General features: G+C 72.9%; 50 protein-coding genes, 2 tRNA genes and 1 pseudogene (1 of these 53 running past the window's edge). 18 read left to right on the plus strand and 35 right to left on the minus strand.

Annotated elements, in window-relative coordinates; genetic code table 11:
- Positions 1–115 precede the first annotated feature (115 nt).
- The 3 genes and pseudogenes from ACW62_RS35455 to ACW62_RS28820 form a co-directional block, all read right to left on the minus strand.
- The gene (locus ACW62_RS35455) at positions 116–697 is read right to left on the minus strand and encodes an integrase core domain-containing protein (protein ID WP_205629671.1); all 582 of its coding nucleotides are present in this window, start codon (positions 695–697) and stop codon (positions 116–118) included.
- Between the two features lie 142 nt (positions 698–839).
- Positions 840–1,013 (minus strand): annotated as a pseudogene (locus ACW62_RS36655) (transposase); the annotation flags it as partial.
- Between the two features lie 53 nt (positions 1,014–1,066).
- On the minus strand, positions 1,067–1,384 hold the full coding sequence (locus tag ACW62_RS28820) for a transposase (protein WP_083460282.1): 318 nt from the start codon (positions 1,382–1,384) through the stop codon (positions 1,067–1,069).
- Between ACW62_RS28820 and ACW62_RS35460 the strand changes: the two genes are divergently transcribed.
- Entirely contained in the window at positions 1,369–1,686 is a 318-nt protein-coding gene (locus tag ACW62_RS35460) for a hypothetical protein (RefSeq protein ID WP_053207580.1), read from the plus strand. The genes ACW62_RS28820 and ACW62_RS35460 overlap by 16 nt on opposite strands.
- Positions 1,687–1,734: 48 nt before the next feature.
- On the opposite strand, the gene ACW62_RS28830 is transcribed toward ACW62_RS35460, so the two are convergent.
- The 8 genes from ACW62_RS28830 to galU form a co-directional block, all read right to left on the minus strand.
- Positions 1,735–1,807 (minus strand) — tRNA-Ala (locus ACW62_RS28830).
- A gap of 51 nt (positions 1,808–1,858) precedes the next feature.
- Entirely contained in the window at positions 1,859–2,740 is an 882-nt protein-coding gene (gene sepX, locus ACW62_RS28835) for a divisome protein SepX/GlpR (protein WP_053207581.1), read from the minus strand.
- Positions 2,741–2,833: 93 nt separating this feature from the next.
- Complete coding sequence (locus tag ACW62_RS28840; protein ID WP_053207582.1) at positions 2,834–3,466, minus strand: YceI family protein; 633 nt, start codon at positions 3,464–3,466, stop codon at positions 2,834–2,836.
- A gap of 149 nt (positions 3,467–3,615) precedes the next feature.
- Positions 3,616–4,233, minus strand: a complete 618-nt coding sequence (locus ACW62_RS28845; RefSeq protein ID WP_205629672.1) for a GNAT family N-acetyltransferase — start codon at positions 4,231–4,233, stop codon at positions 3,616–3,618.
- Positions 4,230–4,721: a MogA/MoaB family molybdenum cofactor biosynthesis protein gene (locus tag ACW62_RS28850; RefSeq protein ID WP_053207583.1), complete on the minus strand. Its 492-nt coding sequence runs from the start codon at positions 4,719–4,721 to the stop codon at positions 4,230–4,232. The genes ACW62_RS28845 and ACW62_RS28850 overlap by 4 nt, the downstream gene beginning before the upstream one ends.
- Positions 4,718–5,146 carry a cyclic pyranopterin monophosphate synthase MoaC gene (gene moaC, locus ACW62_RS28855; RefSeq protein ID WP_083460291.1) on the minus strand — a complete coding sequence of 143 codons (429 nt, stop codon included), beginning with the start codon at positions 5,144–5,146 and terminating at the stop codon, positions 4,718–4,720. Before moaC ends, ACW62_RS28850 begins: the two co-directional genes overlap by 4 nt.
- Positions 5,147–5,190: 44 nt before the next feature.
- Positions 5,191–6,417, minus strand: a complete 1,227-nt coding sequence (gene glp, locus ACW62_RS28860) for a molybdotransferase-like divisome protein Glp (RefSeq protein ID WP_053207585.1) — start codon at positions 6,415–6,417, stop codon at positions 5,191–5,193.
- Positions 6,418–7,359, minus strand: coding sequence for a UTP--glucose-1-phosphate uridylyltransferase GalU (gene galU / locus ACW62_RS28865; protein ID WP_053207586.1), 942 nt, complete (start codon positions 7,357–7,359; stop codon positions 6,418–6,420). It abuts the gene before it with no gap.
- Between the two features lie 68 nt (positions 7,360–7,427).
- On the opposite strand from galU, the gene ACW62_RS28870 reads away from it, so the two are divergent.
- Entirely contained in the window at positions 7,428–8,024 is a 597-nt protein-coding gene (locus tag ACW62_RS28870; protein WP_053207587.1) for a 5-formyltetrahydrofolate cyclo-ligase, read from the plus strand.
- On the opposite strand, the gene ACW62_RS28875 is transcribed toward ACW62_RS28870, so the two are convergent.
- Positions 8,016–10,580, minus strand: coding sequence for a penicillin acylase family protein (locus tag ACW62_RS28875; RefSeq protein ID WP_205629673.1), 2,565 nt, complete (start codon positions 10,578–10,580; stop codon positions 8,016–8,018). The genes ACW62_RS28870 and ACW62_RS28875 overlap by 9 nt on opposite strands.
- A gap of 160 nt (positions 10,581–10,740) precedes the next feature.
- On the opposite strand from ACW62_RS28875, the gene ACW62_RS28880 reads away from it, so the two are divergent.
- The 5 genes from ACW62_RS28880 (at position 10,741) to mscL (ending at position 13,959) form a co-directional block, all read left to right on the plus strand.
- On the plus strand, positions 10,741–11,328 hold the full coding sequence (locus ACW62_RS28880) for a hypothetical protein (protein ID WP_053207588.1): 588 nt from the start codon (positions 10,741–10,743) through the stop codon (positions 11,326–11,328).
- A gap of 199 nt (positions 11,329–11,527) precedes the next feature.
- On the plus strand, positions 11,528–12,196 hold the full coding sequence (locus tag ACW62_RS28885; protein WP_053207589.1) for a pentapeptide repeat-containing protein: 669 nt from the start codon (positions 11,528–11,530) through the stop codon (positions 12,194–12,196).
- Between the two features lie 242 nt (positions 12,197–12,438).
- A complete protein-coding gene (locus ACW62_RS33475) occupies positions 12,439–12,786 on the plus strand; it encodes an FmdB family zinc ribbon protein (protein ID WP_083460284.1) in 348 nt (115 codons plus the stop codon).
- 81 nt (positions 12,787–12,867) lie between these two features.
- On the plus strand, positions 12,868–13,494 hold the full coding sequence (gene cpaB, locus ACW62_RS28895; protein WP_053207591.1) for a Flp pilus assembly protein CpaB: 627 nt from the start codon (positions 12,868–12,870) through the stop codon (positions 13,492–13,494).
- A 75-nt stretch (positions 13,495–13,569) separates the two neighbouring features.
- Entirely contained in the window at positions 13,570–13,959 is a 390-nt protein-coding gene (gene mscL / locus ACW62_RS28900) for a large conductance mechanosensitive channel protein MscL (protein WP_053207592.1), read from the plus strand.
- A 255-nt stretch (positions 13,960–14,214) separates the two neighbouring features.
- Here the strand turns inward: mscL and ACW62_RS34895 are convergent, their stop codons facing one another.
- The 3 genes from ACW62_RS34895 to ACW62_RS28910 form a co-directional block, all read right to left on the minus strand.
- Positions 14,215–14,352, minus strand: coding sequence for a hypothetical protein (locus tag ACW62_RS34895; protein ID WP_169792144.1), 138 nt, complete (start codon positions 14,350–14,352; stop codon positions 14,215–14,217).
- Positions 14,353–14,419: 67 nt separating this feature from the next.
- Complete coding sequence (locus ACW62_RS28905) at positions 14,420–14,878, minus strand: CBS domain-containing protein (protein WP_053207593.1); 459 nt, start codon at positions 14,876–14,878, stop codon at positions 14,420–14,422.
- Positions 14,879–15,032: 154 nt separating this feature from the next.
- The gene (locus ACW62_RS28910) at positions 15,033–19,625 is read right to left on the minus strand and encodes a DUF4011 domain-containing protein (RefSeq protein WP_169792145.1); all 4,593 of its coding nucleotides are present in this window, start codon (positions 19,623–19,625) and stop codon (positions 15,033–15,035) included.
- 267 nt (positions 19,626–19,892) lie between these two features.
- Here ACW62_RS28910 and ACW62_RS28915 point away from each other — a divergent pair, with 267 nt between their 5' ends.
- Complete coding sequence (locus ACW62_RS28915) at positions 19,893–20,432, plus strand: hypothetical protein (RefSeq protein WP_053207595.1); 540 nt, start codon at positions 19,893–19,895, stop codon at positions 20,430–20,432.
- Between the two features lie 154 nt (positions 20,433–20,586).
- Entirely contained in the window at positions 20,587–21,636 is a 1,050-nt protein-coding gene (trpS, locus tag ACW62_RS28920) for a tryptophan--tRNA ligase (protein WP_053207596.1), read from the plus strand.
- 76 nt (positions 21,637–21,712) lie between these two features.
- On the opposite strand, the gene ACW62_RS28925 is transcribed toward trpS, so the two are convergent.
- From ACW62_RS28925 to ACW62_RS28935, 3 genes are all read right to left on the minus strand, one after another.
- On the minus strand, positions 21,713–22,216 hold the full coding sequence (locus tag ACW62_RS28925) for a hypothetical protein (protein ID WP_157575053.1): 504 nt from the start codon (positions 22,214–22,216) through the stop codon (positions 21,713–21,715).
- Between the two features lie 281 nt (positions 22,217–22,497).
- Positions 22,498–23,067 (minus strand): sigma-70 family RNA polymerase sigma factor, encoded by a 570-nt coding sequence (locus ACW62_RS28930; RefSeq protein ID WP_083460285.1) that lies wholly within the window; start codon positions 23,065–23,067, stop codon positions 22,498–22,500.
- Between the two features lie 58 nt (positions 23,068–23,125).
- A complete protein-coding gene (locus ACW62_RS28935; protein ID WP_053207599.1) occupies positions 23,126–24,085 on the minus strand; it encodes a pirin family protein in 960 nt (319 codons plus the stop codon).
- 65 nt (positions 24,086–24,150) lie between these two features.
- Here ACW62_RS28935 and ACW62_RS28940 point away from each other — a divergent pair.
- Both ACW62_RS28940 and ACW62_RS34445 read left to right on the plus strand, forming a co-directional pair.
- Positions 24,151–24,223 (plus strand) — tRNA-Arg (locus ACW62_RS28940).
- A 406-nt stretch (positions 24,224–24,629) separates the two neighbouring features.
- Entirely contained in the window at positions 24,630–24,884 is a 255-nt protein-coding gene (locus tag ACW62_RS34445) for a hypothetical protein (RefSeq protein WP_157575054.1), read from the plus strand.
- 246 nt (positions 24,885–25,130) lie between these two features.
- Here the strand turns inward: ACW62_RS34445 and ACW62_RS28945 are convergent, their stop codons facing one another.
- Positions 25,131–25,661, minus strand: coding sequence for a hypothetical protein (locus tag ACW62_RS28945; protein WP_053207600.1), 531 nt, complete (start codon positions 25,659–25,661; stop codon positions 25,131–25,133).
- 172 nt (positions 25,662–25,833) lie between these two features.
- Between ACW62_RS28945 and ACW62_RS28950 the strand changes: the two genes are divergently transcribed.
- Genes ACW62_RS28950 through ACW62_RS28960 form a run of 3 tightly spaced genes read left to right on the plus strand, consistent with a single transcriptional unit; the run spans position 25,834 to position 28,548 of the window.
- Positions 25,834–26,868: a nucleoside hydrolase gene (locus ACW62_RS28950; protein WP_053207601.1), complete on the plus strand. Its 1,035-nt coding sequence runs from the start codon at positions 25,834–25,836 to the stop codon at positions 26,866–26,868.
- Between the two features lie 47 nt (positions 26,869–26,915).
- On the plus strand, positions 26,916–27,719 hold the full coding sequence (locus ACW62_RS28955; protein WP_053207602.1) for an alpha/beta fold hydrolase: 804 nt from the start codon (positions 26,916–26,918) through the stop codon (positions 27,717–27,719).
- Between the two features lie 52 nt (positions 27,720–27,771).
- On the plus strand, positions 27,772–28,548 hold the full coding sequence (locus ACW62_RS28960) for a DUF4328 domain-containing protein (protein WP_169792146.1): 777 nt from the start codon (positions 27,772–27,774) through the stop codon (positions 28,546–28,548).
- On the opposite strand, the gene ACW62_RS28965 is transcribed toward ACW62_RS28960, so the two are convergent.
- The 13 genes from ACW62_RS28965 to ACW62_RS29025 all read right to left on the minus strand — a co-directional run bounded on the left by ACW62_RS28965 (position 28,549) and on the right by ACW62_RS29025 (position 48,411).
- On the minus strand, positions 28,549–31,107 hold the full coding sequence (locus ACW62_RS28965; RefSeq protein ID WP_053207604.1) for an alpha-L-rhamnosidase: 2,559 nt from the start codon (positions 31,105–31,107) through the stop codon (positions 28,549–28,551). It abuts the gene before it with no gap.
- A gap of 13 nt (positions 31,108–31,120) precedes the next feature.
- Positions 31,121–32,560 carry an L-fucose/L-arabinose isomerase family protein gene (locus tag ACW62_RS28970; RefSeq protein WP_053207605.1) on the minus strand — a complete coding sequence of 480 codons (1,440 nt, stop codon included), beginning with the start codon at positions 32,558–32,560 and terminating at the stop codon, positions 31,121–31,123.
- 72 nt (positions 32,561–32,632) lie between these two features.
- Complete coding sequence (locus ACW62_RS28975; RefSeq protein WP_053207606.1) at positions 32,633–33,661, minus strand: LacI family DNA-binding transcriptional regulator; 1,029 nt, start codon at positions 33,659–33,661, stop codon at positions 32,633–32,635.
- Between the two features lie 39 nt (positions 33,662–33,700).
- Entirely contained in the window at positions 33,701–37,657 is a 3,957-nt protein-coding gene (locus ACW62_RS28980) for a glycosyl hydrolase family 2 protein (RefSeq protein WP_053207607.1), read from the minus strand.
- A complete protein-coding gene (locus tag ACW62_RS28985) occupies positions 37,642–38,505 on the minus strand; it encodes an ATP-binding cassette domain-containing protein (protein WP_053207608.1) in 864 nt (287 codons plus the stop codon). The genes ACW62_RS28980 and ACW62_RS28985 overlap by 16 nt, the downstream gene beginning before the upstream one ends.
- Positions 38,502–40,265, minus strand: a complete 1,764-nt coding sequence (locus tag ACW62_RS28990) for a dipeptide/oligopeptide/nickel ABC transporter permease/ATP-binding protein (protein WP_157575055.1) — start codon at positions 40,263–40,265, stop codon at positions 38,502–38,504. Before ACW62_RS28990 ends, ACW62_RS28985 begins: the two co-directional genes overlap by 4 nt.
- Positions 40,262–41,203, minus strand: a complete 942-nt coding sequence (locus tag ACW62_RS28995; protein WP_053207609.1) for an ABC transporter permease — start codon at positions 41,201–41,203, stop codon at positions 40,262–40,264. The genes ACW62_RS28990 and ACW62_RS28995 overlap by 4 nt, the downstream gene beginning before the upstream one ends.
- Positions 41,204–41,214: 11 nt before the next feature.
- Positions 41,215–42,747: an ABC transporter substrate-binding protein gene (locus ACW62_RS29000; protein ID WP_053207610.1), complete on the minus strand. Its 1,533-nt coding sequence runs from the start codon at positions 42,745–42,747 to the stop codon at positions 41,215–41,217.
- 1,057 nt (positions 42,748–43,804) lie between these two features.
- Positions 43,805–44,812, minus strand: a complete 1,008-nt coding sequence (locus ACW62_RS29005) for an ABC transporter ATP-binding protein (RefSeq protein WP_053207611.1) — start codon at positions 44,810–44,812, stop codon at positions 43,805–43,807.
- Positions 44,793–45,803, minus strand: a complete 1,011-nt coding sequence (locus ACW62_RS29010; RefSeq protein WP_053207612.1) for an ABC transporter ATP-binding protein — start codon at positions 45,801–45,803, stop codon at positions 44,793–44,795. The genes ACW62_RS29005 and ACW62_RS29010 overlap by 20 nt, the downstream gene beginning before the upstream one ends.
- 7 nt (positions 45,804–45,810) lie before the next feature.
- Complete coding sequence (locus ACW62_RS29015; protein WP_083460287.1) at positions 45,811–46,716, minus strand: ABC transporter permease; 906 nt, start codon at positions 46,714–46,716, stop codon at positions 45,811–45,813.
- Positions 46,717–46,720: 4 nt separating this feature from the next.
- On the minus strand, positions 46,721–47,644 hold the full coding sequence (gene nikB / locus ACW62_RS29020; RefSeq protein ID WP_053207613.1) for a nickel ABC transporter permease: 924 nt from the start codon (positions 47,642–47,644) through the stop codon (positions 46,721–46,723).
- Positions 47,644–48,411 (minus strand): IclR family transcriptional regulator, encoded by a 768-nt coding sequence (locus ACW62_RS29025; RefSeq protein ID WP_053207614.1) that lies wholly within the window; start codon positions 48,409–48,411, stop codon positions 47,644–47,646. The genes nikB and ACW62_RS29025 overlap by 1 nt, the downstream gene beginning before the upstream one ends.
- A gap of 314 nt (positions 48,412–48,725) precedes the next feature.
- On the opposite strand from ACW62_RS29025, the gene ACW62_RS29030 reads away from it, so the two are divergent.
- Genes ACW62_RS29030 through ACW62_RS29040 form a run of 3 tightly spaced genes read left to right on the plus strand, consistent with a single transcriptional unit; the run spans position 48,726 to position 51,058 of the window.
- Positions 48,726–49,640: a DUF6772 family protein gene (locus tag ACW62_RS29030; protein ID WP_205629674.1), complete on the plus strand. Its 915-nt coding sequence runs from the start codon at positions 48,726–48,728 to the stop codon at positions 49,638–49,640.
- A gap of 7 nt (positions 49,641–49,647) precedes the next feature.
- Positions 49,648–49,983: a hypothetical protein gene (locus ACW62_RS29035; protein ID WP_053207615.1), complete on the plus strand. Its 336-nt coding sequence runs from the start codon at positions 49,648–49,650 to the stop codon at positions 49,981–49,983.
- Positions 49,984–50,020: 37 nt separating this feature from the next.
- Complete coding sequence (locus ACW62_RS29040) at positions 50,021–51,058, plus strand: LacI family DNA-binding transcriptional regulator (protein ID WP_053207616.1); 1,038 nt, start codon at positions 50,021–50,023, stop codon at positions 51,056–51,058.
- A gap of 59 nt (positions 51,059–51,117) precedes the next feature.
- On the opposite strand, the gene ACW62_RS29045 is transcribed toward ACW62_RS29040, so the two are convergent.
- Genes ACW62_RS29045 through ACW62_RS29055 form a run of 3 tightly spaced genes read right to left on the minus strand, consistent with a single transcriptional unit; the run spans position 51,118 to position 54,472 of the window.
- A complete protein-coding gene (locus tag ACW62_RS29045) occupies positions 51,118–52,659 on the minus strand; it encodes an ABC transporter substrate-binding protein (RefSeq protein ID WP_083460288.1) in 1,542 nt (513 codons plus the stop codon).
- Positions 52,656–53,735 carry an endonuclease/exonuclease/phosphatase family protein gene (locus ACW62_RS29050; protein ID WP_053207618.1) on the minus strand — a complete coding sequence of 360 codons (1,080 nt, stop codon included), beginning with the start codon at positions 53,733–53,735 and terminating at the stop codon, positions 52,656–52,658. Before ACW62_RS29050 ends, ACW62_RS29045 begins: the two co-directional genes overlap by 4 nt.
- Positions 53,732–54,472, minus strand: a complete 741-nt coding sequence (locus ACW62_RS29055; RefSeq protein WP_169792147.1) for a histidine phosphatase family protein — start codon at positions 54,470–54,472, stop codon at positions 53,732–53,734. Before ACW62_RS29055 ends, ACW62_RS29050 begins: the two co-directional genes overlap by 4 nt.
- Before the next feature lie 124 nt (positions 54,473–54,596).
- Between ACW62_RS29055 and ACW62_RS29060 the strand changes: the two genes are divergently transcribed.
- A protein-coding gene (locus ACW62_RS29060) for a lamin tail domain-containing metallophosphoesterase family protein (protein WP_169792148.1) crosses the window boundary here: on the plus strand, positions 54,597–57,671 show its 5' portion. The gene runs 243 nt beyond the window's last position; 3,075 of the gene's 3,318 nt are visible here — the first part of the coding sequence; the start codon lies at positions 54,597–54,599; the stop codon falls past the right edge of the window.

Raw genomic sequence — 57,671 nt, forward strand, 5'->3', positions numbered from 1 at the left:
AGGGACGTGCCATGACTTCATCCTCCAACTAATGAAGTCTCCGGACACCCCGGGGCGGTTCAGATACGGTATTGGTTGCCCAATTGGGTGGAGCTGAGGGTGTGCTTGTCCCGCGTCAAGTAGTTGGCAGAAGTTGATCTTGGTTGAATTTCGGGGTGGTGGGGTCGGCCTGGCCCAGGTGGACCTGCTTGGGCCGGTTCCAGGCGATGGCCTCGTGCGGGCGGGTCTGGTTGTACTCGAGCCGGTACTCCTCGGCGTGCTTGGCGAGCATGACGGCGTCGTCGATCTCGTCGATGAACAGCCGCTCGTACTTCAGCGTGCCGAACCCGCGTTCGCGTGACCCGTTCTGCCCGGGGCTCCTGACGCGGGTCCGGACGTGGCGCAGTTCGGGGTGCAGCTCGATGAAGGCTTCGAACCGGAAGGACCGGAACGGGCCGCCGTTGTCGGTCACGATCGTCACCACCGGCGACAGCTCCCCGGTCTGCTCATCGACTCCGCACCGATCCCGCAGCGGGTGGCCGAACATGGCCTCGTAGTCGGCCAGGGCGAGCTCGATGGCATCGATCGCGTCGTACTGATTCCCGGTCGGGGACACGTGGAACGGGTGCTCGTACTTGGACCAGTAGTCGCGGCAGCCGGCGAGGCGCCAGGTCCCGCCGGTGGTGGTCTCGAACTCGCTGAAATCGAGCTGCCACACCTGGTTTCGGGCCCGTGGGGTCGTTCGCGAACGCGGCCTTCCTACGTTCGGCGAGCTTGCGGCGCTCGCGCTGATACTGCGCGGGCAGGATCAAGCCCTCGTCCCTGAGCAGCCGCAAGACGGTCGCCTGCGAGACGGCGTGGCCGTCGTGGCGGACCATCGCCCACACCTTCCGGTGTCCCCACGCCGGATGCGCCAACGCGTGCTCGCGGGCCAGCACCAGTGCCGCAGTCCGGGCCGGCCGCGGCCACGGCCCCTTCGCCGGTCGTCCGGCACGCGCCTTGGCCTGCCAACGCCGCCAGGTCCGCTCGGGCATGTCGAACAGAGCTGGCAGAACCTCGTGGTCGACATGCCCGCCTCGACACAGGATCACCTCGAGGTCTTCGAAGGGCCCAGCCGGCCCTCCGCGGACTTCTTCCACACCCGCAGCTCGACAGCGGCCTCTCCCAGCGCCTGGGTCAGGTCGGCGACCTCGGCCTCCAGCTGCTCCTCCCGCGACGACGGGCCGGACCTGCCCGCCACCAGGGCGGTCTTGCCGGCCTCGAGAAACTCGGCCTTCCACCGGCCGATCGACTGCTCGCTGACCTTCTCCCGCCGGGCCGCCTCGGCGATCGTGAGCTCACCGGCCAGCACGCTCAACACGATCCGGGACTTCTTCTCAGCCGGGATCGATGGGGGTCTTCCCATATGTCGGACTCTCCTTCAGGACTGACTCAATCGTCCTGCCACAAAGTCTGACGCGCGACAGGTTCGACCACGTCGACAGCTTCGGAAAGCTCTCCCTACGCCGCGCCGGACACATGCACCACCTCGGCATCGGCGTCACCCACGCCGCCAAGGCCGTCACAATCCTGATCACCGACCAACAGGTCACCGTCGTCGACAGGTCGACCGGTGAAATCCTCGCCACCCACACCATCGACCCCGCCCGCACCTACTGGCGAAACCAACAACGGGAGCCCGGCCGATGGCCGAGCTCCCGAACCTAAACGATGACTCGACACATCTATCAACGATGTCCAGACTCACCACATGAGTGGAGCTGAGGGGACTCGAACCCCTGACCCCCTCGTTGCGAACGAGGTGCGCTACCAGCTGCGCCACAGCCCCTGGAACCTCCGCGACTTTACCACCCGGACCGGCCCGACACCCAATCGGGAGCTAGTCGCCGACGGCGCGGCGGGGCTGCTCGATGGACTCCTCCGCCTCGGCTGTCGCGGCGGGCTCGGAGGACGCCGCGGGGCGCTCGTCGGGGGCACGGTGGGGCAGCTGGATGGACGAAGCCGGGTCCAGGCGGCCGGAGGTCCAGGCGCCGGGCTGGCCGAGGTCGATCTTCCGAGCCGCAGGCCGGGTCGCCTTGGGCTTGGTGAGGTAGGTCGGCAGCGGCACTGAGACGGGCGACCAGGCGTTGGGGTCCTCGGCCGGCGCCTCGGCCGCGATCTCGTCGGGCAGGACGAGCCGGCGTGGGGCCGTTTCCTCGTCCGCGGGCGACTCCGTCACGGATGCCCACACGACGCCGCCTTCCTGCCGCTCAGCGGGCCGGCGAGAGGCCGCGCGGCGGCGAGCCTCGACCCGTCGACGGCGGGCTTGGGCGACGGCGGCGCGGCGGGCGACGAAGAGGAACAGGACGAGCAGCACCGCGGGTCCGGCCGGCGCCAAGGCGGGCGCGCGGCCCAGGACGACCAAGGCGACAGACGCGACCAGCAGGACCAGCAGGATCCCGAGCATGCGGCGACGGCGGCGCGCGGCCGCGACGAAGGCGTCGTCCGACGGCGCGACCACGGAGTCCGGCGACGGCCCCGCAGCCGAAGCCGACGCCGCGGCCGAAGCAGCCGGAGCCGACGACGGAACCGGCGGCGGCAGGGTCACAGCGCCATGGGGCGCCTGCGGCGGACTGGCCTTACGCGACAACACGCGCACGCCGCGCTCCTGGTCAACCTCGCGCGCACGCTCGACCTCTTCGTTGCGGCGGACCCAGCGGGGCACGAGAAAGGCGGCCCACGCTGCGACGATCGCCGCATAGATGAGACCGCTGTACCCCATGCCCCAAAACGCTACGGTGCAAGGCAACTCACTCGTTGGATCTGCCTCGGTGTGTCGCCCGCAACGCACGTGACGGGTGTGACGAGAGGGGCGTCAGGTCATCCTGATCGCTTGTGCCCGGATCTCGATCTGCACCTTCTGCGACACCAGCCAGCCGCCGGCCTTGAGTGCGACGTTCCAGGTCATCCCGTACGCCTCGCGGTCGATCTCACCGGTGGCGGACAGCGCGAGCCGCTCGCCGCCCCAGGGGTCACCCTTGACGCCGTCAAGAGAAACATCCAGTTCGATCGGGCGCGTCACACCCTTGATGGTCAGGTCGCCGACGCAGACGAACTTGCCTGCGCCGCCGCGACGGCGGCGCTGCATCTGGCCGTTGACAACCGCCCACTTGGGCCCGGACGAGCCACCGTGCACCTGCCGCGAGATGAAGCTCATCTTCGGGAACGTCTCGACGTCCAGGAAGTCGGCGCTGCGCAGGTGCGCGTCGCGCTCGGCGGCGCCGGTCGTGATGGACGTGGTGTCGATGACGGCGTTCGCGGACGAGTCGAGCGGGTCCTCGGCGATGTGCACCGTGCCCTCGACGTTCTCGAACCGGCCACGCACCTGCGTGACCATCAGGTGCCGGGCGACGAAGCCGGCGGTGGTGTGCGCAGGATCGATCTGGAAGACGCCCGGTGTCGGGAGCATCGCCCCGTTCCACAGCCGCACGCCAGCAGAGTCGTTCATGCAATCCCCCGAGAGCATCGATTCGACATCGCCTCATTGCGTTACGCGGCAATAATCGCACAATCAAACAGCTACGGATGGTGACGAACCGGGCCGAAACGGTCGCCCAACGTCATCGCCGCAGGTCAGCCAGGAGGGAGAGGGACAGCTCAGGGCGCCAGACGCGACGAACGCCACCGTCGCAGCAGCCCTTCGGGGACGTCCTCGGAGGTGAGCGCGAACGAACGGTGATCGCGCCACTCGCCGTCGATGTGCAGCAGCTTCGGCCGCAAACCCTCTTCGCGGAAACCGAGCTTCTCGACGACGCGCAGCGACGCGCGGTTCTCCGGCCGGATGTTCACCTCGAGCCGGTGCAGCCCGCACACGAAGAAGCAGTAGTCGACGGCCATGGCCACGGCGGTGGGCATGATGCCGCGGCCGGCGAGGTCGACGTCGAGCCAGTAGCCGACGGTGCCCATGCGGGCCGAACCCCAGATGATGTTCGAGACGTTGAGCTGCCCGGCCAGCCGCCCGTTGTAGGTGACGGCCCACGGCAGCGACTCGTCGGCGCGGCCCTGGGCGGCGTGCAGGCGCACCATCTGCCGGAAGCTCATCGTGTACGGGTCGGCCGGCGGCGGGGGCGTCGCCTCCCACGGCCGCAGCCACGACTCGCTACGCTGCCGCACCTCCGACCACACGCGCAGGTCACGGGCGTGCAGCGGCCGCAGACCGACGGAGCCCTCGTGCAGTTCGACCGGCCAACCCAGGCGCGCCGACCGGGACCTCACGACGCACCGCCCGAACGGTCGTGGTCGCCGCCTCGGATTTGGTCGACGGCGTGTGGGAGGACCGGCGTGAGGACGGCGAGACCGTCGCGCACGCCGCCGGGCGAGCCCGGGAGGTTGACGATCAGCGTGCGACCGGCCCGCCCGGCGACGCCACGAGAGAGCGCGGCGGTCGGCACGCCGGCCGCGACACCGTAAGCGCGGATCGCCTCGGCCAGCCCCGGCACCTCGGCGTCGAGGACCTGACGGGTCTGCTCGGGTGTGTGGTCGGTCGGGCTGAGTCCGGTGCCGCCCGTGGTGACGACGACGTCGTAATCTTCGGCGACGGCGGAGCGCAGCGCGGCCCCGACATCGTCGCCGTCCGGCACGACGACCGGCCCGGACACCTCGAACCCCGCATCGCTCAGGCCCGCGACGACGAGCGGTCCCCCGCGGTCCTCGTACACCCCCCTGGCCGCGCGCGTGGACGCCGTCACGACCAGGGCTCTCATGCTCGCCGCCAGGTCCCGGACTTGCCGCCGGTCTTCTCCTCGAGCCGGATGTCGGAGATGACGGCGCCCTTGTCGATGGACTTCACCATGTCGACGACGGTGAGCGCGGCGGTCGCGACGGCGGTCAGCGCCTCCATCTCGACGCCGGTGCGGTCGGCCGTCCGCACGGTCACCACGACCCCCACGGCGTCGTCCAGTACCGTCAGGGACACGTCCACGCCGTGCAGCGCCAGCGGGTGGCACAGCGGGATGAGGTCCGGCGTCTTCTTCGCGCCCATGATGCCGGCCAGCCGCGCGACGGCGAGCGCGTCGCCCTTGGGCACGTCCCCGGCCCGCAAGGCCGCGACCACAGCGCCAGAAACCAGCACGCGGCCCGACGCCGTCGCCGTCCGGACCGTCACGTCCTTCGCCGACACGTCCACCATGCGCGCCGCACCCTCGGAATCGAGGTGCGTGAAGCCGGAACCGCTCACTCTCGTCGCCGTTCCAGCAGGACGGTGTCGACCACCTGGCCCGCGGCGACCTCGGTGACGTGCTCCGGGACGACGATCAGCGCGTTGGCGTAGGCGAGGTCACCCATGAGGTGCGAGTGCTGCGCGCCGATGGGCCGGACCTGGTGCGAACCGTCCTGCGCGGTCTGCACGCGGGCCCGGGCGAACTGCCGCCGGCCCTCCGGCGAACGCAGCCGCTCTTGCAGGACGGCCTTGACGCTGGGACGGTGCAGCCGCGGCGAGCCGAGCATCTTGCGGATGGCCGGCCGCACGAACACCTCGAACGAGACGAACGCGCTGACCGGGTTGCCGGGGAGCGCGAAGATCGGCGTGTGGTCGTCGCCGATGGTGCCGAAGCCCTGCGGCTTGCCCGGCTGCATGGCGACGCTGTCGAACCTCACGGTGCCGAGGCCGGAGAGCACCTCTTTGACGATGTCGTAGGCGCCGGCGCTGACCCCACCGGTCGTGATGACCATGTCGGCGCGGATCAGCTGATCCTCGATGAGACCGAGCAGGCGGTCCTTGTCGTCGGGAACCGGCGGGACGCGGTAGGCGACGGCACCGGCCTCGCGCGCGGCCGCGGTCAGCGTGAACGAGTTGGAGTCGGAGATCTGCCCGGCGCTCAGCGGGTATCCGGGCTCGACCAGCTCGCTGCCGGTCGAGATGACCACGACGCGGGGGCGCGGCCGGACGACGACGCGGTCGCGGCCGACGGCGGCGAGCAGGCCGATCTGCGCGGCGCCGAGGTACGTCCCGGCGCCCATCACGACGTCCCCCTGCTGGACGTCGCCGCCGGCCCGCCGGATGTGCGCGCCGGGTTTGGCGGGCGCGGTGATGCGGACCCGCACGGTGCCGGCGTCGGTGTGCTCGACCGGCACGATGGCGTCGGCGCCGGACGGCATCGGCGCGCCGGTCATGATGCGCGCGGCCAGCCCCGGCCCGATGGCGTTGACCCGGGCGTCGCCGGCCGGGATGTCGGCGACGACGGGCAGCTCGACCGGCTCGTCGGCGGACGCCCCGGCAACGTCGTCGGCCACGACGGCGTAGCCGTCCATGGCGGTGTTGTCGAACTGTGGCAGGGACCACGGCGCGATGACGTCCTCGGTGAGGACGCAGCCGTGCGCGTCGAGCAGCTGGAAGTCCAGCTCGCTCAGCGGCCGGACCGCGGCGAGGATGTCCGAGAGATGATCGGCGACACGCTTCACTCAGTCATCCTCAACCTCGGGCGGGAGCTGCGCAACGAACTCGCGCAGGAACGAGCGGAAGTCGGCGCCGAGGTCGCTGCGCTCGCTGGCGAGGCTGACGATGGTGCGCAGGTAGTCGAGGCGGTCGCCGGTGTCGTAGCGGCGGCCGCGGAACACGACCGCGTGGACGCCTCCGCCCTGGTCAGCGGGCATGCCGGCCAGCGTCTTGAGCGCGTCGGTCAGCTGGATCTCGCCGCCGCGGCCGGGCTCGGTCTGCCGCAGCACGTCGAAGACGGCCGGGTTCAGCACGTACCGGCCGATGACGGCGAGGTTGCTCGGCGCGGTGCCGGGATCGGGCTTCTCGACGAGGTCGGTGACCCGCACGACGTCGTCCTCGGCCGGCTCGACGGACGCGCAGCCGTAGAGGTGGACCAGCTCGGGCGGGACCTCGATGAGCGCGATGACGCTGCCGCCGTAGCGCTTCTGGACGTCGAGCATGTGCGGCAGCAGGGGGTCGCGGGGGTCGATGAGGTCGTCGCCGAGCATGACGGCGAACGGCTCGTCGCCGACGTGCAGCGCGCCGCAGAGGACGGCGTGGCCGAGGCCGCGCGGGTCGCCCTGGCGGACGTAGTGGATGTCGCCCAGGACCTGCGACTTCATGACGCGTCGCAGCCGCTCCTGGTCGCCCTTGGCCTCGAGCGCCTTCTCGAGCTCCCAGGCGCGGTCGAAGTGGTTCTCGATGGCGTCCTTGTTGCGCCCGGTGACCAGCAGCACGTCGGACAGCCCGGCCGCGACCGCCTCCTCGACGACGTATTGGATGGCCGGCTTGTCGACGACCGGCAGCATCTCCTTCGGCGTCGCCTTGGTGGCCGGCAGGAACCGCGTGCCGAGGCCCGCGACCGGGATGACCACCTTCGTCACCGCACCGGCCGAACCGTGCTGTCCCGTCTGCGCTGCTGTCATGGGCGTCACCCTACAAAGACGGGCGGACAGTCAGAAGGGCGACGTGCGGTCGGCCGTACGGTGAAGGGGTGACGACGACGGTGCGCGAGGCCAAGCAGGCGCTACGCGAGCGCATCCTGACCCGCCGCCGCGAACTCGACGCCACGGCGCTGGCGTCGGCCGCGGCCCGGCTGCGCGACCTCGTCCGGGGGCTGCCCGAGGTAGCCGGCGCACCGACCGTCGCGGCTTATGTGTCGGTCGGACGCGAGCCGGGGACCGGGCCGCTGATCGAGGCGCTCAGCGACGACGGCATCGACGTCCTGCTGCCGGTGCTGCTGCCCGGCGGCGACCTCGACTGGGCCCGCTACGCCGGTCCGCAGCACCTGGTGCCGGCCGCGCGCGGGCTGCTGGAGCCCGACGGCGAGCGGCTCGGCCCGGACGCGGTGACGGCGGCGCCGGTGCTGCTGGTGCCGGGGCTGGCCGTCGACCGGCGCGGATACCGGCTGGGGCGGGGCGGCGGGTCCTACGACCGCGTGCTGGCCCGGCTGCTCGCGTCGTCGCCGCCGGCGTTCGCCGGCGTGCTGCTGCACGACGGCGAGGTGCTGGACATGCCGGTCCCCCACGAGCCGCACGACGTCCCCGTCGACGCCGCCGTCACGCCGGGCGGGGTGCACCGCCTACGGTGACGCCGACGGCTCGGGCGGGCGGAAGGTGAAGGTGTGCTCGCCGGCGTCGCGGACGGAGCGCTCGTCCCAGCGCATCGGCAGCGTCTCGCCGTCGCGCCAGAGCTCGGTCTGGTCCCCGTAGTGGTCGTGGAACGGGTGACCGCTGATGCCGGTGAGGTCGATCCAGCGGGACGCGTCGAGGTCGCCCAGGTCGACGATCATCCGCATGGACGGCGACCACACCGTCTCGTAGCCCTCGGCCGCGTCCCACGCGTTGGCCAGCACGATCGAGCCGCCGCCACCGACCTCGACCGGCCCGCGGTTGAACATCCACTCGACCAGCCCGATGTCTGACGTGCCGAACGTCGGCTCGGTCAGCTCCAGCGCGTGCAGCCGGCCCCACTCCCACTTCGACGCGTCCTTGCCCTGCTCGCGGGTCATCTCGTCGCGGGCGTCGCGGGCCGCCTCGACCAGGATGATGTCGCGCGTCTCGGTGACGTTCTCGCTGCCGACGTCGTCCCAGAACGGGTCGCCGGGGACCTGCAGCAGGTTGCGCACGATCTCGAACCAGCGGCCGCCGCCGTCGGGCCACTCGTCCTCGGGCAGCTCGTCGTGGAAGGTCAGCTCGAGCAGGTTGCGCCAGACGGCGTTGAAGTAGGCGGCCGCCGCGGAGTCCGCCGTCATCGACTTGTCCCAGTCGCGCAGCAGCCGCAGGCCGTCGCCGTAATAGCCCTCGGGCGCGTCGAGCTCCAGCAGGTACGGCACCAGGATGTCGGCGGCGTCGCTGTACGAGTCGAGTTGGATCGCGGCCATGTCGGCCGCGTTCACCGGCTCGCCGCTGTCGATCCGCTCGGCCAGTAGCTCGTTGATGCGCCCGGCCCGGTGCCCGGGGTCGAAGTCGCCGGTGAGCAGGAACGGGTAGCGGTCGCTGGTGACCGGCTGGTTCGCCGTGACGACGTAGCCCTGCGCCGGGTTGAGCACGCTGGGCAGGCTGGCGAACGGGATGTAGCCGGCCCACTCGTAGGCTCCGGTCCAGCCGGGCACCGGGTAGCGGCCGTCGTAGCTGGTGCGGACGGGGATGCGTCCGGGCGCCTGGTAGCCGATGTTCCCGTCGGTGTCGGCGTAGACGAGGTTCTGCGACGGGACGTCGAACAGCGACGCCGCGGCCCGGAACGACTCCCAGTCGTTGGCCCGGTTCAGCGCGAAGATCGCGTCCGCCGTGCGGCCCGGGTCGAGCGCCGTCCAGCGCAGCGCGACCTCGTACCCGTCGTCCGGCGGTGGCTCGCCCTCGACCCGCGCCGCGGCGCCGGCGTCCTCGATGTCGTCGTCGCGGTCGGAGATGAGCGGGCCGTGCCGGGTGCGGCGGACGGTGATCGTGACGTCGTCGCCGCCGGCCACCCGGATGGTCTCTTCGCGGACCTCCAGCGGCACCCAGTCGTCGCCGACGCGATACGAGTTGCCGCGGACTTGCTCGAGGTAGAGGTCGGTGACGTCCGGGCTGAGATTGGTGAACCCCCAGGCGACGTCCTGGTTGTGGCCGATGATCACGCCCGGCAGGCCGGCGAACGAGTAGCCGGTGACGTCGAACGGGCAGGCCGGGCCGACGTCACGGCAGTGCAGGCCGACCTGGTACCAGACCGACGGCATCGACGGCGCCAGGTGCGGGTCGTTGGCCAGCAGCGGCGCGCCCGACTCGGTGTGGTCGCCGGCGACCACCCACGAGTTCGAGCCGACGCCGTCGCCGTCGCCGAACGTGACCGGCGCGGCGTCGAGGCCGTCGGCGGCGCGTTGGATGGCGTCGGCCGCGGCCGGCGCCAGCGGCACCGGTGCGCCGTCGGCGCCGGTGAGCGCCTCGGGGAGCCGCGGCGACACGTACTCGTCCGGGACGATCGGGGGCGTGAGCTCGCTCGGCGAGTCGGGCCAGAGCTGCTCGACCTGGTCGACCGTAAGGCCGCTGGCCGCGAGCAGCGACCGGCTCAGCTCGTCCTGCATGTTGCCGCGCAGGTCCCACGCCATCGCCTTCAGCCAGCTCAACGAGTCGACCGGGGTCCAGCGGCTGGGCGCGTCGTCGCCGCCGGTCAGGCCGAGCAGCGTGTAGGCGAGGCCGCGGTCACCGCCGTCGGTGTGGTCCAGCCAGGCGTTGACGCCGTCGGCGTAGGCGTCGAAGTAGCGGCGGCTCTCCGGGCTGATCAGCGGCAATTCGGCGCGGGCGACGTCGGTCCAGCCGAGCGTGCGGACGAACGCGTCGGTCTCGACCTGGTCGTCACCGAACAGCTCCGACAGCCGGCCGGACGTGACGTGCCGGCGGAAGTCCATCTGCCAGAAGCGGTCCTGCGCGTGCACATACGCCTGCGCCCGGAACAGGTCCTCGGGGGTGTCGGCGTAGATGTGCGGGATGCCGTTCTCGTCGCGGATCACCTCGACGTCGGCCGTCAGGCGTGGAAGCTCGGCGGAGCCGTCGTAGTCGGGGTAGGCGCGGCGCACCGACCAGACGCCGACGGAGGCCGAGGCGACGAGCGCCAGCACGACCAGGCCCGCCAGGACGGCGAGCCCGGCGGCGATGCGGCGACGAGTCACCGGGACAGACTAGGCGACCGATCACGGCGGCCTGACTGCCGTGGCCGGGTTCCGTTCGAGGGCTGTGGCCGGCTCGTCCTCGGCAAGGCTTTGACCTTTCCACACCCCAAGGCAAGTTTTCAGCCTTGCAGGGGCGGGCGCCAGGCCGTAGCCTTGCAGTGTGCCGTTCGTCCTGACCGTCGACCAGCGCGGCAGCCGCCGCAGCCGCGACCTGGTCGAGGACGCCCTGTCCACGCTGAAGCAGCTGGTGCACGAGCCGCTGCTGGCGTTCGAACGCACCGCCGGCGACGAGTTCCAGGGAGTCCTCGCCGAGCCCGACGCGGCCGTCGACGCGGCACTGCTGCTGCTGCGCGTCGACGCGTGGAGCGTCGGCATCGGCGCGGGACCGGTCGAGGAGCCGTTGACCAGCAGCACCCGGTCCGCGCGCGGGCCCGCGTTCATCCACGCCCGCGAGGCGCTCGACGCCGCCAAGCTGCGGCAGCAGCACGTCGCCGTCGCCGGGACCGACCCCGAACGCGCGCAGGAGGCCGACGCCGTCCTGACGCTCATCGCGGCCGTCATCGCGCGGCGCAGCGCCGCCGGCTGGGCCGCCGTCGACCTCGTCGAGGCCGGCCACACCTTCGCCGAAGCCGCCGACATCCTCGGCGTCACCCGCCAGGCCGTCGGGCAGCGGCTCGCGGTCGCGCTCTGGCAGCAGGAACGCGACGCCCGGCCAGTCGTGACGCGGCTACTCCAGGAGGCCGCATGACCGTGGTGGCGGCGAGCTGGCCGCAGGAACCCGGCGCGCCGGTCGACCGTCGCACGACAGGAGGACGAGTGGCCGCCGCAGCGGTTCTCCGGCCGCAGAACGACGGCGCCCCGGTCGGCCGTCACACGACAGGAGACCGCGCGACCGCCGCAGCGAACTGGCCGCAGCCGGTCGTCACGCGATCGCTCCAGGGCGCCGCATGACCGTCGCAGCGGTGATCCTGCTCGCCGTCGCGGCCGTGGCCGGAGCTGTCGTCTGGTACTCCGTCGAGCACCGCCGGCCCGAGGCCGGTACCGGGACGTGGCTGGCCGCGGCCGCGGTACCGATCGTGCTGGCCGGCGCGGCGGCGCTGTTCGGTCTCGGCGGCGACCCGGCCGGCGAAGGGCTGCTCGGGCTGACCCGCGCGGCTGCCGTCGTCGCGGCGGTCACCGGCGGCAGCGTCATCGCGACGGCGCTGCTGCGGGTCGCCGACCGTCGCACCGCCGATTTCGGGCCCTCCGGCACCACGTCCGCCAACACCGGCTCTGCCAACTTCGGGTCCGCCAACATCGGGTCCGCCAACATCGGGTCCGCCGCCGAGGACGGCCCGGGCAGCGACGGCGTGGGCGGTGACGCCACGGCGGCCGTGTCCGACCCGGAGACGCTGCGCGGCGGCACGTCCATCGGCGCACTCGAGCGCGTCGCCGTCGCCGTCACCCTGCTCGCCGGCTGGCCCGAAGGCCTCGCGCTGGTCCTGGGCGTCAAGGGACTCGGCCGCTATCCGGAGCTGCGCCGACCCGCGGCGGCCGAGCGATTCATCATCGGGACGCTGGCCAGCGTGCTGTGGGCCGTCGCCACCGTGGGCGTCGTCGTCGCTGTGCAAACGTGAGACGCGACTGTCAGTGCCCGCCCGTAGGGTTGGGTCCCACCCGGACCGGGGCGGGGTATACCCAGGCGACCGCGCGCGCACGAGCGGGCAGCGGCAGCGGCAGCGGTGTACTGGCCGCGCGAGCAGGCCGTGGATGCCCGCGTGGACAACGCCGGGTCGGACCGGGCATTATTCTTGGCAGTCGAGGGTTGAGAGTGCTAAGAGCCGTCGGCCTTCGGCGGTGACCCCAGGAGGATCCACGCGTGCCCACCTACCAGTACGTCTGCACTGACTGCGGCGAGCCCTTGGAGGCCGTCCAGAAGTTCAGCGACGACGCCCTGACCGAGTGCCCCGCCTGCGGTGGCCGCCTGCGCAAGGTGTTCTCCGCCGTAGGCGTCGTGTTCAAGGGCTCGGGCTTCTACCGCAACGACAGCCGTTCCACCACGACGTCCAGCACGCCGGCGAGTAACGGCAAGGACTCCTCGTCGTCGAGCGACTCGGGCAAGAGCAGCAGCGACTCGTCTACGAAGAGCTCGACGACCTCGAAGGACTCCACTTCCGGCTCGAAGGACTCCGCCTCCGGCTCGAAGGCCACCTCCCCCGCCGCCTGATTCGTCCACAGGCGGGGCCGGCCCGAATCGGCCCTGTGGACAACCCGTTCGGCGGGTTCCGAAGCGCTTAGCGTCGTCGCCATGGACGACCTCCGCTCCGCTCTCCAGCGCCTGCTCCGCGCGGCCGGCTGGCATCGTCGGCTGCTCGCCGCCGGGCTGGCCGCGGCTGCCGTTGCGTTCGCCATCCAGGCCGCGTCGCCCCAGCCGCCGCCGGCGGTCGACGTGGTCGTGGCTGCGCGCGACCTACCCGGCGGCGTGGTCATCGACGGCGACGACCTCACGCTCGCGGCCTTGCCGCCGGACGCCGTGCCGAGCGGCGCCGTAGCGCGGTCCGGTGCGGTGGGCGGGCTGCTCGCCGCGCCAGTCCGGGCCGGCGAGCCCATCACCGACCGGCGATTACTCGGCCCCGGCCTGCTCGAGGGCTGGGGCGACGACGTGGTCGCGACGCCGGTGCGGGTGGCCGACGCGGGCGCGGTGGGCCAACTGCGGCCCGGCGACCGCATCGACCTGCTGGCCACGGCGCTCGACGGTGCGGCGCGCACGGATGTCGTCGCGGCGGACGTCCCGGTGCTGACGGTGCCCGCGGCGGGCGACGGTGGGCTGGCCGAAGGCGCACTGGTGCTCGTCGCCGCCACGCCCGATCAGGCCGCCGGTCTGGCCACCGCCGCCGTCACGTCACGACTGTCGTTCACCGTCGGTGTGTCGTGATTTCCCCAGATCACGGCGTTTCAGCGGCTAAGGTGTGCCCGGCCAAGCGTCCTTGCACGGAGAAGGGAAGAGCGGATGCTCAAGGGTTTCAGGGACTTCATCAGCCGGGGGAACGTCGTCGACCTGGCGGTCGCGGTGGTCATCGGCGCCGCGTTCACGGCCATCGTCAACGCGCTGGTCGAGGGGTTCATCAACCCGCTGATCGCGGCGATCTTCGGCCAGCCGAACCTGGCGGCCGTCGGCAACTTCACCATCAACGAAGCCGACTTCTCCATCGGGCTGATCCTCGCGGCGATCTTCAACTTCCTCTGCGTCGCGGCAGCCATCTACTTCTTCATCGTCGTGCCGATCAACAAGATGCGCGAGCGGCGACTCGAGGAGCCGGAGGCCGAAGAGGAGGTCGTGCCGGCGGAGGAGATTCTGCTGCTGCGCGAGATCCGCGACGCCCTGCGCGACCGCGTCTGAGCCATCCACCCGTCAGGGTCGCCGACCGAGCGTGCGGCGGCCCTGACGGAGGTCGGTGTGGCTCGGGCCCACCTCGACAACGAGGGTCCCGCTGCGGGCCTCGGATCGCACCGGGAACGCGGCTCGGGTTATCGAAGTGCAGCCGCGTCGCGGGGCGACGTCAGAGCCGAGCGACCCTCTCAAGAGGTGGCGCCACCGGCCAGCCGAGACGCGCCGATCCGGCCGATCGCCTCGGCGACGCGAAGCCGCTGACGGTCACCAATGCGGCGGGCGCTCGTCGAGCAGCCGCGTGTCGTTGGAGGCGTCGTCGTCGCCCCAGCCGGTCGGGCGTTCGTCGGTCGTGGTGTCGGGCAGGACCTCGAGGTCGTCCTCCCACCCGGATGCACTGCTCATGCCCGTCGTTCCTCTCGTTGGTCGAACCCCCGGGCCGGCGCCGCTGCCGGCCGTTCGAACCGCCGGCTCAGTCCAGGTCACCCGCTTCGACGCGGGCCAGCCGGCGCTGCCGGACCAGGTTGTCGACGTCGATCTCCGGCACGCCGGTCTCGTACCAGAGTGCCGCGAAGACGCCGATGACGTCACGCTGGCTCAGGATGCCGGCCAGTTTGCCGTCGTCGACGATCGGCAGGTGCCGGATCCAGTGCTGCGCCATCAGCCGGGCGGCCTCACGCACGTGCGTGCCGGGCTCGGCCGTGATGACATCGCGCGTCATGACCTCCGTGATCGGCGCCTCGTCGGGGTCGGCGCCCCGGCCGACCGCCCGCATGACGTCGCGCTCGGTGATGATGCCCACGATCTCGTCGCCCTCGACGATGACCACCGACCCCGTCTGCTGCTTCCACATCTGCTCGGCGGCGCTGCGCAGCGTCCCGGTGGTGGAATCGGTGATGGTGGCGCTGGTCATGATCTCGTCGACACGCACGGTTGTCTGCTCCCCCTGAACGACTCACTAGCTGGAAGATCACCAGCGTAGAACACCCACCTGTGAGACCGGCGACCGATTTCCGGATCCACCAGGTCAGCGACGGGCGGCCGCGATCGCGTCCCTTGATCATCAAGGGAGGGTGGGGCGGTCCCTACGCTGCAGGCGAGCCGGCGCGGGCGACGCGGACGGCGTGGCGGAGGACGTCGGCGGTGCGGGCGTCGGCGACGTCGAGGGTGAGGTCCGTAGCGAGCAGCCCGACCACGTCGTCCACGCGGCGGGCGACGCCGTCGGACTCGGTCCAGCGGGCCAGCGCCGCCAGTTCGCGGCCGGTGTAGTCACTGATCGACCGGCCGCTCACGATCAGCGGCCGGTTGCCCTGACGCACCGGCTCGGGCTCCGCGTCGGAATCGGACGAGCGGACGGGTTCGGGGCCGGCGGCGGTCCGCGAGCCCGCGGTCGTCCCGCGTGCCGCGGTGGTGCTGCCGGCCGCCGACGCCTCGCCGCCGGCGCCCTTCCGGCCAGCGGGCGCAGCGGCTCCGCCGGCCGCCGTCGACGCGCCGCCCGCGCCCTTCTGACCAGCGGCCGCGGCGTTGCCGTTCGCCGACGCGCCGTCGTCCGCCGCTGGCGGGCCGGCCTTCTCGGCCCTGCCGCCGGCATTCGACGTGCCGGGAGCGGTCGACGAGGCGCTTGCGGTCGGCTGATCCGCTGCTTCGGCGCTCCCTGCCGCTGCCACTCCGGCGCCAGCGGTCGTCGCACCCGCTGCCGCCGTCTTGCCGTCAGTTGTCGCGGCCGCGCCTGCCGCCGGGTCCGCCGCGGCGTCGCCGCCCGCAGCCGCCTCACCCGCGCCCTGACCGCCGCCCGTCGCCGAGTTGCCCGCAGCCGTCGCCGGGTCGGTCGCGGTGGTCTGGCCGGAAGCTGGCCGTTGGGTCCCCTTGGCCGTAGACACGGATCGCTGACCGACCGGCGGGCGCTGAGCGGCGACGGTCCCCTGCGCGGACACCGGCTCATCCTCCGGCATCCCCGCGACGATGTCGGCCTCGGCCGCCGCGACGGCCCAGTCGTAGGCGTCGGCATCGCGGACGGCCTGCTCGTACGTGGCCAGCAGCCGCTCGGTCTCCGCGTCCGGGTCGGCCGCCCACGCCGCCGACCAGATGCGGTGCACCGCCCAGCCCAGCCGCATCAACTGCTCCTGCCGCAGCCGCTCCCGCTCCCGCGCGCTGCGCCGGGCCGCGTACGTCTCGCCGTCGGTCTCGACCGCCAGCACGAACCGCGACCGCCGCGTCGGGTGCCGGACCGCGACGGCGACACCGCCGGGCCCGCCGTGGCCGAGCACGATCTCCGCCTCGACGCCGGCCGCCTGGAGCCGCTCGGCGACGGTCTCGGCGAGCAGCCCGGACCGGCCCGGCGCCGCCGTGGCACCCTCGACCCAGTCGGGCTGCGGCCCCTTCTGCACGTACGCCAGGAACTGCCCGAGCGCCTGCGCACCGGGCGTCGTCAGCCGCCGCGGGCTGAGGTCGTCGGCGCCGAACGTCGCCACGACGGTGAGCCGCTCGCGCGAGCACAGCGTCGCCGCGCTGAGCCGTCGCTCGCCGCCGGGGCGCCCCAGGGCGCCGAAGCGGTACAGAATGCGCCCATCGACCGACCGGCCGTAGCCGAGCGTCAGGATGATCGCGTCGCGGACGTCGCCGGAGACCCGCTCGACGTCCTTGATGAAGAACGGTTCGGCACGATCGCCGCGCAGGTGCGGCGCGACCTCGGGGGCCCGGATCAGCGCGTGCCGCAGCGCCGCGTCCAGCCGCTCGGCGTGCCGCGGGCCGAGCGTGACGACGCCGAGACTCTCGTGCGGACGCTTGCGGACGTGGTCCAGGACCAGCTCGACGACCCGGCCGACCTCGTCGGACGAACTGTCGACGGGGTCGTCGGCGATGGGGTCGGAGTCGACGATCTCCATGGTCACGCGGTCGGCGCCGCCGACGCCGGGGACGGTCGTCAGGCGGGCCGCGTGAGTCGTGCGAGCGGCGAAGCCGACGAGGCGGTCGTCGCGGACCCGGTGCTGCCCGGTGAGCAGCCGCTCAGGCAGGGCGTCGCGGAGCAGGTCGACGACGGAGGCGGGCGGCTCCTGCGCCCAGGGCCCCTCCTGCTCGTCGGGGTCCGGCGCGGGCTCGACGGCGATGGTGAATGGCGGCCGCGCGATGTCGTCGTCGCCGACGAGGATGACGCGGGCGCCGCGGGCCAGCGCCGAGACCGCCTCGGCGACGGCGAGCCGTCCGGCGTCCTCGACCACGACGACGTCGAACAGCGGCCGCGGCGGCAGCAGCTCGGCGACGGACAGCGGCGACGCGACCCAGCACGGGACGGTCACCAGCGCCAGCTCCGGCGCCTCCTCGACCAGCGCGCGCGGCGTGGCCGGCAGCGCGCTGTCGGGCGACTCGGCCAGGACGGCGGTCTGGCCCTCGTGCTGCGCGGCGACGTCGGCGAACCGGGCCCGCCGCGCCTCGAGGACGCGTCCGGCGGCGGCCCGCACCTCGACCATGTCGGCGGCCCGGAACTCCTCCAGCCGCCGGTCGTGCGCATACCGGTCGAACCGGCCGAGCGCGGGGTCGGTGGAGCGCCACAGGTCCAGCAGCGACGAGTACCAGGCGTAGTCGAAGACCGCCTCGACCTGGTCGGCGCCCAGTCCGCGCCGGCGCAGCTCGGCGATGAGGTCGTCCAGCCCGGCCGCGGACAACTCGGCCTGCAGCTCGTACAGCCGCGGCAGCGAGCGCAGGTGGCCGGCGTCGGCGATCAGCTCGTCCAGCCGCTTCGCGACGTCGGCGAAGGAGAGGTGCTCGAGGTCGGCGGTGCGCGGGTTGCCGTCGGCGAGCGTGGCCAGCGCGTGCCGGACGCCCTTCGCGGCGTCGACGGCGTTGGCGAGGTGCGGCCCGGTGCGCGGCGGCTTGCCGTCGCGGGACCGCTCGCGCCACGTGGCCAGCTGCTGGCGCGCGGCGATCAGGCCCTCGTGCTGGCGCGGACGGTGCTGCCGGCCCGCCTTGCCGGTGCGGTCGGCGAGCCGTTTGCGCAGCTTGCGCCGGGTGAGGAAGCCGGACTCGGCGCCCTGCGCCGCACGGTAGGCGCGGTCGCCGGTGGCGGCGGCCAGCTCGTCGAGCGGCTCGTCCCAGATCTGCGTGCCCAGCGTCTCGATGGTCCGCCCTACCGACGCCAGCAGGTCGACGGTCTCGAGGCACTCGGCGATGGTGCCCGGCCCGGCCAGCCCGACCTCGACGGCGGCCCGGGTGGCGGCGTTCTTCAGCCGTGGCAGCGCCCGTTCGCGTAGTTCGGTGACCGTGCCGAAGAGCGCGTCGGCGGCCCGGATGTCGGGGACGTCGGAGCCGAACCACGGCGAGCCCGACTCCGTCAGCGTCAGGCCCTCGATGTTGGCGAAGTCGCGCAGCTGCAGCCGGACGTGCGCCGTGCTGCCGGCCCGCCCGAGGACGTCGGGGTCGACCCGCGCCGGCGTGCGGGCGAACTCCTGCGCCGTCGCGACCAGCACCATCGCCTCGTGCGCCGTCGAGCCCCACGGCTGGCGGATGACGTGGATCGCGTCGCGGTAGGCGTCGAGGTCCGTGGCCAGCGCGGCGGCGGTGCCGGGCGTGATGTGCTCGAACTCGCCCGGCCGGGCCCGCTGCAGCCGGCGGGCGGTCTCGGCGATCTGCTGGACGGCGGCGGCGGGCGGCGTGCGCCCCGCGTCGAGAACGACGTCGCGCAGGCCGACGGAGTCGAGGCGGGCGACGAGGTCGTCGAGGACGGCCCGCTTCTCGCCCACGACGAGCACCCGCTGGCCCCGTCCGACCAGCTCGGACACCAGCGCCGCGACGGTCTGCGTGCGGCCGGTGCCGGGCGCGGCGGCGACCCGCAGGTGGCCGTCGCCGGCGGCGGCCGCGACCACCTCGTCCTGCTCGGTGTCGGTGTCGAGGACGCGGTAACGCAGCTCAGCGGGGCTGCCGGCGCGCGTGACGGCGGACAGCGCGGCGGAGTCGCCGGCCAGCGCGGCCACGACATCGTTGCGCTGCAGGTCGACGCCGAGTGCGGCGAGGTCACGGCTGAGCGCCAGCGGGATCGTGGTGAACGTCGCCAGCACCGCCCGGTGCGCGATGGCGAACCCGTCGACGACGTGCGGCGGGGCGAACTCGCGCAGCCGCTCGACCACCGTCGCGTACCGCAGCCGGCCGGCCGGGTCGCGCAGGTCGTCGGTGGCGAAGCGGAGCCCGAGCTGGGAGTCCAGCGCCCACAGCAGCACCGGGTTGACGAACGGGTCGTCGGCGACGGTGATGGTGAAGTCGGTCTCGGCCGGGTCGCGCGCCTCGACGACCGCCGATCGGAGCATGACCGGCGCCGTCGGCCGCCGGGCCGCGAACGGGTTCGCCCAGGTCGCGATGCCGACGGCGAGGTAACTGACGGCGATCCCGCGATCCTCGGCCAGCTCGCGGGACTTGTCGCGGATGGCCCGCACCGACCGCAGCGCCGACGTCCGCAGCGGCTCGTAGGGGAACAGCTTGGAGACCAGGACCGGCGCGCCCTCGAGCAACAGCTTGCGCGCCTCGGGCTCGGCGGCCGCGAGGTCGAGCGTGCCCACCTTGAGGTCGCGGTAGGACAGCAGCGGATCCCGCCCACCGAGCGCCGCGAGGTCGCCGCTCCACCGTTCGACGGCGTGAGCGACCAGCTCCGCCCGGGTCGGAACGGGGCCGGCGACGGCGTCGCTGCGCACCGCGCTCACGGGATCGGTAGCTGGGGAACCGGATGCCTCACACCCCGGAGGCTAGTTCGCGAAGCCCGCTCATGTGGGGAGGCAAGCCGAATACGTGCACAGGTTTAACCGCAGGCCGTCCGGTTTGTCGCACCCGGTGGACGACGCGCGAGCGGGTATGTGCCATGCCGATCATCGTCATGGCCTAAAGTGGCGCCGGTCCACGGGGGGCGAGGGTTCCGGCACGCGCGAGATCCGGAACCAAGCCAGGCTCGAAAGGTGTGAGTCGTGAAACTGCTCGAGGACGTCCCCTCGGCCGTCGCCCACCGTCCGCCGCCACGCCGAACCCGTCTCACCCTCGGGGTGGCCGCGGTGTTCCTGCTGGTGGCGGCCGTAGCCGGCGTGCTGCTGGTCGCGTCCGGCGGATCGGACGACACCGCCGCGGACAGCGACCCGCGTCCGTCCGGGACGCTCACGGACTGGGCCGCCGGCGTCACCGACGCCTGCACCACGGTGGCGGCGGAGCAGCCGATCATGGCGCAGGGTCCCGAGGTGCGGCTGGACGTCGCCAACCTCGCCGCGGTCTCGGCCGGGACGAGCGCGCTCGTCGCCGCCGTGCATGACGTGCCGGTGCCGGCCGAGGAGACGGAACAGGCGCAGGCCGGCGCCACCGTCACCGCCGGTGACCAGGCCACGCAGGCGTGGGCCGCGCTGACCGACACGTCCGCCGAGGTGACCCAGGACCAGATCACCCAGGCCGCCGAGCTGACCGCCGGGTTCGTCGCCGGGATGACGCAACTCGGGGCGAACTGCGCGCCGATCGGCTGACGCCGCCACGGTAAGGTGGAGGGGTGAAGTCCCTCGTGCTGGTGTGGTGGCTGCCTTCGTAGGCGGCCCCCTTCAGCATGTTCATCGGCCGCCGCGACGGCGGCCGACCAGGTGACAGCTCTCGCGGTGGCCCTGCCACCGAACGGAGAGCGTCATGACCCTCACCCTCGACACACCGCTGCTGGCCGACCCGGCCGACATCGCGGCGGACCCGTCGCGGTACCGCGTCCTCACCGGCGACCGGCCGACCGGATCGCTGCACCTCGGCCACTATTTCGGCACGCTGCTCAACCGCGTCCGGCTGCAGCGTCAGGGCGTCGAGACCTTCCTCGTCGTCGCCGACTACCAGGTGATCACCGACCGGCTGTCGCCCGGCGAGATCGCGGCGAACGTGCGCGAGGTCGTCCTGGACAACCTCGCGGCCGGCGTCGACCCGGACCACACGACGGTGTTCGCGCACAGCGCGGTGCCGGCGCTGAACCAGCTGCTGCTGCCGTTCCTCTCCCTGACGACCGTGGCGGAGCTGCAGCGCAACCCGACCGTCAAGGAGGAGGCGGCCGCGTCCGGGCTGGCGTCGATCAGCGGCCTGCTACTCACCTACCCCGTCCACCAGGCCGCGGACATCCTGTTCTGCCACGGCAACCTGGTGCCCGTCGGCGACGACCAGCTGCCGCACGTCGAACAGACCCGGCTGGTCGCGCGGCGGTTCAACGAGCGGTACGCCGGCGGGCGCGCCGTCTTCCGTGAACCGCAGGCGCTGCTGTCGCCGGCACCGCGGCTGGTCGGCGTCGACGGGCGGAAGATGAGCAAGAGCCGCGGCAACACGATCGCGCTGAAGGCGAGCGCGGACGAGACGGCGCGGCTGATCCGGCGCTCGGTCACCGACGGCCGCCGCGACATCACCTACGACCCCGTCGAGCGGCCAGGCGTGTCGTCGCTGGTCGAGATCGCCGCGCTGTGCCTGGGCGTCGCGCCGGACGAGGTCGCGGCGCAGGTCGGCGGTGGCGGCTCGGCGCTGCTGAAGGCGCTGGTCATCGACGTCGTGAACGAAGAGTTGCGGCCGGTGCGGGAGCGGCGGGCGGCGTACGCGGCCGACCCCGGGCTGGTCGGGTCGCTGCTGGCGGCGGGCGCCGAACGGGCGACGGCGATGGCGGCGGCGACGCTGGCGGACGTGCAGGAGGCGCTCGGGATGACGGCCTATTGAAGAGGCGTCCGGGCAAATGGGGGCGCGTCCGGCGAGGGTGGGTTCGCCGGACGCGCCCGGTGCGGCCGACTGATCGTCAGGGCCGCTGCTCACCGGGCTCAGGGAGCTCGGTGGGCTGCCGATCCTCCGTTCCGGACGGCGGATCGGCGGGGTCGGCGGGCCGCTCGTCGGGGGAAACGGGCGGCTCCGCCGGGTCGGCGGGCGGATGGGTCGGGTCGGCGCTCGGACGGTCGTCGGGACGGCCCGGATCGTCCGGACGGTGCTCGCCGGGCGTCGTCGGTACGGTCGTCGGCAGGTCGGGCAGCACCGGTTCGTGGCCCTCGCCTGGGTCGTCGGGCTTGCCGCCCAACTCCTGCGCGTCCTCGCTGACCTCCTGGCCGTCGACGCCGCCGTCCTGGGCGTCCTCGGCGACGTCCTGGCCGAACTCGCCGGGCTCGTCGAACGAGATCGGCGTCACCGTCTCGATCACCGACTCGACCCGCTGCTGCGCGGCGTCGGGCAGCGCTCCGGCGGCGGCGACGCCGGTGAAGCTGGTGAAGATGGCCGCCAGCACGACGGCCGCTCTGGTCCGCATACTCATCGCCGCCACCCTCCGGCCGAGCCGGTCGCGGACGGTGCGTCCGTGCGGCAGCGGCGACGGCGCGACTCCGGCGAAGTCGCCCCGTGCGATGCGGCGGGCGAGTTCAGCCGTTGGGGGAACGGCTTCATCTGCACTCCTTCGAATGGCTTCGACCGCGTCCGACAACGCCGTCAGGTCATGGCCGCCGGGCGGCATCCGTACACCGCGGAGGATCGCCTCGAGGGTCGCGTCGTCAGGAACGGTCGTTGGTGTCATGTCAGCTCTGTTATCGCCGGCGCCGCTCATGCGGATACGCCCTTCCGGTCGAGTTGCCGCCGCAACGCGGTCAGCCCCCGGCGCTGCAGCGCCTTGACCGCTCCCGCAGATTTGCCGACGATGCCGGCGACCTCGTCGACACTCAGGTCGCCGAGGATCCGCAGCAGCACCACCTCACGCTGGTCGTCCGACAGGCCCGCGCACAACTCGTGCACGCGCCGCCGGCCCAGCTGAGCGAGGGCGTCCTCCTCCGCGTCGCCGCCCACCTGCTCGCCGATCTCCGGGCCGTCGTCCACGATCAGCGGACGCCGGGACCGCCGGCGCCGCTCGTCGGTCACCCGGCGATAGGCGATGGTGAAGACCCAGGACCGGAACTGCTGCTCCGATCCGGTGAACGACGACAGGCCGGCGAAGACGCCGAGGAACACCTCACTGGTGACGTCCTCGGGCTCGTCCGATCCCTGCAGCCGCGCGTAGCCGCCCACGACCGGCGCGAGGTCGGCGTACAGGCGCTCGAACGCCCACGGCGCACCGACGCGCGCCGCGGCAAGGATCTCGTCGAAGTCCGCTCCGATGACCAGTGACCCCTCCCGGATGTGCGACGCGACTCACCGGCGTCATCGCCCGGAGCGGCCGGAAGGGTACGGTCCGGGCTCAACTCGCTGGTGGACGGCGGCGGCGCGGGGTGAGGCGGACCGGTGGGAGTGGAGGGGCGGGGATGCGGTCGGCGCCATGGCCGGCGACGGTGCCGAAACGGTGCTGGCCGGGCCGCTCCCATTCGTCCCGCGCGGCGACGATGTCCTCGTGGCTGCGGCCGACGAAGTTCCACCACATGACGAGGTCGTCCGGGAACGGCTCGCCGCCCAGCAGGAACAGCGTCGTGTCGTCGTCGTGCGCGTGGATGGTCAGTTCGGTGCGTCCGGTGCCGAGGTACAGCAGCGGCCCCGCCTCCAGCCCCGTCCCGGCGACCGTCGCCCGCCCCGTCAGCACCAGGATGGCGTGCTCGAAGTCGGACCGCACCGGCAGCGTCGCCGTCCCCTCGACGTCGAGCTGGGCGCCGAGCAGCGGACTGTACGTCGTGGCCGGCGATGTCGTCCCGGCCAGCTCCCCCGCCACCACCGTCGCGCGCACGCCGTCGCCGTCGTACACCGGGAGGTCGGTGTGCTGCTCGAACCCCGGCACCGCGGCGGCGCCCTCCGGCAGCGCGACCCACAGCTGCAGGCCATGCAACAGCGGCGCCTCGCCCAGCGAGATCTCCGAGTGCGCGATGCCCGGCCCGCTCGTCATCAGGTTCAACTGCCCCGGCCGCACCACGACGTCGCTGCCCACGCTGTCGCGGTGGCGGATCTCGCCCCGCACCGGCCAGGTGACCGTCTGCAGGCCGGTGTGCGGATGCGGCAACACGACCATGTCCGTGCGCTGCGGACCGAACTGGTCCAGGAAGCACCACGCCCCGACGGTGGGAAGCTGGCGGTGCGGCAACGTGCGGTTGACCCGCATCGCCCGGATCCCGCCCAACGGCACCTCGCGCGGCTCCAGCACCCGGCTCGCCGGCCCCTCCTGACCACCGGTCCGACACCGGGTCTCCGCAGGACGCGCATCCAGGTTGCTCACCCTCCCGAGGGTAGACGCCGACCCGCCGTCGCCGCCGGTGCGCGGCGGATAGACTGGCGCAGCCCGCCCTCGTAGCTCAGGGGATAGAGCATCCGCCTCCTAAGCGGAGGGTCGCAGGTTCGAATCCTGCCGGGGGCACTCTCTGACCAGCGCATTCGTTCGACGCTGGTCGACCGTGAGAGACCGGGGATCGCCGTCCGAAGTTGCACGTATGGTGCACGACCGGACCGCCGCCCCACCCTCACGCCTCCCCGTCCTCCTCATGACTGGCGCCCCAAGGCCGGAGTGGAGCGTGACAAGGTCGAAGATCGCGAAGCGACACAGAGAGCGCAGCGGAGTGCCCTTGACTCGCGGAGTGGGGGCCGGACAAGCGCGGCATGAGGGGGACGGCCCGACCCACCCGGCTGACGTGGACGGGTCGACCAGCGGACCCACACCGCCCCGCCGACGCCGGCGTGCCTCGTCACCTCGACCTACTGGCCGTTGCTCGCCGTCATGTCGCTAGCCTGCGTATTCGAGTTCGATCTACGTGGAGGTTCATTTGATGTTCGCCATCATCGGCGATTGGCCTGTGGAAGAGGCCCTCGATGCGCAGCAGCTCGCTCATATTGTCGAGACGGTCAAACAGCATCCAGGGTTCGTGCGCGGATACTGGGGGCAAGCTCCGGATGATGCAGGTAGGGCACACGCAATCGTTGTCCTCGATGACGAGGTTGCTGCGCGGAGCATGGCAGCGGGAGTGACGGCCGCTATCCCATCGGCTTCGATACGGATCATCCGCGTCTTGGCCGACGCATAGTTCCGAGCAGAACCGGGCAATCGCCCGTCGCGATGGTCCCAGGCCAGGTGCCGCTGCGGATCGGGCTGCGGCAGGTCGGGTCCGCCGGATGGTCTGTTCGAACTGCGAACTCATGACTCAGCACACATGGGCACGTTGCGCCACGCTCGCAGCACTCATGAATGTTCGAGCACTGCGAGCGTGGCATGTCATGCATTCAGCTTGCACCCGGCAGGAATTCGCGCCGCGCCGACGGGTGCTCGCCGGTCACAACTGAGTGAGCTTGCTCCCGTACCAGGAGTAGACGTAGCCGGGCTTCCCGCCGTTCTGGAGCCAGTTGTTGGGCAGACGTGCCCAACCGCCGGTCCGGACGTTCTGCAACGCGGATTGGTGCCGGTACACGTCGATACCGCTGGCGCGATCGAAGTGGTGGATGCAATCGACCCACCGATACTTGCCGGCCTTGAGGTCGATCGTGCGCACTCTGGTGCCGGCGCTGCTGGCGGCGGTCTCCCACCGGTACGTGCCGGCCTGGAGAGTGATGGTCCTCCTGGTGCAGGATTCCGCGCCGGCAGGAGCCGGGAATCGGAGCATGAGCCTCTTCATATTGAGCGCACCACCCCGAGCCGCCGCTGCCGCGGTCGGCCCGTCAGCAACCTGGGCTGCGGTCTTGTCCGCGGACGATTCCGCCCGCTCAGCCGCTTGCGCCGTTCCACCGATTCCCGCGATCGCCAAGGCCAGGACGGCTACAGCTGCGGACATTCTCATCTTCATGGTTTCCCCGTGCTCGATGGACATTTCTCGGCGAGGTTAGGAGTTCCGGTTTTCACACTGGCTTCAGTGATGCTTCACGCCGACGCCCTGAGGTGCGCGCGACAACCTGGGCGGCAGTGAAGCCGCCATGAAGCTGCGATGAAGACGGCGGCGGCCACAATCGCACCACGTCGACGAGAGGACCCTTGCCGTGGCGATGAGCCGCACCTTCACCCGTGTCACCGCAGCGCTGGTCCTCGCGGCAGCGCTGACAACAGCCCCGGTCACCGGCCACGCAGCCCCCGCGCCCGCGGACACCACCACCGAACCCCAGCCACCGGTCGTGATCTTCGACTCCGACATGGACTTCGACGACGCGGCGACCCTGGCCTATCTCGCGCAGGAAGACCGGCTCGGCCGCATCGATCTTCGCGCCGTCACCGTGACGAACAACGGCAACGGCCTGCCGGGCCGCGCCATCCGGCACGCCCGCTGCCTGCTGCAACGACTCGGCCTGCGCGACGTCCAGGTAGCCGACGGATCCGACACCGCGCCCAACGCCTTCCCCGCCGAACTGCGCCAGACCTTCGACCGGGTCTTCGAGGACGTCCTCGCCGGCTGTACCGCCAGCGAAGCGCCGTCCCGGATCCGCGCGTCCGAGCTGATCCGCCAGATCGTCGCCCGGGACCCGGCGGCCCACGTGGTCGCCACCGGACCGCTGTCCAACATCACAGCAGCCCGGCTCGGACCGAACCGCGTCACCTCGATGGGCGGCGCGGTGCGGGTGACCGGCAATCTGTGCTGTGGCACACCACCTGAATTCGACGGAAGCCAGGAGTTCAACTACTGGATCGATCCGCCCGCCTCCCGCGCGGCGCTGCGCAACCTGGCCCGGCTGGTCCCCCTCGACGCCACCAACGACGTCCCGATCACGCCGCAGTTCGTCCAGCACCTGGGCGCCGAACGCCGCACCCCCGCCGCCGACATCGTGTACGGACTGGTCAGCCACCCCGAAGTCGCACCCCTGATCGACCTCGGAATCATGTCCTGGTGGGACCCGCTCACCGCGATGAGCATCATCCACCGCGGAATCGTCACCTTCGAGACCGGACGCCTCGACGTCATCACCACCGGCCCGCAGGCGGGGCGCACCGTGCTCTCCCCCACCGGCTGGCCGGTCGTGTTCGCCACCGCGGCCAACGCCGCGGACTTCGAACAGCGCTTCCTGACCACCCTCAACGGGAACCGCTGAACGCCGACGCGGTGCTGAGGCACCGGGCGACGTGGGAAGGTGGCGCGATGACGTCGACCGAGACGACGCGGGTGGTGTTGCGAGACTCCCGTGTCCTGGCCTATTCCGACATCGGCGACGCGGACGGCGTGCCGGTGCTGTCCTGCCTCGGCACACCGCATTCACGGATCCCGCACCCCGACGACCACGAGGTGGCGGTGACGGCGGGCGTGCGCGTCATCGCGCCGGAGCGACCCGGCTTCGGGCGGTCCGACCCGAGCCCCGGCCGGACCGTCGCCGGGTGGGCGGACGACGCGCGGGAACTGCTCGACGCGGTGGGAGTGGAGAGGGCGGGGGTGCTGGGATCGTCCGGCGGTGGGCCGTTCGCCGTGGCGACGGCGGCCGCCCTGCCGGACCGCGTCACGGGGCTGGCACTGGTCGCCGCGGGGGTGCCGTCGGTCGCGCCCGTCCACGGTGATGTCGTGCCGTTGGACGAGGCGGGGCTGGTCGCGCGGGGACGTCAGTTCGAGGAGTGGCTGCGCGACGACCCCGACGCGTTCTTCGAGTCGACCGGCATCACGCGGTCGGACTGGTGGCTGGAGTTCCTCTCCGAGGCGTTCCGGCAGGGCCACGCCGCCTACGTCGAGGACCACCTGCTCAACAACACCGACTGGTCGCCCCTGCTCGGCCAGGTCGACACGCCGACGCGGGTCTGGCACGGCGAGCTGGACGACAACATCCCGCTGGCCGGGGTCAGCTGGATGACGGAGCGGATCGCCGGCGCGACCCTCACGGTGGTCCCCGGCGCCGGCCACGACATCGGCGCACAGTGGCCGGACGTCCTCGGCTGGCTGCGCGACACCTACCGCTGATCCGGCCCTGGCCGGATAACGTATGCCATTCCGGTCGAAACGGAGGAGCGGGATGAGCGTCGACGACGAGCCGGGCGCGGCACGGAACGTCTCCGGAGACAGGACCCGAGCACCCGGTCCGGTACCGGACCTGCGTATGCCGGCGACGGCGCTGACGGTGCTCTTCGCGCTGGCCGCCGCCGTGACCGCGGCCAGCGCCGCCGCCTACGCGAACCGCGCGTCGGTGGTGTCGGACGCCCTCGGCATGTCGCCCGAGGCCGACCTGCTGGCGAGCAATGTCGCGGTCGACGCCGACCGGCTGACCCGGGCCTACGACCTCGTCGGGCTCGGGACGTGGGCGTACGGTGTGGTCGGCCTGGCTCTGGGCGTCTTCTTCATCATCTGGCAGTACCGGCACGCGCAGAACGCCCGGCTGCTCGGATCGCGTAGCGCGCTCGGGCCGGGGTGGGCCATCGGCGGCTGGTTCGTGCCGCTGGCGAACTTCGTGCTCCCGGTCCGGCAGCTCTGGACCGCCAGCCGGTCGTCGAACCCCGACGGCCGCGGCGCGGGCATCGTCGTGGCCTGGTGGGTGGCGTTCGTCGCGGCCATCCTGATCGACCGCACGGCCGCACAGCTCGGCGTCGACGGCCCCAGGGATGATCCCACCGTGCGGGATCTCGCGAACGCCGACTGGCTGGCGGCCGGCGGCGAGGTCGTCTTCGCGGCCGCCGCCGTCCTGGGGCTGATCATGGTGCGCCGGCTCACCGCCGCCCAGGGCGCGGCGCTGGCGGCCACCGGCGGCGCCGTCCAGCCGGGCCCGCCCGCACCGCCACCGCCGCCGGCACCCTGATCAGGGCCGCCGCCACGCGCCGGTGAACTGGTGCGTCCCCGGTCCGACGGTGTCGACGGGCTGGGTGGCGAGCGGCAGGTCGAGGCGCGCGGTGACGCCGGCAGGCACGTCCAGATCGAGGGTGAACGTGTCGCCGTCGAGGCGCCAGGAGACGGCGACCGGGCCGTACGGGCTGAGGTGGCGGGCCGCCGCGCGGCTGAGCTGCCCGGTGACCAGCGGCCGCACCGAGATCTCGCGGTAGCCGGGCGCCGCCGGCGCGAGCCCGGCCACGCAGCGGTGCAGCCAGTCCGCGACGGCGCCGTAGGCGTAATGGTTGAACGACGTCATCTCGCCGGGGTTGATCGAGCCGTCCGGCAGCATGGAGTCCCACCGCTCCCAGATCGTCGTCGCGCCCATCGTGACGGCGTACAGCCAGGACGGCGCGGTGCGGGTGAGCACCATCGAGTGCGCGAGGTCGGGGCGGCCGGCCCGGCAGAGCGCGTCCAGCACCAGCGGCGTGCCCAGGAAACCGGTGCTGACGTGGAAGTCCGCGGCCTGGACCAGCTCGGCGAGGCGACGCCCCGCACCGGCGCGCTGCTCGGGCGTCTCCAGCAGGTCCCACGCAATCGCCAGCGCGTAGACGGTCTGGCAGTCGCTCCGCACGACGCCGTCCACGCCGACGTAGGCCCGGCCGAAGGCGCGGACGACGTCGGACGCGAGGCTCTGGTACCGCGCGGCGTCATCGTCGCGCCCCAGCACTGACGCGGTCCGCGCCAGCAGGTGCGCGCTGCGGGCCAGGTACGCCGTCGCGACGACGGCGGGGTCGGCCTTGGCCGCGGCGGCGTCGTCCGGCGGGGCGTCGGGGTCGAGCCAGTCGCCGAACTGGAAGCCGGTGTCCCAGAGCAGGGAGTCGCCGGCCAGCGACCGCGCCTTCTCGACCCACGCCCGCATCGAGTCGTACTGACGCTCCAGCACGCCGGTGTCGCCGTAGCGCTCGTACAGCGTCCACGGCACGTGGACGGCGGCGTCGGCCCAGCCGGCGGGCGGCGAGTGCGGCGGGTCGCCGGGACGCGGGCCGCCGATGTGCTCGTACACGACGTCGGGGACGACGAACGGAACGCCGCCGTCGGGACGCTGCTCGGCCGCGAGGTCGCGCAGCCACGAGCCGAGGAATCCGCCGACGTCGAAGAGGAAGGCGGCGGTCGGGGCGAATACCTGGATGTCGCCGGTCCAGCCGAGCCGCTCGTCGCGTTGCGGGCAGTCGGTCGGGACGTCGACGAAGTTGCCGCGCATGCCCCAGACGACGTTCTCGTGCAGCCGCTCGAGGTCGGGCTCGGAGCACTCGAACCAGCCGGTGCGGCGCAGGTCGGAGCTGACGACGACGGCTTCGGCGTCGGACGCCTCGACGGACGCGCCGCTGACCTCGGCGTACCGGAAGCCGTGGAACGTGTACCGCGGCTCCAGCAGCTCCGGGCCGCCGGACAGGACGTAGGTGTCGGTGGCCTTGGCATCGCGCAGCGGACGCACGCCCAGCTCACCGTCCTCCAGGACCTCGGCGTGCCGGACGGTGACCTGCTGGCCCGGCGCCCCGGTCACCCGCAGCCGCACCCAGCCGACGACGTTCTGCCCGAAGTCGAGCAGCTGGGCGCCGGACGGCGACGAGAGGACGGCCCGGGCCGGCACCGTCGCCACCTCGCGCACCGGCGGGCCGAGCGGTGCCACCAGCCGCGCGGCGTCGGACTCCAGGACGTCGACCGGCCCGGACGCCGGAGCGGACGGGACGAGCGGCAGCCGCAGGTCGGTGCGCTGCCCGTCGTAGAGGTCGTCGGCGAGGACGCCGGTCGCACCGGCCCGCCATCCGCCGTCGGTCACCACGATCTCGCGGCGGCCGTCGGCGTAGACGATCTCCAGCTGGGCCAGCAGCGCCAGCCGGTCGCCGTAGTGGTCGCGACGCAGGTTCCAGGTCAGTTGCCCGCGATACCACCCGTTGCCGAGTCCGACGGCGAGCCGCGTCGGGCCGCCGCCCTGCAGGTGCGACGTCACGTCGAAGGTCTGGTAGCGCAGCCGCGACGCATACGCCGTCCACCCGGGCGCCAGCTGGTGGTCGCCGACCCGGCGGCCGCCGATCCACGCGTCGTACACGCCGTGCGCGGTGATGTAGAGCCGCGCGGAGGCCACCGGCCCGGCGAGGTCGAGGTCGCGGACCAGCGCGACGGCACCGTCGTCGAGACCGCCGACGTCGCGCGGGCTGATGAACCGGGCCGTGACGTCCTCGGGCCGCAGCAGCCCGGCCTCGACGACCAGCGGCTCGCTCCAGGACGTCCACGAACCGCCGGCCTCGACCCGCACCTCGACCTCGACCCGCTCGCGCGAGCGCAGCTCCGGGAACGGCCACGGCTGGAACACCTGCCCGCTGCCGGCCACCCGCACCGTCGACACGTCACCGTCGGACGGCCGCAGCCGCAGCTCGTACGCGGTCTGCTCGGGCCCGCCGGACCAGGACCAGGACAATCTGGGCGCCGCGACGCCGATGCCCAGCTCGGGCGCGCCGTACTCGGCCACGAACCTCTCGATGTGCACGGAAAGACCCTCCTCAGACGGACCGGAACGGGATGCCCAGCAGGTCGGCGGCGGCGCGGTAGTCCGCGGCCCGGTGCCCGACCGACAGCGACCAGTGGTGACCGACGCCGGTCGCGGACCACGCGTCGACCCACTCGCCCGGGTCGCCCCCGAAGGAGACCCGGCTCGTGGTGTTGCCGATGGCGAGCAGCGGGCCGCTCACGACCGTACCCTCGGACGCGACGAATACGAGCGTCCCGTCGCGGTCCTGGCCCAGGCCGAGCAGCGTCACCGGACCGGGCCGCACGTCGAACTCGACCGACACGCCCCAGCCGCGCTTGCCGTGGTAGACGCCGAGGCCGCGGAGCAGCGGGTCGCGCGCGGACACCGCGAGGTGAGCCGGCCCGTCGTGGCCCATCTCGACCACGCCGTCCTCGAAGTTCAGCGCCTGGATCTCGCAGAACGAGCCGCCCGCGCCGACGACGTCCGTCGCCAGCTGCGCGACCGTGGTGCGCAGCTCGTACTCACCTGAAGCCGGGATGCCGCGCGCGGTGAGCAGCGACGCGCCCAGGATCAGCCCGGCGCCGAGCCGTTCGTGCTGCTCGCCGTCGAGGCCGCGGTGGTAGTAGGCGAGGGTGTCCAGCTCGAAGTCGTCGACCAGCCGGTCCAGCCCGACGGACACCCGCGCGCCCCACGCGAAGTCGGCGTCGTCGACGGAGTCGTCCAGCGTGAACAGCCGCCGAGTGAGGTCCATGCGCTCGCGGGTCTCGTCGTCGGTGACCTTCTCGACCCGCACCCGCAGGTCGTCGATCTCCAGCACCTCGACGTGCGACCCGAACGTGGTGGGCAGCAGGGTGAGGTCGGTCGAGACGTCGAGCATGCCCGGGTAGAGGTGGCCCATGAGGCCGTGCCGCGCGTGCCGCAGCGCCGCCCGGACGTGTGCAGCGTTGACCCACTGCTCGATCCGCCGCCACGCCGACTCCTGCCGCAGCCAGCCGGACACGGAGCGGAACGGGATGCCGGCCCGGCGGAACACGTTGCCCATCTCAGGCACCGGGCACTGGCCGCAGTAGGCCAGCCAGGCACCGGTGTCGAACGCCGCGTGGTCCATCTTCTCGCTCGGCTGCAGGTCGATGACCAGCACCGGAGCGCCGGAGCGCTGGGCGATCGGCAGCACCATGGACGCCGTCAGGTAGGTGCTGAGGAACATGACGATGAGGTCGCAGTCCTCGCGCCGCAGCCGCTCGGCCGCGGCGGCGCCCTCCTGCGCGTCGGAGATGAAGCCGGCGTCGACGACCTCGGCGTCCATGCGGCGGAACCGGTCGGAGACGTAGCGGGCGGACTCCTGCAGCTGCGGCAGCAGGCCGGGGAACTGTGGCCAGTAGGTGCCGAGGCCGCCCGCCACCAGGCCGACGCGGGTGGTGCGGCGTCGTCTCCTCGGCAGCAGCTCGTCCAGGGCGGCGTGGTCGGTCATGGCGGTCCTTCGGATCGGCGGTTGGAACGATTTAATCAGGCGGTGCGACGGCGTGCGCGGCAGGCCCGCGGGTCACCCCGCCGGCGCGCTGTCGCGGACCACGAGGGAGGGCTGGAACAACGTCGCGGAGTGCTGGTGCTGGGCGCCGGCAAGCTGCTGGTCGGCGACCTCCTGGACCAGCTTCTCGACGGCGGTGCGGCCCAGCAGCCACTTCGGCTGCTCGACCGTGGTCAGCCCGAGCGGTCCCTCGGTGGCGAGGGCGAGGTCGCCGTAGCCGACGACGGCGACGTCCTCCGGCACCCGGATCCCCTGCTCGGACAGTCCCCGGACCACCCCGGTGGCGAGCTGGTCGTTGGTGCAGAAGACGCCGGCCAGCTGCGGCGACGCGGCCAGCCGCACCCCGGCGCGCCGCCCCTCCTCGATGGTCATGTCGTCGACGGTGACCTCGATCATGCCGTCCGGGTCGACGCCCGACTGACGCAGCGCCTTGCGCGCGCCGGCCCGCCGGTTCTCGCACTGCTCGATCGAGCGCGCGCCGTTGACCAGCGCCAGCCGCGGCCCGCGCGTCGCCAGCAGGTGGTGGGCGGCGATGCGCCCGCCGAGCACGTCGTCGATGGCCACCGAGCAGCCCTCGTCGCGTTCGGCGATGCGGTCGACGAGCACGAGATGGGTGCCGACGCTGCGCAGCGTCGCCAGCCGCGACGGCTCGGCCGTGAGCGGGACGACGAGCGCGCCGACGGCACGCTGCTGGGCGAGCAGCTCGAAATGACGCAGCTCGCGGACCGGGTCGTCGTGGCTGACGCACAGTGCCACGCCGTAGCGCTCCTCGTCGGCCGCGTCGGCGACACCGTCGGCGATGGCCGAGTAGAACGGGTTGGTGATGTCGGGCAGCACCAGCCCGATCATCCGGCTCATGCCCCGGCGCAGGGCGGCCGCGACACTGCTCGGGACGTACCCGAGCTGGCGGGCCGCGGCGAAGACCCGCTCGCGGGTGGCCTCGGCCACGATCTCGGGCCGGTTCAGCGCGTTCGAGACGGTCGCGGTCGACACCCCGGCCAGTTCGGCCACGGCGGCCAGGCTGCTCGCCCTGTTCCTGCTCACCCCGCACCTCTCGTGGACGGCCCGCGTGCGCCCATCGTGTCATCGGGCCGGCCGCCGCAGCAGCCGGACCGGCCCGGCGACGCCGGTGCCGAGCTGGCTGGGCTTGAGGAACGGCGTCGGGCTGGTCGAGTGCAGGCGCGGCGCGAGGGTGCCGTAGACGGTGACGGCCAGCTCGTGCTCCCCCGGCGCCAGCTCGCCGAGGTCGACGGCGAACGGTGCGCAGAACGCCGCGCCGGCGGGCTCGCCGTCAACGGTCACGCTCACCGCGCCGCGGACCCGGCCGAGGTCGAGCCGCAGCCGCTCGCCGTCACGGGCCTCGATGGTCCGCCGCGACCGCAGCGCACCGCTCCACGCGCCCAGCCCGAGGTCGCGCCAGTCGCCGAACGGCGCGGAGAACGCCGCGGTGTGCACCCGGACCGGCCCGTCCCAGGCCGCGCCGCCGACGGAGTGCGCCCGTGCCGCCACCCACACCACCAGCTCGGACGGACGGCGCAGCGGCTCGGCCAGCTCGATCCGCCCGTCGTCGACCCGGATCGGCGCGCCGGCCAGCTCGGCCGCCTCCGCCGGCACCGGCAGCTCGGCCCGCACGGTGCCGGCAGGCAGCAGCAGTTCGTAGCGCTGCGGCCGCGGCGCCGCCGACCGGGACGCCTCGAACGCGACCGCCGGCTCGCCCAGCTCCGGCTCGCCGTTCAGCCAGGACGTGCCGGGCAGCGGGTGCGGACGGCGGGCGACCCGCGCGTGCGTGTGGCCGGCGCCGAGCCCGCGGACGACGCGGACCGGCTCGGGCCCCGGCCCGGTCGTCCAGTCCGGCCCGCTGACCACGGCGGTCCGGCCGTCCGGGCCGTCGATGACGGCGTCGACCCAGACGGCGTGCTCGGGGTCGGAGGTCTCGGCGACGACCCGCAGGTCGTGCGCGCCCGCGGCGAGGCCGTCCAGCCGGTGGGTGAAGAACATCGGCCGGTTCACCGCGTCCGACTCGTAGTACTGCACCTTCTCCTGACGGGCGACGACGCGGCCGTCCAGCTCGAGGCGGACGGCGCTGGTGGCCCCGACGGCGACGACGACCCGCTCGGCCGGCTCGGTGAGGTGGAACGTGGTGCGCAGGTCGGCGCTGCCGCCCGACACCGCGGCCGGGCAGACGAACTCCGGCCGCTGGACGGCGCGGCCCGGGCGTTCGAGCAGGAACCAGGACGGCATCGTGGCCGGCCGGTTCCCGTGCATGTCGGCCGGCAGCTCGCTCGTCCCGATGCGGTACTCCAGCACCGCCTCGTGCCGCTCGAACCGCACGGGGACGGTCATCGCGTAGCGCTGGTCGTCACCGGGGCACTCGCGGCCGTCGACCCAGACCCGTTTCGCGGCCGGTGCGGCGACCGTCAGCTCGTACTCGCCGGGCGCGTCGACCCGCAGGATCGTGCGGACGGTGACGTGCTCGCCCGGTCCCGTCGCCGGGTGCAACAGGAACTCCTCCGGGACGAAGCCCTTCGGCTCGTACCGGTGCCCCTGGTCGGTGTCGAGGCCGCGAGACCGGGAGAACCGGTGCACCTGCCAGTCCGGCCCGGCGAGGTCGCCGCCGCCGAGGACGCGCGTGGCCGCGTCCGGGTCCAGCGGATCCGGCGCGTCGGCCTCCGGGCCGTGCGCGAGCACCTGCTGCCCGAACGTCGCGCGGACGTCCTCGGGCCCGGCGTCGCCGTCCCACCAGCGCATCCGCCACAGCTCCAGCGGCACGTCAGCGCCGGCCGGCAGCGCGATGTCGCCCCACGTGTTGTCCAGGGTGGGCACCAGCTCGTGCGTCCAGCCGTCGTCGAGGCTCTCCGGCGTCTCCGCCGACGGCACCACCGGAGGCACCGCACGCGCCGCGCCGCGCTGCCAGACGACGAACACGGCCGGCGCCCCGCCGAGGTCGACCGCGATGGTGCTGCCCGTCGCGTCGGCGCGGACGGTGGCCGGGCGGCGTTCGCCGGTGGCGGGATCCCAGACCTCGGCCCGGGCTACCGGCTCGGCCACCCGCACCTCGGTGCGTCCGGCGTAGCGCGCGGGATCGAAGTCGACGTCGTCCCAGTGCAGCGAGTACGGGTCGCGGCGCAGCGGATAGGCCGTCGCGTTGGGCGCGGCCGCCGGCACGAACGCGGCCGTGACGTCGCCGGAGCGGCGGGCCCGCAGGCCCTGCGCCGCCCAGGCCGGCGTGCCCCGCTCGGCGATCAGCCGGACCGCGTCCTCGGGCGTCGCGACCCGCCGCAGCCGCGGGTGCCCGACCAGCGCCGTCAGGGCCTTGGCGGCCTCCGGCGACGTGGTCCGCCCGGCGACCGCGCGCGGGTCCGGGCCGACGACGATGACCTGCCCACCGGCGTCGAGCAGCTCGACCAGCCGGTCCGCCGTCCCCGGACGGAGCTGCGTCGCGGCCGGCAGCACGACCGTCCGGAACTCCAGCGGCTCGACGGCCAGCGCGCCGTCCCGCGCGACGCCGCGCCGCACGCTGTCCTCGTCCACCACGTCGAAGTCGAGGCCGGCCCGGTCGAGCAGGCCGGGCGTGGAGCGGAACCAGTTGTTCGTCCCGGCCAGCGCCAGGTACGTCGCCTGCGCACGGTCGGCCTGCTCGAGCGGGCCGCCGGTCCGGCCGTCGCCGAAGTAGTCGATCGGCAGGTCCGGCGGCAGGTCCGCGTGCCCGGTCGTCGACGGGTACAGCACGCCGACGTCGACGAGGTGATCGCCCCAGGTGAGCAGCGCCGCGGCCCGGGCGACGGCGCGGGCGAAGCGCGGGTAGACGGCGTAGTAGGGCTGCCGGAAGTCGGTGGCCGGCGGCGCCCACTCGAACCAGCCGGCCCGGGTATCGAAGTACGTCGCGTGCGGGTTGTAGAGGTCGGCGCCGCTGCGGAAGAACGGCAGCAGCCAGTCCCACGTCTCCTCCAGCGTCCCGCCCCAGCCGCTGGAGTGGAACGACTCGATCCATACCCGCGGGTGGCGGTAGAGGTCGGCCATCGACGAGTGCACGCGGGCGTCGCCCTCGTGGTCGCTGCCGACGGCGTTCACCCAGCGGTGGGTGGCGAAGTAATCGCCGTAGAGCTGGGAGCTCTGCGTCGGCCAGCCGGCCCGGCCGGGGTTGGTCTGGTCGGCGCCGAGCAGCATCCCGTGCCGTTCGTGCCAGGCGCCGAGCGGGCGGAAGAACGCCTCCTCGGCCAGCTCGGTGCGGACCCGGTGGTAGTCGGCGCGGACGTCGTCGTCGCCCTGCCCGCCGCGTTCCCACAGCGACGGCAGCCAGGCCAGCGGTTCGTAACCCAGCCGCCGCTCGAATTCGGCCGCGAACCGGTCCGACCACGCCGGCATGGCGGGCAGCTCGTCCTGGAAGCTGCCGGTGATGACGGAGCCGAGCCGGTCGCCCAGCCGGCGCTCGAACTCCCCGTGGACGGCGTCGATCAGCAGCTCGCAGGCCCGCGGGCCGAGGTAGTCGAACCCGGACTCACGCCAGCACACCACCCGGACGTCGGTGCCGGGCGGCGCGTCGACGCGGCCGTCGCGCAGGTCGAGCCGGGTCCAGCCGGCGTCGCCCGCACGTTCGCCGTACACGCCCAGCACGTGGTCGCGCGCGTCCACGTCGATCCGCTGGTCGGCGCCGACGACCTCCCGCCAGGACCGCAACGCCTGCCCGGCCGCCTCCGGATGCGCGGCCACGATGCCGCCCTGCACGTTCGCGCCGGAGAAGCCGATCTGGTCGTAGAACCACAGCCGCACCCCGAGCCGTTCGGCGAGGTCACAGGTGTAGCCGACGAGGTCCCACCACTCCTCGCCGAACCACGGCGGGTCGTCCGGCGGCGCGCCGTAGGTCGGGCCCTTGGGTGCGAGGTTCATCAGCACCAGGTTGTGGATGCCGCCGGCGGCGAACCGCTCCAGCTGCCAGCGGATCCGCTCCCGGGTGACCGGCGCGCCGCTCCACCACCACAACGGTGTCGGCCCGTACTCCCGCGGCGGGTCCTCGAATCGGTCGATCAGTTGCTGGTCCACGCAGGCCCCTTCGGCTCGTCGGTCAGTCCCTGCTCGCGCAGCACCCGCAGCCGCTGCTCCCGCCGCTGCGCCTGCAGCACCGGGTCGGCGACCGGAGTGGCCAGCTGCAGCCGCCGGGTGTACGGGTGCTCGGGCTGTTCGGCGATCTGCTCCGCGCTGCCCAGCTCGACGATCCGCCCGTGCAGCAGGACCGCCGTCCGGTCGCTCATCGCCCGCACCACGCCGAGGTCGTGGCTGATGAACAGGTACGCCACGGAGGTGCGCTGCTGGATCTCGCGCAGCAGGCCGAGCACCCGGGTCTGCGTCGTCATGTCCAGCGCGCTGGTGGGCTCGTCGCAGATGATGAGGCGCGGCTCGAGCGCCAGCGCCCGGGCGATGGCGATGCGCTGGCGCTGCCCACCGGAGAACTCCCGCGCGTGCCGGTGGCCGGAGTCGGCGGGCAGGCCGACGGCGTCGAGCAGTTGCCGCACCCGCTCGCGCTTCTGCGCCGATCCGACGTCCTGGATCGGCTCGACGAGGATGTCGGCGATCGTCATCGCCGGGTTCAGCGACGAGTACGGGTCCTGGAAGATCGCTTGGATGCCGCGGGCGGCGCCGCGGCGTTCGCGGCGGGTGAGCCGGGTGACGTCGCGGCCCTCGAACTCGATGCGCCCGGAGCTGACCGGCGCCAGGCCGAGGATGGCCCGTCCGATGGTGGTCTTCCCCGACCCCGACTCGCCCACCAGCCCGAGCGTCTCGCCCGCGGCGAGGTCGAAGCCGACGTCGTCGATCACCTTCGCCTGTCGCCGCCGCGACGCGTAGGCGACGTCCAGGTGCTCGACCCGCAGCAGCGTGGTCGCGTCGGTCATGGCATCTCCTCCGGGTCGAGGGCGGACGAGAGCAGCTCGCGCGTGTACGGCTCCCGCGGGCTGGTGAACAGCGCCCGCACCGGCTGGCACTCGACGATCTCGCCGTCGTGCATGACGCTCACGGTGTCGCAGATGTCGGCGACCACGCCGAGGTCGTGCGTCACGAGGACCATCCCGAGCCCGCGTTCGTCCCGCAGTTCGCGCAGCAGCTCCAGGACGTCGGCCTGGACGGTGACGTCCAGCGCCGTCGTCGGCTCGTCGGCGACGATGAGGTCGGGGTCGCCGGCGATCGCCCCGGTGATGAGCACGCGCTGCGCCATGCCGCCGGAGATCTGGTGCGGGTACAGGTCGAACACGGTCTCCGGGTCGGCGATGCCGACGCGGCCGAGCAGCCTGAGCAGGTGCTCGCGCGCCTCCCGCTTGGACAGCCGGCGTACGGCCCGCAGACCCGCCGTCAGCTGCCGCCCGATGGTGATCGTCGGGTCGAGGTTGCTCATCGGCTCCTGCGGGACGTACGCGATGCGCGCGCCCCGAGCCGCCCGGGCCGCGTCGCGGTCGGCGAGCAGGTCGGCGCCGTCGAAGAGCACCGAGCCGCCGAGCACGATGGCGTCCTTGGGCAGCAGGCCGAGCACCGCGAACGCCGTCTGCGACTTGCCCGAGCCGGACTCGCCGACCAGGCCGTGGATCTCGCCGCGGCGCACGGACAGGCCGACACCGCTGACGACCTGACGCACCCCGCCGGCGCCGTCGGGGTAGCCGATCCGCAGCGACCGCACCGTCAGCAGCGCGTCGTCGGCGGGTCCGGGCTCGGCCTCGGGGGTGACGACGCTCGCCCGGGCCGCCGCGAGCTGCCGGGACGTGAGCGGACGGTGCCGCGAGCCGCTCTGCAGCACGTCGCGCAGGGCGTTGGCGAGCAGCACGAACGCCAGCGTCGTGAAGCACACCAGCAGCGCGGGCGCGACGACCGCGCCGCGGTTGAGGTAGATGGTGGTGAACGACTGCTGCAGGATGCCGCCCCACGACGGCGTGCGCGGGTCGCCGAGACCGAGGAACTCCAGGCCGGCCTGGATGCCGATGCCGGCCGCCAGCACGAACCCGCTCTGGATGATGATCGGCGCGCGGACCGCGAGCAGCACGTGCCGGAAGATGATCCGCCAGTCCGGCAGCCCGGACACCTTGGCCGCGTCGACGTACAGCTCGTTGCGCATGCCCGCGACGACGGCCCGCACCAGCCGGAAGTTCGACGGCGCGATGAGCAGGCCGAACACCGCCATCGCGGTGATGATCGACGGCCCGATGACGGTGTACAGCGCGATCAGCAGCACGATGCCCGGCAGCGCCATGATCGCGTCGGACACCCACGACGCCACCGTTTCCGCCCGCCCCTGGAAGTAGCCGGCCAGCAGGCCGCCGACCACGCCGACGACCGTCGACACCACCAGCACGACGACGCAGGCCAGCAGGGTGCCGCGGGTCGCCCACAGCAGCCGGGAGAGGATGTCCCGTCCGGACGCGTCGCCGCCGAGCAGGAACTCCGAGGTGAACGGCGCGGCGTTGGTCAGCGTCAGGTCGACGTGGTTCGGCGAGTGCGGCGCCAGCAGCGGCGCGCCCAGCCCGACGACCACGATGATCGCGAGGTACACCATCGAGATCAGCGCCAGCGGGTCGCGGGCCAAACGCCGCAGCACGTGCTCCTTCGGGGCCGGCGCCTGCGCGGGCCGCTCGACGTCGGGGATCAGGGCGACCGGGTCGGCACTCACGAGATCCTCACCTTCGGGTTCAGCCAGGCGCCGACGACGTCGGTGACCAGGTTGACGACGACCACGACGAGGACCGCGAAGAGGACGCAGCCCATCACCACCGGGATGTCGGCACGCAGCGCCATCTCGACCGCGAGGTCGCCGATGCCGGGCAGCGCGAACACCCGCTCGATCAGCACGACGCCGCCGAGCATGCCGATGGTCTGCAGGCCGAGGATGGTCAGGCCCGGCGCGGCGGCGCTGCGCAGCACGTGCCCGAAGACGATGCGGCCCTCGCCGATGCCGCGCGAGCGCAGCGTGCGCACGAAGTCCTGCTGCAGGATGTCCGAGACCGCGCCGCGGAACTGCTGAGCGGCGCTGCCGACCGAGCCGATGAGGATGGCCAGCACCGGCAGCACCAGCGAGCGGGCCCAGCCGCCGAGGTCGCGCTCGGGCTGCACGTACCCCGTCGCCGGAAGCAGTCCCCAGCCGACCGCGACCGTCAGCACCAGCAGCACCGCGACGATGAACGCGGGGACGGCCGAGCCCAGGACCGCGAAGAACTGCAGGACGCGGTCGATCCAGCCGCCCTTGACCGCGGCGGCGGTGCCGACCAGCACGCTGATCAGCCCCATCAGCAGCACGACCACCCCGGTGATGATGAGCGTCACTGGCACCCGGGTGGCGAGCATGCTGGTGACGTCCTCGCCGGTGAAGAAGCTGTGCCCGAGCGACCCGCCGGACAGGTCGCGCAGCCACTGCCAGTACTGGGAGAACACCGGCTGGTCCAGGCCCAGCTCGACCGCACGCGCGTCGACGGTCTCCTGAGTGGCTTGTTCGCCCAGGATCGCGCGGGCGATCGAGGGTCCGTCGCGGAAGATCAGCAGGAACGTCGCGCATGTCACGACCGCGGTGAGCAGCAGCGCCGACCCGAGCCGGCGCAGGGTGTAGACGATCACGTCCGGGCCTCCTACTCGAAGTCGCGCAGATACGGGGTGACGCGGAACTGGTCGGTCATCTCGGGGACGAGGTCCGCGCCGGTGACCGCGAAGAACGAGTTGTCGGCGACCCATGGCGCGAACCACGCCTGGTCGACGATGTACTCGTTGATCTGCTGGTAGACCTCCACCGCCTCGTCGCCCTGGACGAACTGGGCGCGGTCGAGCAGCGGCTGCAGGTCCGGGTCCTCGGTGTCCATCACGTTCCAGATCGACCCCGGCTCCAGCGACTGGACGATGTCGAACAGCGAGTCGCCGGTGCCGATGCGCGCGAAGAAGATCGGGAACCGGCCGCCGAGGATGTCCGACAGCGCCGTCGGCCCCGTCAGCGGCACCTCGGTCACCTCGATGTTCAGCAGCCCCAGCTGCTGGACCACGATCGGGTTCATGACGGCGCTGCCGCCGCTCTCGCTCGGGACCTCCACCTCGAAGCCGTCGGCGTAGCCGGCCTCGGCCATCAGCGCGCGGGCCGCCTCGACGTCGAACGGGTACCGCTCGTCCAGCTCGGGCAGGTAGGCCGTCGCCTCGGGGTGGAAAATCTGGGTGGTCGGGACGGCCTCGCCGCGCATCGTGTACTCGGCGATCGCCTCCCGGTCGAAGACCATGTTGATGGCCCGGCGCACCCGGACGTCGCCGAGCGCGGGGATCACCTCGCCGGCGCGGTCGTTGAGGTACAGCCCGTTCCAGGCGGCCGGGTTCGAGAGCACGTGCAGCCCGGCCGACTCCGCCTCCGGGACCTGCTCCTGCTCGATGATCGCGCCGTCGATCTCACCCGACATCAGCGCGTTCAGCCGCGCCGTCGGCTCGGGCATGGTGACCAGCTCGATGACGTCGTAGGCGTAGTTGCCGGCGTCCCAGTAGTCGTCGCGCTTCACCATCCGGTACACCGAGCCGGTCGTCGTGCCGGACGGGTCCAGCTCGTACGGCCCGGAGCTGTACGGCGCCGAGGCCACGGCGCCGCTGGCGAGCTGGTCCGGGTGCGCGATGGCGCCGGGCGCGAAGCACATGAACGTCGGCAACTGCCCGGTCGGCTGCGGCGCGTCGATCACCACCGTCAGCTCGTCGGGCGTCGTGATCTCCATGTTCGCGACGCGGCCGGCGTCGGAGCCGCCGCTGTCGCGCATGTGCGCGATCGACGCCTTCGCGGCCGCGGCGTCCACCGGCGAGCCGTCGGAGAAGGTCATGCCCTCGCGCAGCCGCATCGTCAGCCGCGTGGCGTCCGGGCTCAGCTCGTAGCTCTCCGCGGCACCCGGCACCACGGAGCCGTCCTCCTCGCAGTGCAGCAGGGTGTCGAACGTGGCGTGCCAGCGCCAGCGCTGGTCACCGGCGCTCTGCTGCCGCGCCGGGTCGAACGACTGCGCCTCGCCCGAGACCCCCAGGGTCAGGGTCCGCGGACCACCCTCGGCGGTCGGCGCGGCGCTGGTACAGGCGGTCAGGAACGCGGCGCCGACGGCCAGAGCGGCCACCACGGCGCCCGTGCGGCGGCGCGACGCGATCAGGTCCATCGAACCTCCTCCTCATCGTCGAGAAGTCGGCGGGGAGCCCGGGGGCACCTCGTCAATTTAATCGTTACAATTGAATGGGTTCACAGACTGGACGAACGGGTCAAGTCTTGTCAAGACCCCCGTCACGACCCGCAACGCGCCAGCCCGGGCCGGGCTGTGGCGCGCCTGACGGCACCCGAAACCAGGGCGAACCGGCCGCGCAGTAGGCCACGGACTTGGAGGCACATCCTCGATGACTGAGTCCGATTGATCGGGTGGACGTCTTGTCGGCGATGCCGGCTGTCGCAGGTGCGTCTCCCGAGGCCGCAGCCGCTGCCGACCGGCCCGTCAGGCCGGTCGGCCGGTCCTCGTGCCGGTCAGCTCGGTCGGGCCGGGCTTCTCGTTGGCTGGCCGACCGTGGTCCGGTGCTGCCGACCGTGCGCCGGGGGGGGGTCTGCCGCGTTGGCCGTCCCCCTGGCGCCCATTTTCTCAGCCTCGTGACCGCGCCTCAAGCGGACCCAGATGGGGCGCTTCGCGCGTTGGGTGACCGCTTGACCCGCGGCCCCGCGGCCAAGAACGGGCACCTATCAGGGGGACGGGGAAAGACTGGGCACACCTCGATGACCGGAACCGTCCTCGATGGCGAGAAACGTCCGAAAGGCCCCTCGAACACGACCCCCGCCATCGAAGACGGTCGCGGGAATCGAGGACGACCAAATCGTGCACCGGCAGGAACGGCGAACGGCGCACCGGGCGGGCTCTGCCCGCACTTCCCCCGTCCCCCTGATAACTGCCCGTACTTAAGACAATGGGCAGCAGGGGGACGGCCCACCGCCGCAAAACGGCCAACCGCCGCACGACGGCGAACCGTTACGCGATCCCCAACGCCACCGTGTGAGATCACTGCGTCGAGTGGGGCGGATCACTGTTCCCCTGGCAACAGCAACGCCACCCAGCAAACACAGTGATCCCACCCAGTGACGCGCCAGGGCGCACAGTCGTCGCGCCGGGCCGGCGAGGCGTCGCCACCGGCTTCAAAACTCGGTCCGAGTGCCGGAGTGACGGATACCAAGCGAAGCTACCGGTGGGCGGCCGGTAGCTCGGCGAAGTGGCAGGCGCTCGGGTGCAGGCCGAGGCGGGGCTCGAGAGCGGGTTCGACCTCGGCGCACTCGTCCCGGGCCTTCCAACAGCGGGTGCGGAACCGGCACCCGGACGGCGGGTCGGCCGGCGAGGGGACGTCTCCGGTGAGGAGGATGCGTTCGCGCGGCGGCTGGCTCCAGGGCCGCGGCACCGGGACCGCGGAGAGCAGCGCCTGGGTGTAGGGGTGGGTGGGCCGCCGGAAGATCTCCTCCTGCTCGGCCAGCTCCACCACCCGGCCCGCGTACATGACGGCGACCCGGTCCGACACGTGGCGGACGACGGAGAGGTCGTGGGCGATGAAGAGGTAGGTGAGGCCGAGGTCGGCCTGCAGGTCGGCGAGCAGGTTGAGCACCTGCGCCTGGATCGACACGTCCAGGGCCGACACCGCCTCGTCGCAGATGACGAGCTTGGGCCGCAGCGCCAGCGCGCGGGCGATGCCGAGGCGCTGCCGCTGGCCGCCGGAGAACTGGTGCGGGTAGCGGTCGGCGTGGCTCGGGTCGAGGCCGACCCGGGCGAGCAGGTCGCGCGCCTCGTCGCGCCAGCGGGAGCGCGGCACGACGCCCGGATGGATCTCCCAGGCCTCGGCGACGATCTGGCCCGCGGTGCGGCGCGGGTTCAGCGACGAATACGGGTCCTGGAAGATCATCTGGACGTCGCGGCGGGCGGCACGCAGCTCGGCCGGCGACGCGGACGTCAGCTCGCGGCCGTCGAAGGTGACGGTGCCCGACGCGGCCCGCTCCAGGCCGATCACCGTCCGGGCCAGCGTCGACTTGCCCGAGCCCGACTCGCCGACCAGCCCGAGCGTCTCGCCACGGCGCAGGTCGAACGAGACGCCGGCGACGGCCTGGACGTGGCCGGTGACCCGGCGCAGCAGCGCCGAGCGCAGCGGGAACGTCGTGTGCAGGTCGCGCACCGACAGCAGCGGCTCAGACCCGTTCGCGCTCACCGGCCACCACCTCCTCCGCGTGGTGGCAGGCGGCCCGGTGCTCGGCCGGCCGCCCGTCGACGGCACGGAGGACGGGGTCGTCGGCGCGGCACCGGTCGGTGGCGTGCGGGCAGCGTGGATGGAAGGAGCAGCCGGACGGCAGCGCCAGCAGGTTCGGCGGCGCGCCACGCACCGGCGTCAGCCGTTCGCGCGGCCCGTCGAGGTCCGGGATCGACGCCATCAGGCCGCGGGTGTAGGGGTGGGCGGCGTGGTCGTAGACCTCACGGATGCCGCCGGTCTCGACCGCCCGCCCGGCGTACATGAGCAGCGCCCGGTCGGCGACGTCGGCGACCACGCCGAGGTCGTGCGTGATCAGCACGAGCGCCATGCCCTCCTCGCGGCGCAGGTCCGCCAGCAACCGCATGATCTGCGCCTGGACGGTGACGTCGAGCGCGGTCGTCGGCTCGTCGGCGATGAGCAGCCGGGGCCGCAGCGCCAGCGCCATGGCGATCATGATCCGCTGCCGCATGCCGCCGGAGAACTGGTGCGGGAAGTCGTCCACCCGGCGGGCGGCGGCCGGGATGCCGACCCGCTCCATCAGCTCGACGGCGGCGGCGCGCGCGGCCCGACGTGAGGCGCCGCGGTGCCGGCGGAACATCTCGCCGATCTGCCAGCCGACCCGGAACACCGGGTTGAGCGAGCTGAGCGGGTCCTGGAACACCATCGCGATCTCGTCGCCGCGCAGCCGCCGGACCCGGTTCGGGTCCTCGGCCAGCAGGTCGCGTCCGTCGTAGACGATCGTGCCGCCGGCGATCTCGCCGGCCGGCTTGGGCAGGATCCCCATGACGGCCTGGGCGGTGACGCTCTTGCCGCTGCCGGACTCGCCGAGGACGGCCAGCGTCTCGCCCCGGCGCACGTCGAACGACACCCCGTCGACGGCGCGGACGTGGCCGCCGCCGGTGCGGAAGCGCACGGACAGGTCGCGCACGCTGAGCAGTGGACTCTCCGTCACGGCCGCCTCACAGGTTCTTCAGCTTCGGGTCGAACCGGTCCCGCAGCGCGTCGCCGAGCAGGCCGAACGACACGACCAGCAGCGCCAGGCAGATTCCGGGGATGGTGGAGATCCACCACGCGTCGCCCAGGTAGTTGCGCCCGTTCGCGATGGTGACGCCCCAGCTGGGCGAGCTGGACGGGGTGCCGAGGCCGAGGAAGCTCAGCGACGCCTCGGCCAGGATGACGTGCCCGATCTCGACCGTCGCGACCACCAGCACCGGCGCCGCGCAGGCCGGCAGCACGCAGTGCCGCACCAGGTGCCAGGACCGCGCGCCCAGCGTCCGGGTCGCGTCGACGAAGTCACGGTTCTTCGTGACCAGCACCTGGCTGCGGGCCACCCGCGCGAACGTCACCCAGTTCGAGATGGCCAGGACGATGACGACGTTCACCACGCTCGGCCCGAGCAGCGCGGCGATGAAGATCGCCAGCAGGATGGACGGGAAGGTCAGCTGGACGTCGGCCAGCCGCATCAGCGCGCCGTCCAGCCACCGCCCGTACCACCCGGCCACGACACCGACGGTGACCCCGATCAGCCCGGCCAGCAGCAGCGTCGCGACGCCGACCGCGATGGAGATACGCGCGCCCTGGAACACCTGCGCGAGCAGGTCCTGGCCCACCTGGTCGGTGCCGAAGATCGCCAGCGATCCGTCCTCGGTGCGCGAGCCCGGCGGCAGCAGCCGGTCGCCGGTGCTCGTCGCGACCGGGTCGTAGCCGACCAGCCACGGCCCGAACACCGCCACGAGCACGTAGAGGCCGATGACGGCGCTCGCGAACCGGATGCGCCCGGAGCCGGGCTTGCTGCGAGAGCGGACGGCCGGCTCGGGGACGGGGGCGGCCGGCCGGCGGCCGAGGTCGGTCAGTGTGTCGGTCATGGAGTCACCCGGCCAATCGCACGCGGGGGTCGAGGTAGCCGTACAGGACGTCGACGACGAGGTTCACCAGCACGAACACGGCGGCGATGAACAGCACGGCGGCCTGGACGACGCCGTAGTCGCGATGCGAGATCGCGTCGACCAGCAGCCGCCCGACGCCGGGCCAGGCGAACACCGTCTCGACGATCACGGTGCCGCCGAGCAGCTGGCCGAACTGCAGGCCGACCACCGTCACGACCGGGATCAGCGCGTTGCGGGCGGCGTGCGGGAAGATCACGACGCTCTCGCGCAGGCCCTTCGCGCGCGCCGTCTGCACGTAGCCCTCGTGGATGACCTCCAACAGGCCGCTGCGGGTCAGCCGGACCAGGATGGCCAGGAACGGCAGCGCCAGCGTGACGGCCGGGAGCACCAGGTGCTGCCAGCCGCCGGTGCCGCCGCTGGGCAGCACGTCCAGCGTCCGGGCGAACACCAGGATGAAGACGATCCCGACCCAGAACGCCGGCGTCGACTGCCCCACCAGCGACAGCACCGAGATGACCCGGTCGGTCAAGGTGTTCGCCCGCAGCGCCGCGAGGACGCCGAGCGGGAAGCCGACGAGGACGGACAGCGTGAGCGCGGCGATCGCCAGCTCGGCGGTGTTCGGCAGCCGCGACAGCACCAGCTCCATGGCGTCCACGTTCATCCGGAACGAGTCGCCGAAGTCCAGGCGGACGACGTCGCGCAGGTAGCTGCCGTACTGGACGATCAGCGACTCGTCCAGGCCCATCCGCTCGCGCAGCTGCGCGATCTGGTCCGCGGTCGCGTCCGGCCCGAGCAGCACGGTCGCGGGATCGCCGGGCACCAGCCGCAGCACCAGGAAGATGACCGAGACGGCGCCCCACAGGACGAAGACGGAGAACAGCAACCGGCGCGCGAGGTAGGCCGGCATCAGGCGCCCTGCGCATGCGCCAGGACGGTCAGCGCCGGCTCCTCGTCCAGCAGGCCGGCGCCGATGCGGTCGGCGCAAGCCGTGACGGCGGCGGCCAGGCCGCGCAGCTCGGCCGGGTGCCGCACCCGCGACGGGACGCGGACGGCGACGGCGGCGACCGCCAGGCCGTCGTGGTCGAGCACCGGGGCCGCGACGGCCCGCCCGGTCTCGGCGTACTCGCGGTCCTCGACGGCGTAGCCGCAGGTCCGCGCCCGGGCCAGGGACCGGAGCAGGCCGTAGGCGTCGGTGAGTGTGCAGACGGTGAGCCGCGGGAACGGGGCGCGTGCCACGAACCGGTCGACCTCGACCCGCGGGCGGTGCGCGAGGTACGCCTTGCCCAGCGCCGTCGCGTGCATCGGCAGCGGCGACCCGGGGTCGGCCGCGGGCTGGCCGGCGGTCGCCGTCCGCACCAGCTGTCCGCCGCGGGGACGTCCGTAGCTGACCGCCTGCCCGGTGGACTCGTGCAGCGCGGTCAGCGCCGGGTGGACGACGGAGTCGGGCCCGGCGTCGCCGCGGGCGGCCCGCGCGAGGTCGAGCGCGCCCAGGCCGATGACGTACCGGTTCGCCTCGTCGCGGCGGACCAGGCCGAACTCGACGAAGGTCGCGAGCATCCGGTGGACGGTGCTCTTGTGCAGGCCGACGGCGTTGGTGATGTCGGTCAGCGTGCGCGGGTGGCCGTGCCGGCTCAGCTCGGTCAGTACCTCGAGGGCGCGGCTCAGCGACTTCATCGATCACTCACCCCTGTGCTCTCGTCGGGTGGTGCGGCGTTGGTGTTACATTAACGTTAACGGTAGCGCTCATGGGCGACGCTAGAGGACCGCCGAGAACGGTGTCAAGGGTCGGCTCAGCGAATTGATGAACGCACTGGTCAGCCGGGTTGCGAGGGGTGCAACGCGCCTTGACACCGTCGTTCCGTGAACGTTAACGTCCGAACTGGCGCAGGCCGCTGGAATTCACCTGTGAAGCGGCCCCCATTCGCGAGGAGGCGACTTTGTCCGTCGATACTGCAGGCGATTTGACCGGCCAGTTCAGAAGGGCCATCGTGGCGGCCGACCCGCGCCTGTCGAAATTCAATCCGCTCGGCCGCATCCTCGCCCACGACGACTTCGACTCCGGCACCCACGGCTGGTGCGAACTGCTCGGCAACTACGACGGCAACGGCAACCTCGACACCGTCGACGACCACATGCGCGACTTCCGCCCGCCGCAGCTGAGCGCGTGCAATTTCTTCGACGTCGGCACGCACGGCACCCTCGGCGGCACGTACGCCCTGAAGCTGGCCACCCGGCCGCATCCGGGGCACACCGCGGTCGCCATCCGGCGCCTGACGATGAGCGGCCGCGGCCGGGTGCAGCTGGAGACGTACTTCACCTTCAAGGCCGAGGCCACACTGGGTGCGGACCCGGCCAACGACACGTTCGGCGAGGTCGTCTGGGACGGCAACCTGCACCCGTCGGAGGCCCAGTTCGGCGCGCTGACGGTGGCCACCGACCTGTGCGGCGACGGCGGCGTCCGCTACCACACCGTCGCGCGGTACCAGAACACCGACCATCAGCACCGGCTGACCCGGCAGTGGATGTACCCGGGGGTGCCGGAGCCGACGCCGCGCGAGCACCTCGAGGGCAAGGTGAAGCTGGGCTACGCGGCCGACTTCACGGCGCCGAACCCGGAGGACTGGCACCCGTTCGGCGAGCCCCAGGAACTCTGCTACAACGAGGTCCCGACAAAGGTGAACTGGCACTATCTGCGGTGGGTCGTCGACACCGCGGCGCGCAAGAACGTGGAATTGCAGATCAACGACCGCGTGATGGACATGAGCGATGTTCCGGTGCCGATCTACGAAGACCGGTACGAGTCGTTGGAGAATCTGCTGAACTTCTATTTCAGCGTGCGCACGCATTCGTCGGTGCGCAATTTCCTGTACCTGGACTCCGTCCTCGTCTCGGTGGATTGGTAGGCAAACGATGCGGCAATCGCTGACCGCTGTACTGGAGCGGAACACCACGGTGCGGGGCGAGTTCGCGACCGAGCCGTACGAGGTCGCGTGGGCCTCCGAAGCGCGCTGGTTCGTCCAGGTGCTGTCCGCCGCCGGCGACCCGGCCGAGCTGGACGTCGTCACGCAGGTCTCGCCCGACGGCATCACCTGGTGCGACCATGAAGAAGCGCCACACGCCACGGCGGGTCTGGGCCTGACCAGCTGGACGGTGCGCGAGTTCGGCCACTGGCTGCGTCTGCGCGGACGCGTCCGCGGCGACGACGCCGAGGTTAAGCTGCGCGTGTACCTGGCGGCCAAGAGCTGAGACCCGCTGTGGCCGGCAACACGAGAACGAGGACACGGTGACCGACACCCGCAGGGCGCGGCTGCGCGACATCGCCACCGCCCTGGGCGTGTCGGTCAACACCGTCTCCCGGGCGCTGGGCGGCAAGGACAGCGTCAGCGAGCACACCCGCGAGCGCATCATGGCCGAGGCCGAGCGCATCGGCTACGTGCCCAACACGCACGCCCGCTCGCTCGTGCTCGGCTCGGCCATGACCATCGGGCTGGTCATCACCAACCCGTCGAACCCGTTCTACGCCCAGCTGATCAACGGCATCGAGCCGCACGGCCGCGGGCGCGGCTACTCACTGCTGCTGATGGTCACCGACGAGAGCGTCGAGAACGAGCGGCGGGCGGCGGAGTCGCTGCTGCGCTCGGCCGTCGACGGCGCCATCGTCGTGCCGGTGCAGGGCGAGACCGCGCACTGGACCCGGGTCCAGGCGGCCGGCGTGCCGATCGTGTTCGCCAACCGTGACGTGCCCGATCTGGGCTGCGACTTCGTCGGAATCGACAACGAGCACGGCGCCTACGAGTCCACCCGGCACCTGATCGCCGCCGGCGCCCGGCGCATCCAGGTGCTCGAGGAGGACCTCCCGATCACCACCATCGCCGGGCGTATCGCCGGCTTCCACCGGGCGATGGCCGACGCCGGCCTGCCCAGCTCCGACGCCGACGTCATCTCGGTGCCGACCCGCCGGCACGACTCCGCGATCCTGCCGTGGCAGCCGGCCGAGGCGTACCGGCTGGGCCGCGAGCTGGTCGCCGGCGACGACCGGCCCGACGCCGTCGTGGCCGGCAACGACTTCTTCGCGCTCGGGCTGTACCGCGCGCTGGCCGAACGAGGGCTGCGCGCGCCGGGCGACCTCGCGATCGTCGGCTACGGCGACCACCCGTACGCGGCATATATGGACCCGCCGCTGACGACGGTGCACCTGCCGGCCCGGCGCATCGGCGAGATCGCCGTCGACCTGCTGCTGCGCCGCCTGCGTGACGGCGCCGACGCCGCGCCCCGCAAGCAGCGGCTGACGCCCGAGTTGGTCGTCCGCGCCTCCACCTGAATGGACCCGCGTGAACGGACCCGCCGGCAGGGCGTCGGCGGGTCCGTCCGGTCTCCGGGTCAGTACACCTCGGCGGCCTCGCCGGTGACCGACACCTCGTGGAAACGGGCCCGGCCGTTGGCCGGCATCTCGAACCCCTCGACCCGGTCGCGGTACGCGACGTTGTTGCCCAGGTCCATCGGGAAGATGCCGACCGCCTGCTCCCAGATCAGCGTCGCGGCCTGCTCGTACAGCGTGGCGCGCTCCTCCGGGTCCAGCGCCGACTTCGCGGCCAGCAGCAGCTGGTCCAGTTCCTCGCTGCAGAACCCGTTGCGGTTCGCCTCGCAGGTGTAGAGGCGGCCCAGCGTGTAGTCGGCGTCACCGGTGCCGACGCTGTTCGTCTGCAGGTTCAGGTCCCAGCTCAGCGCGTTGAGGTCGTCGATCCACTGGGCCCGCTCCTTCTCCAGCGGCTCGACGGTGATGCCGACCTCGGCCCAGTGCGACATCAGCGTCTGCGCCAGCGAGCGGATATTGGCGCCGGACTCGCGCGGCCACTGCAGCGTCGTGCTGAAGCCGTCGGGGTAGCCGGCCTCGGCGAGCAGTTGCCGGGCCAGCTCTGGGTCGTACTCGTACGGCTGCTGCTCGCTGGCGCCGAAGACGTCCTGCGGGATCGGCCCGCGCGCGACCGTCGCGGCGTCACCGAACAGGTCGGCCACGATGGTCTCGACGTCGACGGCGTGCCACATCGCCTGCCGCACCCGCGGGTCGGTGAACGGCTCGTGGCCGGAGTTGAACCACATGAAGTAGTAGGTGTAGCTGGGCGAGGTCTCGAAGACGACGTCCTCGTTGTCCTGGATCGACGGCGCCTGGTCCGGCGGCACGCCCGTGGTGAGGTCGACCTCGCCGGTCTCCAGCGCGGTCAGCCGGGCGGAGATCTCCGGGATGTAGGTGAACTCCAGCCGGTCCAGCTCCGGCGCGCCGCCCCAGTAGTCCTCGTTCGCGGTCATCACGACGCGCTCGTCGGGCAGGAACTCGTCGAACACGAACGGCCCGGAGCCCACCGGCGCCCGCCAGAAGTCCGCCTCGCCGATGCGGTCGGCCGGGCCGACGAACAGCAGCGAGACCGTGCTGATGACGGTGCCCAGCGGCTGGGCGGTCCGGATCGTCACGGTGTGCTCGTCGGTCGCCTCCACGGACGCGACGCCCGACCACAGCGGCGCGAGCGGGCCGTTCAGCTCGATCAGCCGCTCCGCCGACGCCTTGACGTCGGCCGCGGTGAGCGGGGTGCCGTCGTGGAAGGTGACGTCGTCGCGCAGGTGGAAGACCCAGGTCAGGTCGTCGGGGTTCTCCCACGACTCGGCCAGGACCGGGACGAACTCGCCGTCCTCCAGTCGGACCAGCGGGTCGAGCAGGTGCTGGACGATCTCCTGGACGCCCTCCTCGGCGGACTGCTCACCGTGCGGGTCCAGCGAGACCGGCGCCACGCTCGGCGCGACGCGGAGCACCTGCTCACCACCCCCGGCGGCGCTCTCGTCGTCGTCTCCGCCGCAGGCGGCGAGGGCCACGGCCAGAACGGCGGCCAACCCCAGTGCCAGCGGACGGTGTGCCCGGCTGCGAATCATGGCTTCTCCTTGTCAGGCAGGGTGTAGGTGACGACCACGGGCTTGTGGTCGGAGGGCGCGACGCCCTCGTGGAAGAACTCGACGACCTCGGCGCAGCGCGGCCGCAGCGGGCCGCGGTGGAACTGCCAGTCGATCGCCTTGGCCACCGGCTCCGGCGCGGCCCAGCCGCGGCCGGGCCCCACCAGCGGCACGACCGGGTGCGTGATCGGCGAGCTGCGGCCCAGCGCCGCGAACGCGTCGGCGAAGCCGGCCTCGCGCAGCACCCACAGCGGCCGCGCGTAGTCGTTGACGTCGGCGGTGAAAATGCACGGCCCGTCGCCGGCCAGCCGGTCCAGGGCGGCGACGACGTTGCGGGCCTGCTCGACCCGCGGGCTGACGTCGTCGGCGCGCTCCTGCGGGTGGCCGGGCCAGGTCAGGTGCGCCGTGGCGTAGACGAACGACGTGCCCGCGGCGCAGCCGGGCGCGGCGTCACCCCGGTCGAGCTCCGCGTCACTCCCGCCGAGCGCGTCGTCGCCCCGGTCGAGCGGCGAAGTCTGTCGGTGCCCGCCCGTAGGGTGGGGGCCCTCCCGGCCGGGCGGGGTGTCACTCCGGCCGAGCGCGTCGTCGCTCACGCCCAGCGCAGCGTCGCTCACGCCCAGCGCAGCGCCGCTCACGCCGAGCGCGTCGTCGCCCCGACCGCGCGGCCGAGTCTGTCGGTGCCCGCCCGTAGGGTGGGGGCCCTCCCGGCCGGGCGGGGTGTCACTCCCACCGGAAAACTCAGCAGCGCGTAGCCGCACCCAGAACAGCCGAGCGTGCTCGGCCCTGATGCCGACGTCCTCGGCGCCGTGCTCCTCCAGCGTGAACAGGTCGTCGCGCCACCAGAGGTTGCTCTCGGCCGCCCAGCCGGGGAACGAGTCGTCCACCCGCCGGTGGCCGGGCAGGACGGCGTCGATGAGCTCGCGGATGCGCGGCGTCAACTCCTGGACGGCCAACAGGTCCGGCGGGCGGACCTCGAACAGCGAGCGCAGCGCAGGCACGCGCGCGTCCAGGTGGTGGCGGCCCCAGAGGTTGTAGGTCATCGACACGAACGTGGTCACGCGGTCCTCCTCGCGGCCGCGACGTCGTCGTCCGCGGCGCTCGGCTCGGCCCGGCCGAGCGGATCGTGGTTGTAGCCGGCCAGCCGCCGCGCGAGCGACGTCCCGTCCAGTCCGACCAGCACGGACAGCTCGGTCACCGAGCAGTTGCCGGGCGGTTCGAGCAGGGCGTGGCCGCCGGCGGGCAGCCCCAGGGCCGCGGCGACGGCGACCCGGATCGGCCCGCCGTGGGTGAAGACCAGCGCGACCGGCTCGGCGCCGTCCGCGGCGATCCGCCCGGCCAGCTCCCGCAGCGCGGCGTCGACCCGAGCGGTGAGCTGGGCGAACGTCTCGCCGCCACCGCGAGGGATGTCCTCGCCGCGGCGGATCGCGGCGATCTGCTCGGGGTACGCGGCCGCCACCTCGGCGGTGGTGCGGCCGCTCCACTCGCCGTTGTCGATCTCGCGCAGCCGCACGTCGGTGACGACGGCGGACGGTGCGAGGTTCAGGTAGGCCGCGGCGGTCTCGGTGACCCGCGGCAGGTCGCTGACGGCCACGGCGCCGGGCCGCGGGTGACGGTCGCGCAGCCACCGCGCCACCGTCGCCGCCTGGTCCCGGCCGCGGCCGGACAGCCCCGGCCCGAGCTGTCCCTGGATGCGGCCCTCCGCGTTCCACGTCGATTCGCCGTGCCGGACCAGCACCAGGCGCACCCGGCGGGCGCCGTCCGCTGCCGGCTCGTCGACCTGCCATCTCGCGTTCATCGGCTCAGGGTCGGGCACCCCGACGCGGCCCGGCAACGCGGTTCCGCCCTGTGCAACCGCGTTGCCCGAGCGGCCCGCCACGCAGCAGGGTGGCCGGCGCCGGAGCACACGAGAGGTGACGATCATGGTGCGATCCACCCGCCGAGCGGCGGCCCTGCTCACCACGGCCATCGTCGCCGCGAGCGCCGTCATGGCGGCGCCCGCGGCGGGGTCGGCCGGCGCCGTCGCGGACGTCCTCGTCAGCGAGGTCGCGGCCGGCGGCCCGGGTGGCGCCGACGACGCCTTCATCGAGCTGACCAACTACGGCGACGCGCCGGCCGACCTCGGCTCCTGGCGCGTCTACCACTGCGGCGCCAGCGGCAGCCGGGGCGCCGACCCGCTGGTGCCGGCGCTGGCCGGGGTGACGCTGGCGCCCCGCGAGACGTTCCTGCTGGCACACCGTTCATCCAGCCTGGCCGCGACGGCGGACGCGGTGTTCGGCACCTCGCTGGCCGACGACGCGATGGGGGTGTGGCTGGAGGACGGCGACGCCCGGCTGGTCGATCGGATCGCCGTGTCGCCGGCGTCACGCGACAGCATCTGCGGCCCGCCGGTGCCCAGCACGCTGGACTTCGCCCGCGGGCAGTCCTACCAGCGGGTGAGCGCGACCGGCGAGTTCGTCCGGGCCGCGCGCACCCCGGGCGCCGCCAACGCCGTCCGGCCCGATCCGGGCGTCCAGCGTGGCGACGTGCTGGTCGATGAACTGGCGAATGGCGGTCCCGGCGGCGACGCCGACGAGTTCGTGGCGCTGGCCAACACCGGGGACGACGCCGTCGACGTCGGCGGCTGGCGGCTCTCGGTGTGCACGACGCTCGGGGCGCGGCAGAGCGCCGGGACGCTGGCACAGGTCCCGGCCGGGACGACCCTGCCGCCCGGCGAGCGGCTGCTGGTGGCACACGAGTCCGCGACCCTGCCGGACGACGGCGCCGTCCTGCGCTACCCCGACCCGGCGCTGGCCGAGGACGGGCTCGGCGTGCTGGTGGAGGACGCCGTGGGCACGGTGATCGACGCCGTCGGCGTGTATGAGTCCGACGCCGTCCACGAGCCGGCCGTCGACAGCGCCTGCACGCAGGGGACGGCGCTGCCGGACCGGCTGGACTACCGGTCCGGCCAGACCTACCAGCGGGTGAGCGCGACCGGCGACAACGCCGCCGACTTCGCCGTCACGGTCCCCGAGCCGGAGGAGAACCGGGGCGCCGGCATCCGCGTCAGCGAGTTCTCGCACGACCCCGCCGCCCCGTTCGTCGAGCTGGTCAACGACGGCGACCGGGCCGCCGACCTCACCGGCTGGACCGTCGACCGCTGCCTGGCCAACGGGCGCCGGGCGCTGGAGCCGGTGACGGTCCTCGACGGCGTCGCGCTCGCGCCCGGCGCCACGCACGTCGTCCCGCTCACCGGCACACCGCCGGACGAGGACGGCTACGGGTTCTCCGTGCACGACGCGGACGGGCGGCTGGTCGACCGCGCCGGGGCGTACTTCGCGCTCTACAGCCCGTGCACCGACGGCGTCTCGCTGGTGCCGTTCCTGGACGTCGCGTCCGGCGAGACGCACCAGCGGTTCCAGGACACCGGCGACAACGTCGCCGACTTCGTCCGCGCGCCGGCCTCGCCCGGCACGATCCCCGGCGACCTGCACGACCCGGCCGACATCCCGGCCGAGCAGCTGGAACCCGTCGACGTGGCCCCGTCGCCGCGGCCGGTGCCGCCGGTGCCGCTGGCGCCGTCAGACGGTGCGGACGACGTGGGCGGCGACGCCGTCCTGTCGGCGCGGGCCGGGCACACCACCGGGGACGCCACCGACGTGACGTTCCGGGGCGGCCCGCGGCTGCCGGTGGTCGAGAACGCCGCCGCCGTGTTCACCGGCGTCAGCCCCACGGCGCCGCCGTCCGAGCGGACGCTGCCCGGCGAAGAGCGGCACCGCGCCGCCGATCTGGTGCGCGGCGAGCAGGCCGAGCCGCTGGTCGCCGAGGCGACCGAGGGCTTCCCCTATCAGCGGTTCGAGCTGACCGTCGCCGACGACGCACCCGCCACGTTCGACGTCGTCTGGACCGGCCGTTCGACCGGCGCCAGCGAGCTGCAGCTCTACGTCTGGAACCACCAGTCGGGTGCCTGGGAGTTGCTGGACGCCGGCACCGGGTCGATCACCCTGACCGGCACGGTCGACGCCGCGACCGCGGTCCGTGGCCGCCGCGTCAGCGTCCTCGTCCAGGACGGCCCGGCGACCCGGCCCGCGTTCACCGGCGCCGCCGACCACTCCTTCGAAGACCCGGGCGACTACGACTTCGCGATCGGCGTGCTGCCCGACCCGCAGCAGCTCACCGAGCAGTTCCGCGACGTCCACGCCGACCAGGTGTCCTGGCTGGTGCGCAACGCCGAGGCGCGCAAGATCGAGTACACCGCGCACGTCGGCGACATCGTACAGAACTGGATGTGGGGCACGCACCTGGAGGGCCGGGCCCGCGACGAGTGGGGATTCGCGTCCGACCTCATGGACGTGCTGGAGGACGCCGGCCTGCCGTACGGCATCCTGCCGGGCAACCACGACAACAAGTGGGGCCGCGACTCCGGCCTGTTCAACGAGTACTTCCCGCCGGAGCGGTTCGCCGCCAGCCCGTGGTACGGCGGCTCCTGGCGGCCCGGCGACAACGTCAGCCACTACGACACGCTGGAGATCGACGGCGCGCCGTTCCTGATGCTCAACATCGGCTTCGTGGCGTACCCGGACCGCGACGAGACACTGGGCTGGGCCGCGTCCGTCGTCGCCGCCCACCCCGACCACAACGTCATCGTGTCGACGCACGAATACCTCAACCGCGACGCCGTGCCGACCCGGCCGGACGCCGATCGCTGGACGTCGCTGGGCGAGCGGATCTGGCAGCAGGTCGTGCGCCCCTACGACAACGTGTTCCTCGTGCTCAGCGGGCACGTCAACGGTGTGGCACAGGCCGTCAGGCACGAGGACGACGGCCGGGTCGTGACCGAGCTGCTGGCCAACTACCAGGGCTATCAGGCCGACGGGCTGCAGGACACCGGCTTCCTGCGGCTGCTGCAGTTCGACCTCGACAGCAAGACGATGTCGGTCAACACCTACTCGCCGTCGCGCGACGAGCACAACGCCGGCGAGTACTACGTGGCCGGCCCGTACGGCGACGAGGCGGAC

The sequence above is a fragment of the Jiangella muralis genome, from assembly GCF_001270745.1.
GTDB classification, from domain to species: domain Bacteria; phylum Actinomycetota; class Actinomycetes; order Jiangellales; family Jiangellaceae; genus Jiangella; species Jiangella muralis.

Bases quoted from the DNA above. Each gene is read 5' to 3' on its own strand.
- ACW62_RS35460 (WP_053207580.1), top strand. From the start codon at position 1,369: ATGGGGGTCTTCCCATATGTCGGACTCTCCTTCAGGACTGACTCAATC.
- ACW62_RS28820 (WP_083460282.1), bottom strand. From the start codon at position 1,384: ATGGGAAGACCCCCATCGATCCCGGCTGAGAAGAAGTCCCGGATCGTG.
- sepX (WP_053207581.1), bottom strand. From the start codon at position 2,740: ATGGGGTACAGCGGTCTCATCTATGCGGCGATCGTCGCAGCGTGGGCC.
- ACW62_RS28840 (WP_053207582.1), bottom strand. From the start codon at position 3,466: ATGAACGACTCTGCTGGCGTGCGGCTGTGGAACGGGGCGATGCTCCCG.
- ACW62_RS28850 (WP_053207583.1), bottom strand. From the start codon at position 4,721: ATGAGAGCCCTGGTCGTGACGGCGTCCACGCGCGCGGCCAGGGGGGTG.
- moaC (WP_083460291.1), bottom strand. From the start codon at position 5,146: ATGGTGGACGTGTCGGCGAAGGACGTGACGGTCCGGACGGCGACGGCG.
- galU (WP_053207586.1), bottom strand. From the start codon at position 7,359: ATGACAGCAGCGCAGACGGGACAGCACGGTTCGGCCGGTGCGGTGACG.
- ACW62_RS28885 (WP_053207589.1), top strand. From the start codon at position 11,528: ATGACCGTCGCAGCGGTGATCCTGCTCGCCGTCGCGGCCGTGGCCGGA.
- cpaB (WP_053207591.1), top strand. From the start codon at position 12,868: ATGGACGACCTCCGCTCCGCTCTCCAGCGCCTGCTCCGCGCGGCCGGC.
- mscL (WP_053207592.1), top strand. From the start codon at position 13,570: ATGCTCAAGGGTTTCAGGGACTTCATCAGCCGGGGGAACGTCGTCGAC.
- ACW62_RS34895 (WP_169792144.1), bottom strand. From the start codon at position 14,352: ATGAGCAGTGCATCCGGGTGGGAGGACGACCTCGAGGTCCTGCCCGAC.
- trpS (WP_053207596.1), top strand. From the start codon at position 20,587: ATGACCCTCACCCTCGACACACCGCTGCTGGCCGACCCGGCCGACATC.
- ACW62_RS28925 (WP_157575053.1), bottom strand. From the start codon at position 22,216: ATGAGTATGCGGACCAGAGCGGCCGTCGTGCTGGCGGCCATCTTCACC.
- ACW62_RS34445 (WP_157575054.1), top strand. From the start codon at position 24,630: ATGTTCGCCATCATCGGCGATTGGCCTGTGGAAGAGGCCCTCGATGCG.
- ACW62_RS28945 (WP_053207600.1), bottom strand. From the start codon at position 25,661: ATGTCCATCGAGCACGGGGAAACCATGAAGATGAGAATGTCCGCAGCT.
- ACW62_RS28950 (WP_053207601.1), top strand. From the start codon at position 25,834: ATGAGCCGCACCTTCACCCGTGTCACCGCAGCGCTGGTCCTCGCGGCA.
- ACW62_RS28955 (WP_053207602.1), top strand. From the start codon at position 26,916: ATGACGTCGACCGAGACGACGCGGGTGGTGTTGCGAGACTCCCGTGTC.
- ACW62_RS28960 (WP_169792146.1), top strand. From the start codon at position 27,772: ATGAGCGTCGACGACGAGCCGGGCGCGGCACGGAACGTCTCCGGAGAC.
- ACW62_RS28970 (WP_053207605.1), bottom strand. From the start codon at position 32,560: ATGACCGACCACGCCGCCCTGGACGAGCTGCTGCCGAGGAGACGACGC.
- ACW62_RS28985 (WP_053207608.1), bottom strand. From the start codon at position 38,505: ATGACCGACGCGACCACGCTGCTGCGGGTCGAGCACCTGGACGTCGCC.
- ACW62_RS29000 (WP_053207610.1), bottom strand. From the start codon at position 42,747: ATGGACCTGATCGCGTCGCGCCGCCGCACGGGCGCCGTGGTGGCCGCT.
- ACW62_RS29015 (WP_083460287.1), bottom strand. From the start codon at position 46,716: ATGACCGACACACTGACCGACCTCGGCCGCCGGCCGGCCGCCCCCGTC.
- nikB (WP_053207613.1), bottom strand. From the start codon at position 47,644: ATGCCGGCCTACCTCGCGCGCCGGTTGCTGTTCTCCGTCTTCGTCCTG.
- ACW62_RS29025 (WP_053207614.1), bottom strand. From the start codon at position 48,411: ATGAAGTCGCTGAGCCGCGCCCTCGAGGTACTGACCGAGCTGAGCCGG.
- ACW62_RS29035 (WP_053207615.1), top strand. From the start codon at position 49,648: ATGCGGCAATCGCTGACCGCTGTACTGGAGCGGAACACCACGGTGCGG.
- ACW62_RS29045 (WP_083460288.1), bottom strand. From the start codon at position 52,659: ATGATTCGCAGCCGGGCACACCGTCCGCTGGCACTGGGGTTGGCCGCC.
- ACW62_RS29055 (WP_169792147.1), bottom strand. From the start codon at position 54,472: ATGAACGCGAGATGGCAGGTCGACGAGCCGGCAGCGGACGGCGCCCGC.